The sequence below is a fragment of the Jidongwangia harbinensis genome (genome assembly GCF_020216025.1).
Lineage (GTDB): Bacteria > Actinomycetota > Actinomycetes > Mycobacteriales > Micromonosporaceae > Actinoplanes > Actinoplanes harbinensis.
In genome coordinates, this window is the sequence record NZ_JAIWNC010000004.1 from 343276 (window position 1) to 390134 (window position 46859).

Genomic DNA, 46859 nt, shown 5'->3' on the forward strand with positions numbered 1-46859 from the left:
CCACGCCAACGCCAGCTACCACCTAAGGAATCTGCTGGCCGGAGGCATGATCGTGCCGGCCGGCGAGGAGCGGATCCGGGGCGGCGTGGCCAAGCGCTACCGGTACGACGGCGACCGCGACGAGGCGAACGAACGGGCCCGCGGGCCCCGCCCCGACGAGGAGAACCAGGCAATCTTCCTCGCCGTGGCGGGCGAACTGTCCCGGCGCACCGGCCACGCCCGGTGGAGCCAACCGAAGTCGATGGCGGACGCCGAACTGTGGCTCGACCCGAACGAGTGGCGGGAAATCCGCCACCAGGTGTCCGAGGCGGCCCGGGCGCTGCACCGCGCGGCCCGGCCGCCACGGACCGCGGGCACGATCCGCACCTCCACGACGATCGCGATGTTCGAGATGGAGCCCGAGGCATGATCCGTGAGACGCTCGCGCCCCTGAGACTCGCCGGTTTCCGGATGCTCCTCGCCGGCCGGACCATCAACGCGTTCGGCAACGCGTTCGCACCGCTGGCCCTGGCGTTCGCCGTGCTGGACCTGACCGGGTCGGCCACCGACCTGGGCGTGGTGGTCGGTGCGCGCACCCTGGTGAACGTCGTCTTCCTGCTCTTCGGTGGCGCGCTCGCCGACCGGTTGCCGAAAAACCTGCTGATGGTCGGGTCCGCGCTCGCCGCGGCCGTCACCCAGGGGATCGTGGCCACGCTGGTGCTGACCGACACCGCCACGGTGCCGCTGCTGCTCGGGTTCGGCGCGGTCAACGGGATGGTCAGCGCGCTGTCCATGCCGGCCTCGTCCGCGATCGTCCCGCAACTGGTCCCGGCCGACCTGCGGCAGCAGGCGAACGGGCTCGGCCGGCTGGCGTTCAACGGCGCGGCCATCATCGGCGCGCCGATCGGTGGCGTGGTGGTGGCGTCCGTCGGCCCCGGCTGGGGCATCGTGGTGGACGCCGCGACGTTCCTGCTCGCGGCGCTCTGCTTCGCGCTGGTACGCATCCCGGCGACCACCGCGCCGCCGTCCACGACACCGCCGGCGACCACCGCGCCCCCGCCCACGACACCGCCGGCGGCCACCGAGGCGGACCAGCCGGCGGGCGCGCTGATCGGTGCGGAGCAGACCGCCGGTGAGCCGGTGGCCCCGCCACCTGCCCGGCCCAACATCCTCACCGACCTGCGTACCGGATGGTCGGAATTCATCGCCCGCACCTGGCTCTGGGTCGTGGTGGCCGGCTTCTGTGTGGTCAATGCGGCGCTGAGCGGCGGGTTCATGGTGCTCGGGCCGGTGATCGCGGACCAGACGTTCGGCCGCCAGGCGTGGGGTTTCGTGCTGGCCGCGGAGACCGCCGGCATGATCATCGGCGCGGTCCTGGCGATGCGGGTACGGCTGCGCCGGCTGCTGTTCTTCGGCGTCGTGTGCACCGCGTTCGAGGCGCTCCCGCTGCTCACCCTCGGCGTCTTCCCGCACGTCGGGGTGATGCTCGCGGCGGGTTTCATCGCCGGGCTGGCCATCGAGCAGTTCGGCATCGCCTGGGAGACGACGATGCAGGAGCACGTGCCGGCGGACAAGCTGGCGCGGGTGTACTCGTACGACATGGTGGGCTCGTTCGTCGCCATCCCGGTCGGGCAGACCCTGGCCGGGCCGGTCGCCGAGGCGGTCGGCGTCGAGGCGACCCTGATCGGCGCGGCCGCGCTCATCGTCCTCGCCGTACTCGGCATGCTGACCAGTCGCGACGTCCGTCACCTGCGTCATCGGCTGCCGTCGAAGGACCCGGCGGCCATGGAAGAATTGCCGGCGTGACCGTGCCGAACGTGCTTGCCGCCCGCTATGCCTCCGCCGACCTCGCCGCGCTCTGGTCCCCGGAGGAGAAGATCCGGATGGAGCGGCGGCTCTGGCTCGCCGTGCTGCGCGCGCAGCGCGACCTCGGCGTCGCGGTGCCGGACGGCGTGGTGGAGGCGTACGAAGCGGTCGTCGACCAGGTCGACCTGGCGAGCATCGCGGACCGCGAGCGGGTCACCCGGCACGACGTCAAGGCGCGCATCGAGGAGTTCAGTGCGCTGGCCGGACACGAGCACATCCACAAGGGCATGACCTCCCGCGATCTCACCGAAAATGTCGAGCAGCTGCAGATCCGGGCCTCGCTGGAGCTGATCCGGGACCGGGTGGTGGCCGCTCTGGCCCGGCTCACCGCGCTCGCCGTGGAACATTCCGGACTTGTCATGACCGGTCGCTCGCACAACGTCGCGGCGCAGGCCACCACGCTCGGCAAGCGTTTCGCGTCGGCGGCCGAGGAACTGCTGATCGGGTACGAGCGGCTGGACGACCTGATCGCGCGTTACCCGTTGCGCGGCATCAAGGGCCCGGTCGGCACCGCCGCCGACCAGCTCGACCTGCTCGACGGCTCGGCACCCGCGCTGGCCGAGCTGGAGGCGAAGGTCGCCGCCCACCTCGGGTTCGCCCGGGTGCTCAGCAGCGTCGGCCAGGTGTACCCGCGGTCGCTCGACTTCGACGTGGTCTCCGCGCTGGCCCAGATCGTCGCCGGGCCGTCGTCCCTGGCCACCACGATCCGCTTGATGGTTGGCCAGGAACTGGTCACCGAGGGCTTCAAGCCGGGCCAGGTCGGCTCGTCGGCGATGCCGCACAAGATGAACACCCGCTCGTCGGAACGGGTCAACGGGCTCGCCGTGATCGTCCGGGGCCACCTGTCCATGGTCGGCGAGCTGGCCGGCGACCAGTGGAACGAGGGCGACGTGTCCTGCTCGGTGGTCCGCCGGGTCGCGCTGCCGGACGCGTTCTTCGCCACCGACGGGCTGTTCCAGACGTTCCTCACCGTGCTTGACGAGTTCGGCGCGTACCCGGCGGTCATCGCCCGCGAGCTGGACCGTTTCCTGCCGTTCCTGGCCACCACGAAGATCCTGGTGGCGGCGGTCCGCAAGGGCGTCGGCCGGGAGGTGGCCCACGAGGTGATCAAGGAGCACGCGGTGGCCGTCGCGCTGGCCATGCGGGAGAAGGGCGCGCCCGACAACGATCTCTTCGACCGGCTGGCGGACGACGGCCGGCTGCAGCTGTCCCGGGCCGAGATCGACGCCCTGGTCGCGGACCGGGCGGCGTTCGTGGGTGCGGCCGATGCCCAGGTGCAGGCGGTGGCCGACCGGGTCGGTGCCGTCCTGGCCGCGCACCCCGGGGCGGCGACGTACGCCCCGGCACCGATTCTCTGAGCCGGTGCCGCCGGGGAGCGACGGAGATCGTGCACGTCGCGCCCCGGCGGACCCTGGTCAGACCCCGGAGACCGAGGAGATCCAGGACCGGTTGTAAGCGACGCTGCCGTAGTACTGCGCGCTGGTGCCGTTGGCGGTGGACGCCACGCCCACCTGCGCGCCGTTGTAGACCTGCGGGCCACCCGAGTCGCCGCGCCAGGCGTTGCCGTTGATCCGGGTGCTGCCGATCGCCCGGCCGCCGTACGCATCGCTCTGGTTCGTCGAGGTCACCTGCACCGTGGCGGTCTTCAGCGTGGTCGACGCGCTGCACCCGCTGTAGCAGGTCATGCCCCAGCCGTAGATCGAGTTGGTCGAACCCACCGGCGGGTACGCGCTGGACAGCGGCATGTAGGTGGTGGACACCGAACTGCTCAGCCGCATCAGGGCCAGGTCGTACCGGGTCGAGGTGGAACTCACCGTACGGGTGACCCCGCCGGACGAGCGGTTGACGCTGCCGATCCGCACTGACATGGTGCCGCTGATGCAGTGCCGTGCGGTCAGCACGTAGTTGGCCGAAATGACGGTGCCGGAGCAGGTGAAGCTGCCGTTGCTGAGGACGGCCGCGGCCCACGGAGCCGACGACACGGTGCTGCCGCCGATGATGTTGTCGGGGCCGTCGGGAACGGCGGTGGCCGCTGCGGGGATGGCCACGGCGCCGGTCAGGGCGGCGGCCAGAGAGGCGACGACGATGCGGATGCGCACGCCGGGCTCCTTCCGAGGTCGGTCGACGCTCCGGGCGGCAGGGGGGTACACCATCCGGTTGAGCTGCGTCGAACTTGGTCGGCTGACCGTATGCGCAGGTCGGCAGCGTGCCTACAACTCAATTGACACCTATCACGGTGTGATGGTCACCGACGTTCCTTGAAGTGTTGACGAAAGGCAGGGGTGCGGAGTGTCCGACGTCACCGCCGAATCCGCTGCTCCGAGGTCGTTTCCGTCAGCCTGCCGACACCTGCCGATGGCTCGATCGGGAACCCGACAGGGTAGGCTTCGGCTGCTCGCCCCTTCTAGGGGCACCCAACTGCGCACCTACAGTCAGGAGTGCCCGTGGCTCGCGTCGTCGTCGACGTCATGCTCAAGCCGGAGATCCTCGATCCGCAGGGCCAGGCGGTCGCGAACGCGCTGCCCAGGCTCGGCGTCACCGATATCTCCTCCGTCCGTATCGGTCGCCGTATCGAGATCGAGTTCGCCGGCGAACCGAACCTCGAGACCGCCCGGGAGATCGCCGACAAACTACTCGCCAACCCCGTGATCGAGGACTTCCAGATCCACCTCGACGACACCGTGGCCGAGGGCGTGTGACCATGCGCATCGGTGTGGTGACGTTCCCCGGATCGCTGGACGACGGCGACGCCGCCCGCGCGGCGCGCATCGCCGGCGCGGACGTGGTCCGCCTCTGGCACGGCGACCCCGGCCTGCAGGGCGTCGACGCGGTCGTCCTGCCCGGTGGCTTCTCCTACGGCGATGCGCTGCGGGCCGGCGCGATCGCCCGGTTCGCACCGGTCATGGAGACGGTCGCCGACGCGGCGCGCGGCGGACTCCCGGTGCTCGGGATCTGCAACGGCTTCCAGGTTCTCTGCGAGGCCCACCTGCTGCCCGGCGCGCTCACCCGCAACCAGCACCTGCACTTCCGCAACCGCGACCAGTTCCTGCGCGTCGAGTCGGCCTCGACCGCGTGGACCAACCAGTTCACCGAGGGGCAGGAGATCCTCATCCCGGTGAAGAACGGTGAGGGCTGTTTCGTGGCGGACGAGCGCACGCTCGACCAGCTCGAGGCGGAGGGCCGCGTGGTGGCCCGCTACACCCGGGGCAACCCGAACGGATCGCAGCGCGACATCGCCGCGATCACCAACGAGGCCGGCAACGTCGTCGGCATCATGCCGCACCCGGAACACGCCGTGGAGGCGCTGACCGGGCCGTCGCTGGACGGCCTGGGCTTCTTCACCTCGGTCCTGCGGGCCCTGGCCGGGGCGTCCGCGGGTGGCCAGCTCGCAGGGGGACACCACTGATGACCACGCAGCCCGACACGGCCACCACCGGCGCCACCGCGCCGCGGGCCGTGCCGAACCAGCCGCCGGCCGCGGCCTCGCCGTCCGGCAAGCCGTCCGGCTTCGCCGCCACGGACGTGCTGGTGAACGAGTTCGACGGCGGTCCGGACACCGTGCAGCGGGCGCTCAACACGCCCGGCGAGCTGCAACCGCACACCGAACTCGGGCTCAAGGACGACGAGTACGACCGGATCCGCCAGATCCTCGGGCGCCGGCCCACCGCGTCCGAGCTGGCGATGTATTCGATCATGTGGAGCGAGCACTGCTCGTACAAGTCGAGCAAGGTCCACCTGCGGCAGTTCGGTGAGAAGACGCCGCCGAACACCCGCATGCTGGCCGGCATCGGCGAGAACGCCGGCGTCATCCAGATCTCCGACGAGATCGCGGTGACGTTCAAGGTGGAGTCGCACAACCACCCGAGCTTCGTCGAGCCTTACCAGGGTGCGGCGACCGGCGTCGGCGGCATCGTGCGCGACATCCTCGCCATGGGCGCCCGCCCGGTCGCGGTGATGGACCCGCTGCGGTTCGGCGCGGCCGACCACCCCGACACCGCCCGGGTGCTGCCCGGCGTGGTCGCCGGCATCGGTGGCTACGGCAACTGCCTGGGCCTGCCGAACATCGGCGGCGAGATCGTCTTCGACCCCTGCTACCAGGGCAACCCGTTGGTCAACGCGCTGAGCATCGGTGTGCTGCCGGTGGCCCGCCTGCAGAACAAGGCGGCGGCCGGGGTCGGCAACGTGGTGGTGCTGCTCGGCGCCCGCACCGGCCGGGACGGCATCGGCGGCGTCTCCGTGCTGGCCTCCGCCACGTTCGACGAGGGCGCCGCGGGGCGCCGGCCGTCGGTGCAGGTCGGCGACCCGTTCATGGAGAAGCTGCTCATCGAGAGCTGCCTCGAGCTGTACGACGCCGGCCTGGTGGTCGGCATCCAGGACCTCGGCGGCGCCGGCCTGACCTGTGCCCTCACCGAGACGGCCGCGGCCGCCGGCACCGGCATGCGGGTCTACCTGGAGCGGGTGCCGCTGCGCGAGGCCTCGATGTCGCCCACCGAGATCCTGGCCAGCGAGTCGCAGGAACGCATGCTGCTGATCGTCGCGCCGGAGAAGCTCGACCAGGTGCTGCGCGTCGCCGAGAAGTGGGGCGTGTGGGCCACCGCGATCGGCGAGGTCACGCCGAGCGAGACCGAGGGCCAGCCCGGCCGCCTGGTGATCAGCTGGAACGACCACGTCGTGGTGGACGTGCCGCCCGGCTCGCTGGCCGACGACGGCCCGGTCTACGCCCGCCCGATCCGGGAGCCCGCCGACCTGATCCTGCTGCAGGCCGACCGCGCCGAGACGCTGCCGCGACCGTCCACCCCGGACGAGCTGCGCGCCACCGTGCTGCGGATGGTCGCGTCGCCGAACCTGTGCGACAAGAGCTGGGTCACCGAGCAGTACGACCGGTACGTCCTGGGTAACACCATCCTGGCGCAGCCGGAGGACTCCGGCGTGCTGCGCATCGACGAGCGCACCGGACTCGGCGTCGCCCTGTCGGTGGACGGCAACGGCCGGTACGCCCGCCTCGACCCGTACGAGGGTGCGAAGCTGGCGCTGGCCGAGGCGTACCGGAACGTGGCCGTCACCGGCGCCGAACCGGCCGCGGTCACCGACTGCCTGAACTTCGGTTCGCCGGAGGACCCGGCCGTGATGTGGCAGTTCGCCGAGGCCGTCCGCGGCCTGGCCGACGGCTGCCAGGAACTCGGCATTCCGGTCACCGGCGGCAACGTCAGCTTCTACAACCAGACCGGCGCGGCCGCCATCCACCCGACCCCCGTGGTCGGCGTGCTCGGCATCCTCGACGACGTGGCGCGGCGGGTGCCGATGGGCTTCCCGCCGCCGCCCACCGCCGAAGGCGACCTGCTGTTCCTGCTCGGCGACACCGAGTGCGAGCTGTCCGGTTCCGAGTGGGCCTGGGTCACCCACGGCCACCTCGGCGGCCGACCGCCCAAGGTGGACCTGTCCCACGAGAAGGCACTGGGTGCGCTGCTCGCCCGGGCCGGTCGGGCCGGTCACGTCAGCGCCGCGCACGACCTGTCCGACGGCGGGCTCGCGCAGGCCCTGGTGGAGAGCTGCCTGCGCCGCAACATCGGCGCGCGGATCACGCTGCCCGAGCACGAGGCTCCGTTCGTGTACCTCTTCAGCGAGTCGGCCGGCCGGGTCGTCGCGGTCGTGCCGCGCGGGCACGACAAGGCGTTCGTCGCGCTGGCAGCCGAGCACAACATCAGCTGCACGGCGATCGGGGTAACCGCCGAGGAGCCGGTGCTGGAGGTGGACAACCAGTTCGCCATCCCGCTGGACGAGCTGCGCACGGCGTACACGTCGACGATGCGGGAGCTGTTCGGCGGCCCCGCCGAGCAGGCGACCCCGGCCGTCGCCGGCCCGGCCACCACGGCCGCCGAGGCGGTACGCACCGAGCCGGTGGCGACCGCGGGTTCCGCGTCGGTGACCGGCCTGACCGAGTCGGCGGGCGTCACGCCCCCGGTGGCCGAGGCCGGTACGGCTGCGCCGGTCACCGAGGCCGGTGCGGCAGCGCCGGTATCCCAGGCGGGTGCGGCTGCGCCGGTTACCGGGGCCGGTGCGGTAGCGCCGGTTGCCGAGGCGGATGCGGCTGCGCCGGTCGCCGGGGACGTGCCGGTCACGCCGACCGATGGGCTGCGTGACACCGCGGTCGGCTCGGTCACCGCGACCGATGCGCTCGGTGACGCTGCCGTGCGGTCGGTCACGTTGGAGATCAGCGAGCCGTCGAAGCCCGTCGGCGACGAGGTGGTGGCGGAGGTCGACCCGGAGCCTCGTCCCGGGGTGACCGCGGCGGCCCGTGCCACAGTGCCGGGTGCGTCTGGGCCGGGTGCGTCTGGGCCGGGTGCGTCCGAGCCGGGTGCGTCCGAGCCGGGTGCGTCTGGGCCGGATGCGTCTGGGCCGGCAGCGTCCGCCGCCGGCACGGACGCCGGTGAGACGTCGTCCGCGGACGAGGCGGCGTCGTCCGAGGCGGACCGCCCGGACGCGGCACCGGACAACTTCCCCACCGCCGATCTGCGGTCCATGCGGAAAGCGGAAGACGACAAGGCCTGACCTAGTGTCAGCGCACCATCGCGGCCCGGGCTTCGGCCCGGGCCGCGATGCGTTCGCACTCTCCCGGCGCGACCGCAGCCACCCACTCGAAGATTGTGGACGGTGCGCGGACCGGCTGCCGCAGCGGAGACGGTGAAGGCCGGCTCCCGGAAGGGGAACCGGCCTCGACCGATTGAGCTGTCTGGCGGGCGGGAGACCTAGTCGTCGAGCCAGTCGAGCGACCGCCGCTGACCCGGATGTCCCGGTTCCTGCGGCCGCGGCTGTCCACCGTGGCGTCCGCCGCCCTGCTCGCCGCCGCGGTAGCCGCCCTGTTCGGGGTACCCGCCGCCGTAGCCGCCCGGCTGGGGCGCGCCACCGGGCTGGGCTCCGCCGCCGTAGGTCCCGCCGGCGCCCGGTTCGGGTGCCCGGCCGTATCCTTCCGGCCGGCCGTACGTGGCGCGCGGGTCGTAACCGCCCGGGTCGCCGCCGTAGCCGCCGCCCTCGTAGCCGCCACCGCCACCGGCCGGCGCCGCGGGTGCGCCGTAGGTGCCGCCGGCCGGCGGAGCGGCGTAGCCGTCGTCGGCGTACTGGTCGCCGCCGTAGCCGGCACCGCCACCGTAGGTGCCACCGGCGGCCGGCTCGTCCCACTGGCCGTACGTACCCTGGTCGGCCGGCTGCTGCGGCTCGCCGTACCCGCCGGCCTGGTAGCTCGTGGCACCGGTGGGTTCCGGCCGGCCGCGACCGGCCGGCGGGTACTCCGGCTCGGGCGGGTAGCCGCCGTAGTTCTGGTCCTCCGGGCGGTACATGCCGGTCGGTTCGTCGTAGCGCGGCTGGGCCGCCGCGGCGCCGCCGTACGTGCCGGTGGCCGCGGGTGCGCCGTAGGCCGGCTGTGGCTCCGCGCCGTACCCGTCGTCGTAGTCGGGCGCGCCGTACTGCTGGCCGCCGGCGTATGCACCGTTGGGCGGGGGTGCGCCGTAGTTGCCGGCTTGCGGCGGTGACGCGGGCGCGCCGTACGGGTCGGGGAACTCTTCCTCGGCCGGCACCGGGCGGTGCAGCATGGTCGGTGCGTCCGCCAGCGACGGTCCGACGCCCAGGTCGGCCACCATGGTGGCGTCGTTGGCGCGTCCGCCGACCGGCGCCGCCATCCGGGTCGCGTCGTCGCCGTAGCGGCCCGGCCCGGCGGGCGGCACGCCGAGCGGCTTGTCGCCGCCGTCCGGGTCGTCGCCGTTGTCCTTGCGGCGCATCAGCACCAGCACGATGGCGCCGATGCCGGCCGCGACGAGCAGGCCGCCGAGGATGATGAACAGCATCGAGCCGCCGCCGTCGTCCGCGGAGTTGTTCGACGCCGCGTTCGGGTCGATCGTCGGCGCCTGGGTGGCGTCGTCGGCCGCTTCGTCCTCGTCGTCGAGCGTCTCGGCGCTGGCCTTCGCGCTGGGCGTGGCGGACGCGGACGGCGACGGTGCGTTCTTCGACACCAGGGTCAGCGTGGCGGTGACGGTCTTGCCGGCCGATCCGCGCACGCTCACCGCGGCCGGGTCGTAGCCTTCCTTGGCCGCGCCGACGGAGATGCTGCCGGGGACGATCGGCCGGTTGTCGGACGAGGTGAACTCGTAGCCGCCGTCGCCGTTGCTCGTGGTGTCGTACTGGTTGCCGGCGCTGTCCTTCATGAGCACCTGGGCGTTGGCGACCGCCTTGCCGTCGCCGTCCTTCACCCGGCCGGAGACCTGGCGGACCTGCTTGGGCTTGTCCGGGCCGGCGACCGTGATCTCCTCCGACGCGGTGCCGGTCTCGTTGTTCAGCCGTGCGGTGACCTGCACCCGCACCGTCTTCTCCTCGCCGGCGTCGACATCGCCGGCGGAGAGGTTCGCGGTGAAGCTCCGGCTCTCGCCGGCCGGGATCGTGGTCCGCGGGGAGCAGTCACCGCTGCACGTCATCCCGGTGACATTGACCCGCACCGCTCCCGGGAGGGTGGGGTTGTTGTTGGTGTTCGTGACGGTGTACTTGATCGTGGTGCGCTCGCCTGGTCCGAGGTCGGTCGACGACACACTGTCGATGCTCACCGTGGGTGGCCGGGCATGCGCCGGTGCCGCGGCGACGGCGATCGTGCCGCCCACCAACGCCAGGAACGCACCGGCCTGGACAGCCCGGGCTCGTAGGTGCGTTGTCACGTCCACCGCCTTCCGGTCGCTCGGTCCCCGGCGGCTCACGTTGCCCGGTAGATCCGGTCGACAAATACACCGTCGGCCACTATGCCCTGTCCCGGGTCTCTTGCGCGACCCAGGGCCGCCGGGTTATCTCACAGGATCGGGTCGTATCGTCCCGGCGTGTCCCCTGCGCACAATAAATCCGAGTCTGTGAACCACGCGTTGGACGCGCTGGACCGTGGCGCCGAACCTGACCGTGCGGTGCTCCGCGACGCGGTCCGCGCGCTCCTCGCTGAGCTGGCGCGACGCGCGCCGGGCCGATCGGTGGAGGTACGGATTCCGCCTTTCGGTGCGATTCAGTGTGTCGCCGGTCCCCGGCACACCCGTGGCACACCGCCCAATGTGGTCGAGACCGATCCGATCACCTGGCTGCTCCTCGCCAGCGGACGTCTGAGCTGGGTCGACGCGGTGGCCGGCGGGCGCGTCCGGGCCAGCGGAATTCGCACCGATCTGACCGACCACCTGCCCGTACACCCCGCCGATCCGGGTGAATGACGCCGTGCCGTCCCCGGGTGCCTCGCGTACACTGGTCCGTCGGAGCAGGCCCAGCATGTTCGAGCCGCGTGGTTCGAGCACACCAGCATGAGGGAGCAAGCCAAGTGCCCCGAGGCGACGGCCGTTTGACCGACGATCTCGACCCCCAGGAGCGTGGCCCCCAGGATGCCTGCGGTGTCTTCGGTGTCTGGGCACCGAGGGAAGAAGTTGCCAAACTCACCTACTTCGGGCTTTTTGCTCTCCAGCACCGCGGCCAGGAAGCCGCCGGCATTGCGGTGAGTGACGGCTCCGGCGTGGTGGTGTACAAGGATCTCGGCCTGGTCTCCCAGGTCTTCGACGAGCCGACGCTCGCCAGCCTGCGTGGCCACCTGGCGATCGGGCACACCCGATATTCGACGACCGGCGGCTCCAACTGGGAGAACGCCCAGCCGACCATCCGGGCCACCACGGCCGGCACCACGATCGCGCTGGCGCACAACGGCAACCTGGTGAACACCGCCGAGCTGGCCCGCGAGGTCGCCGAGCGCGGCCTGGAGTCGGACCGCGGCGCCACCTCCGACACCGCCCTGGTCACCACGTTGCTGGCCAGCCGGCCCGACCTGTCGGTCGAGGCCGCGGCGCTGGAGGTGCTGCCCCGGCTGCGCGGCGCGTTCAGCTTCGTGTTCATGGACGAGACCACGCTGTACGCCGCCCGCGACCCGCAGGGCGTCCGTCCGCTGGTCCTCGGCCGGATGGAACGCGGCTGGGTGGTGGCCAGCGAGACCGCGGCGCTGGACATCGTCGGCGCCAGCTTCGTCCGTGAGGTGGAGCCGGGCGAGATGCTCGCGGTCGACGAACACGGGCTCCGTTCCGCCCGGTTCGCCGCGCCGGAACCGAAAGGCTGCCTCTTCGAGTACGTCTACCTTGCCCGTCCGGACACCACGATCGCCGGCCGCAACATGTATGCGGCCCGGGTGGAGATCGGCCGCCGGCTCGCCCAGGAGCACCCGGTCGAGGCGGACCTGACGATTCCGGTACCGGAGTCCGGCACGCCGGCCGCGATCGGGTACGCCGAGGCCTCGGGCATCCCGTACAGCGCCGGCCTGACCAAGAACGCGTACGTCGGGCGTACCTTCATCCAGCCCTCGCAGACGATCCGCCAGCTCGGCATCCGGCTGAAGCTGAACCCGCTGCGCGAGGTGGTACGCGGCAAGCGCCTGGTCGTGGTGGACGACTCGATCGTCCGGGGCAACACGCAGCGTGCCCTGGTCCGGATGCTGCGCGAGGCCGGGGCGCTCGAGGTGCACGTCCGGATCTCCTCGCCGCCGGTGAAGTGGCCGTGTTTCTACGGCATCGACTTCGCCACCCGCGCCGAACTCGTCGCCAACGGCCTGGACATCGACGGCATCCGCCGCTCGATCGGCGCGGACAGCCTCGGCTACGTCTCGCTGGATGGGCTGGTGCAGTCGACCGAGCAGCCGAAGACACGACTCTGCATGGCCTGCTTCGATGGTCAGTACCCGATCGAGCTGCCGGCCGGCAACCTGATCGGCAAGCACGTCCTCGAGGGGGTCGGCAAGCGCGCCACGTTGCCGGACGCGAACGGCCAGGAGGCCGCGGTCGCCGAGTTGGAGACCGAGTACGACGCCCGCGAGTATCCGGACGGCGAGGCACGACCGCTCGTCGGCACCCCGGGCGGCGTGGACGCCCTGCACCACCCGTAAGAGCCGTACCACCTCACCAGCAACACCAGCGCACTAAGGGGAGAACCGTGACGCACGTGTCCGAGCGCAACAGTGCCGGAGCGAACGGGGCCGAGGGCGCCGACCGCCAGCCCTGGACGGCCGCGGCCGGGCGCAGCGGCCGTAAGCGCACGGTCACGTACGCCGACGCGGGTGTCTCCATCCACGCCGGCGAGCGCGCGGTCGAGCTGCTCAAGTCAAAGGTGAAGAAGACGACACGACCCGAGGTGATGGGCGACCTGGGCGGGTTCGCCGGGTTGTTCCGCTTGAACACCGGTAAGTACAAGAGCCCGATCCTGGCGTCCTCGACCGACGGCGTCGGCACCAAACTGGTCATCGCGCAGCAGCTGGACATCCACGACACGATCGGCATCGACCTGGTCGCCATGGTGGTCGACGACCTGGTGGCCTGTGGCGCGGAGCCGCTCTTCCTGCTCGACTACATCGCCTGCGGCGAGGTCGTGCCGGACAAGGTGGCGGAGATCGGCGCCGGCATCGCGGACGGCTGCCGGTACGCCGGCTGTGCGCTGCTCGGCGGCGAGACGGCCGAGCACCCGGGCGTGCTGCGTCCCGACGAGTATGACGTCTCCGCGACCGGCGTCGGCGTGGTGGAGGAGAGCGAGATCCTCGGCCGGGACCGGGTGGAGATCGGCGACGCGGTGATCGCGATGCGCTCGTCGGGCCTGCACTCGAACGGCTACTCCCTGGTCCGGCACGTGCTGCTGGGCGCCGGGCGGATGCGCCTGGACACCGTCGTGGACGACTTCGGCAAGCAGCGGACGCTGGGCGAGGAACTGCTGACGCCGACCAAGATCTACGCGAAGGACTGCCTGGGCCTGATCGAGGAGACCGACGTACGGGCGTTCTCGCACGTCACCGGCGGCGGCATTCCCGGCAACCTGGTCCGCATCCTGCCCGAGCACGTGGACGCGGTGGTGGACCGCTCGACGTGGCGGCCGCAGTCGATCTTCGATCTGATCCAGGCCAAGGGCCGCATCGACGACGTCGAGATGGAGGCCACGTTCAACATGGGCGTGGGCATGTTCGCCATCGTCTCGTCCGACGACGCCGACCGCGCGATGGCCTACCTGACCGGCCGGGGCGTCGAGGCGTGGCAGGTCGGTGAGGTCATCGAGGGCACCGGCCAGGTGCAGATGGTGGGCCAGTACACCCGCGGCTGACATGGATTCTCGAGCGGGGCGGGTGCTGCGCGCCGGTGTGAAATGATCCGCGTATGTCGATGTGTGGCATACGCGGATCTTTGTTCGCGCCCGCGGTTCTCCGCCGCCGGCCGCCTCGGCGTTCCATCGCGGGTGGGGTCACCGTGATCGAGTGGACGGCGGCACCTAGCCTGACCTAAGTCGACGTCGGCGGTGGACGGAGGTGGGCGGATGACGGTACTGCGGCCGGAGGGCGGCGTGTTCACCGGTATGCGCGGCATCTCCCCGGTGCCGACGTACGTGGTCATGCAGCCCACCACTCTCTGCAATCTCGATTGTTCCTACTGTTACCTACCGTTCCGGGCGGCCGATCGCCGGATGCCGGTGGCGGTCGCGGAGGCCGTCGCCGCGTCGGTGCAACCGTGGACGCGGACCGGCCGGTTCTCCGTGGTGTGGCACGGCGGTGAGCCGCTCGCCGCGGGGCGGGACCACCTGGCGGCCCTGATCGCCCCGTTCGGCCCGGACGTGGAGCACCACGTGCAGACCAACGCCACGCTGATCGACGACGCCTGGTGCGAGTTCTTCCGGGCTCACGACGTCCGGGTCAGCGTCAGCGTCGACGGCCCGGCCGCCCGCAACGGCGAGCGGGTGACCCGGGGAAACAGGCCGGCGTACGACCGGATCATGCGCGGTGTGGAGACGCTGCGCCGGCACGACATCGGGTTCTCGGCGCTGTGCGTGGTCGGACGCCCCGAGCCGGGCCTGGCCGCCGAGCTGTACGACTACTTCCTCGACCTGGGCTGCGACGTGCTCGGCATCAACGTCGAGGAACTGGAGGGCGTCAACCTGCGGGACAACCGGCATCCCGCGGAGGCGGTCACCGCGTTCTGGGCCGAGCTGGTGGCGGCCTGGCGGCGTGACCCGCGAATCCACCTGCGGGAGATCGAATGGTCGCTGCGGTACGTTTCCGCGGTGCTGGACGGCACGGCCGACGAGGTGCTGCCGCGCCGGCTCGACCCGATCCCGACGATCGCCCACGACGGTTCCGTGGTGCTGCTCTCCCCGGAACTGGCGGGCTTCTCCGATCCCCGCTACGGCGACTTCACCAGCGGTAACGTGCTGACCACGCCGCTGGGTGAGATTCTGGCCGACGCGCCGGCCACCCCGTGGATCGCCGAGTTTCTCACCGGGGTCGAGGCCTGCCGGTCGCAGTGCCCGTACTTCGGCTTCTGCGGCGGCGCGCACGCCGCGAACCGGTACTTCGAACACGGTCGGTTCGACGCCACCGAGACGGACCACTGTCGCAACAGCAAGATGCGCCTACTGGAGGGAGTGCTGGACCATGCCCGAGATCACGAGCCCACGGCCGTCTGACCGCGTGGAGAACGATCCGGTGTCGGCACGGGTACAGGACACCCGGACCGGCCTGGCCGCGCTTCTCGAGGAAGCGGCGGACGCCCGGCGGCGGCGTGCGGAGAGCACGCCGGATGACGGTGGCTCGGCGGTGTGCGCCTGGAACCACTTTGAAAACATCCCGACGTTCTACAACTGGAACAACCGGCCGCGCTGACGAGCACGGTGGAAGCCCACGCGGGTGATGTCGGCCCGCGTGGGCTTTCTCGTACCGGTGATGACGGGATGCTCCACTGACCGTCACACACGTAAGCACGCGGTACGGCCGCGTGCTTCTGTGCGATTCGGGTCAGTCGTCAGCGCCTCGAAGGCGACCAGCGGTCGTGCTCGTCGTCCGCGCTGTCATCATCGTCGTCGTCAACGAGCTCGTCGTTGTCGTCGTCGAAATGACGGTCGGACTTACCAGCACCCGCCAGTTCGCGCTGCAAGGCGGTGAGGTCGGTGTTCGGGGTCTGGTATTTCAGCTCCCGGGCCACCTTCGTCTGCTTGGCCTTGGCACGGCCGCGCCCCATGGCTCGACCCCCTCGCACAGAATTCGGGGCAGCCCGAAGGCGGGCCCCGATGACGTCAGGCATCTCTCGTGGGTCTTACGGTACATGGACGATGCCGCCTTCGGCACCTCGGGTTGTGTGTGACACGGTCGGGCTTTCGGTCAGGATTTCCGGCCGGCCTCAACCGAGGTAGATGCTGCGCAGACGGCCGACCTCGGCCATGCGCCGTTCGGCCAGCCGGTCGGCGGCCACCGCGGGCGGTACACCCTCGTCGTCGGCGAGGCGCAGGATCTGCCCGGTGGTGTCGAAGATGCGCGTCGCGCGCAGCTTGGCGCGCTCGAAGTTGAATCCCTGGATCTCGTCGGCCACCTGGATCACGCCGCCGGCGTTCACCACGTAGTCGGGTGTGTAGAGGATGCCGCGCTCCTCCAGCATCTTCTCGATGCCCGGGTGCGCGAGCTGGTTGTTGGCGCCGCCGGTGACGATCTTCGCGCGGAGCACCGGGACGGTGTCGTCGTCGAGCGCCCCGCCGAGCGCGCACGGCGCGTACACGTCGATGTCGGACGTGATCAGCGCGTGGGTGTCGGCGACCAGATCGATCTGCGGGTAGGTGGTCCGGGCCCAGTCCAGCGCGGCCGGATTGACGTCGGTGGCGAGCACCGACGCACCGTCATCGATCAGATGCCCGGCCAGGTACTTGCCGACCTTGCCGAGGCCCGCGATGCCGACCCGGCGGCCGGCCAGGGTGGGGCTGCCCCAGGTGTGCTCGGCCGCGGCCCGCATGCCCTGGAAGACGCCCCAGGCGGTCAGGATGGAGGAGTCGCCGGCGCCGCCGTGCTCGACGCTGCGGCCGGTGACGAACGTCGTCTCGCGGGCCACCACGTCCATGTCGGCGACGTAGGTGCCGACGTCGCACGCGGTGTAGTAGCGGCCGTTCAGCGACTGGACGAACCGGCCGTAGGCGCGCAGCAGCGCCTCGCTCTTGAGCTGGGCGGGATCGCCCCAGATGACCGCCTTGCCGCCGCCGAGGTCGAGACCGGCCAGCGCGTTCTTGTAGGCCATCGCCCGGGACAGGTGCAGCGCGTCGGTGACCGCCGCCTCTTCGCTCTCGTACGGGTAGAACCGGGTGCCGCCCAGCGCCGGCCCGAGGGCCGTGGAGTAGATGCCGATGATCGCCTTCAGGCCGGTCTGCCGGTCCTGGCAGAAGACGACCTGCTCGTGACCCGCGGCGTCGCTGCCGCTCGTGTCGAACACGCCCATGGCTGCTGCTCTCCCTGACATGTCGGTGCCCTCGTGGGGCCGCTGGTCCGACGGGGTGTGCCGGATTAGAAGCGAGCCTAGTCGCGGCCGACTGCACCGCAGCGGAGCAAGGGCCGGGAGGCGCGACCGAATCGATCGGTCGCGTATCTGACGGCTCGATTGGCTGAGCGCGGGAAGTCAACGCACCGGCATTTCGTGAAAGGATCGCGCCGTGCCGTCACTGTTCGCGTCGTACCTGCGGGTTTACGAACCACTGACCGCCTTCGACCGGGACCGGCAGGTCTTCTGGCGCCGTTACGCCCGGGAGGGCCGCGCGCTGGGGCCGGTCGAGGGCCCGGTGAAACAGCGCACCGCCGTGCTGGAGGCGCTCGGCGCGGGCTGGACCAGGCTGCCCGATCTGCCCGACGAGGCGTACGTGCTGGAGTGGGGCGACGCCCTGTTGGTCTGCCCCTGGAATCTGCGCCTGCGGGTCGCCGAGGCCGCTCTCAGCGCCCGGGACGGGGTGCCCAGCGTGCTGGCCGACGCGTTCGTGCCGCCGGTGCTGGCCGGACAGGCCAAGGCGGTGGTGGAGGACTGGCGCAGCGGGGCGCGGGTGCTCGAGCGCGGAGTGCCCCGGGTGCACGAGCAGATCGCCACCTGGGGCGTACCCCTGCGGTGGTTCGCGTTCGTCGATCTGGACGAGCGGGAGATCGCGCTGACCGGGGAGCGGCGCACGCTGGTGTACCGCACGGAGATCTCCAAGGCCCGCCGGCGGGCGCACCGCGCGGTGTCGGTGTTGCGGAAGTCGCTGGGCGACGCGCCGATCACCGAGGCGGTCGAGGAGGGGACCCGGTGGCTGGAGGAGTTCCATCCCCGCTCGGTGGTGGAACTGGACTACGGCGGACTGGTGGATCTTCTGCCGGACGAGAATCTGGCACAGGACGATTCGCCGGGACTGGTGGCCGCGGGCTTGACCGCATTGGCGCGCGGCGATGCGGACGCGGCTACCGAGGCGTACGAGAAGCTGGTCGCCCGATGGCGTGCCGTGCAACTTCTGGAACGCTGCAACTAGCTGGGAAAACAGGACGAACGGGCACGGATCGGCGCCCTTGGGAGCGCTCCCGAGGCGAACACTCTTCGTAATCGGCAACGTCCGAAGCGTGATTTTAGGTCCAAACAAGACACTTTCTGGCGTAGAAAACATGCATAAATCGGGCATGCTTCAACCGTCTATCTAGGGACGTTCGGCCGTTCGGCCCATGTCGGACATCGGGGACTAGCCGGACCATGAGAGACGCACCGGCCGGCGGGACCCCGGCCGATGTCTTTAGGTACCTGTGGAGGAGTGACCGATGGCATCGCGTACGCACGATCCTGAGCCGTTACTGACCCCGGCCGAGGTGGCGTCGATGTTCCGTGTCGACCCGAAGACCGTCACCCGGTGGGCGAAGGCGGGCAAGCTCAGCGCAATCAGAACGCTGGGCGGGCACCGCCGCTACCGGGAGTCGGAGGTTCGCGCCCTGCTGCAAGGACAGATTCCCACGCAGCGTCAGGGCGACTAACGGACCCGCAGTCGGCCGAAAGATCGTTGCAAGGGGCGAGCGCTGGGGAAGGCGATCGCCCCTTCTTCGTTTCTTCGACCGTGATGGAGCCACTCATCGGAGACGTCTTCGGCGAGATGATCCGCGACGCGTACGCCGTGCGCACCGGGGTCGGACCGCGTCCGCTCGCGGGCGGCCGGGTACCCCGGCCGGTCATCGAGATCATCGAGCGCGACGACGGCCTGATCAACGGCGCGCCGGCCGATCACTACCTGGATCAGCCGGACGACTGGGCGGCGCACGACCACCGTGCCCTGCGGCTGTGCCGGGGGCGGGTGCTGGACGTCGGCATGGGCGCCGGCCGGATCGCGCTGGAACTGCAGCGCCGCGGCATCGCGGTGACCGGGCTGGACACGTCGCGCGGCGCGATCGAGGTCGCCCGCCACCGGGGCGTCCGGGACACGGTGCTGACCACGGTCGACGAGTACACCCGGGCGGCCGTCCGGTACGACACCTTCCTGCTGCTCGGCAACAACCTGGGCCTGCTGGAGGGCCCCGAGCGGGCGCCGGTGTTCCTGCGCGCCCTCGCGGCGCTGGCCCGGCCGGGTGCCCGGATCGTCGCGCACGGCACCGACCCGTACGGCACCACCGATCCGCTGCAGGTCACCTACCACCGGCGCAACCGGGAGCGGGGCCGCCTCGGCGGGCAACTGCGGCTGCGGCTGCGGTACCGGCAGCTCGCCACCGGCTGGTTCGACTACCTGGTCTGCTCGGCCGGCGAGCTGGAGTCGCTGGTGGCCGGGACCCCGTGGCGCCTGAACTCGATCGACGACGCCGACCGGCCGTACTACCTTGCCGTCATGGAGCTCACCGGATGAGCGCGCTGACCCGCGAGCAGGTGCGGATGAGCCGCCGGATCTCGATGATCCTGCGGCACCGGCCGGAGAGTGCCGGCCTCACGCTCGACCCGCAGGGCTGGGTGCCGGTCGCCGACCTGCTGGCCGTGCTCCGGATCGAGCGCGGTGAGCTGGACGCGATCGTGGCCGGCAACGACAAGTCCCGGTTCGCCGTCGCGGCCGGTCCGGACGGCGTCGACCGGATCCGGGCCAGCCAGGGCCACTCCCGGCGGGTCGACGTCGATCTCGGCCTGCCACCCGCCGAACCGCCCGGGGTGCTGTACCACGGCACGCCGTCCGCGAACCTGCCGTCGATCCTGCGTGACGGGCTGCGGCCGGGTAGCCGCCACCACGTCCACCTCTCGCCGGACGTCGCCACCGCGCTGGTGGTCGGCCGGCGGCGGAGTGCCGACGTGGCCGTTCTCCGGGTCGACTCGGCCGCGATGGCCGCCGCGGGGCACGTCTTCCACCGCAGCGCCAACGGAGTCTGGCTCACGACCGACGTGACTACGGAGTACCTGAGCGTCGATCACCGCTAACTTAGAGGTATGGGGACGGTTACCCGGCGTCAGCTGACGAACGTCCTCGCCGCGCTCTCGATCGTCCTGATCCTGGCCGGCCTGGCGTTCGGGCTGCCCGCCCTGAACCGTGCCCTGCCCGCCGACCGGTCGATCGCCGCGGACCGGCCGTTCCGGATCGGCGCCGGTGTCTCGGTCCGCCCGCCGCCCGGCGCGGTCCTCGACGTCACCGGCACCCGGCCCGGCGCCACCGATGCCACCGCGCTGTTCCGGATCGGGCCGGTGCAGTACGCGATCTCGGTCCGGCCGTACGACGGGACGCTCACCTCGGCCGCCGCCCGGCTGCGCCAGCGGATCACCGACACCTCCGGATACCAGGTCACCGGTGCCCAGCTCGCGGTCGCCACCGCGTCCGGGCTGGCCGGCCTGCAGGGCGGGTACGCCGCACCCGGCCGCGGCGGCCGGTACGCCGTCTTCCTCGCCGAGGGCCGCACCATCGAGGTCACGGTCAGCGGTGCCGACCTGGACCTCGGCAACACCCTCCCGGCGATCGAGGCCAGCACCCGCACGCTGCGCTACGAGCGGGGTCGATGACCGTGCCGCGACTCCGCCGGGCACGCCGCACGCGGCGGACCACCGCGGTACAACCGGCGCCGCGCGGGACCGGTGCGGACCGGATGCTCCGGCAGCCCGCCTTCTGGATCATGATGGCCGTGCTGGTCGCGGGCGCGGCCCGGATGGCGGTCGTGGGCGGCCGGTTCGTCGGCGTCTACCCGTTCGCCACGGCGGTCGCGGTGGCCCTGTTCGCGCTGCTCGCCGTGCCGTTCTGGCTGTTCGTGTCGGAACTCGACTTCCTGGAACGCGAGCCGATCGCGCTGCGGGTGCTGGCGTTCGCGTGGGGCGGCCTGGTCGCCACCTCGGTGTCCCTCGCCGGCAGCGAGGCGCTCGACGACCTGGTCGCCAAGCTGGGTTCGCCGGAACTCGCGGCCGGATGGGGCGCGGCGCTGGCCGGGCCGACGGTCGAGGAGATCGCCAAGACGCTCGGCGTGGTGGCGATCGTGCTGATCGCCCGGAACCAGATCAACAGCGTGCTGGACGGCGTCGTCTACGGGGCCCTGGTCGGGCTCGGCTTCCAGATCGTCGAGGACGTGGTGTTCGCGCTCGGAGCGGTGGCCCTGGCCGGGCGCGGAGACGACGTCCAGCCGGTGGTCGCCACGTTTCTGCTGCGCGGCTTCCTGTCCGGGATGTGGAGTCACACCCTGTTCGGCGCGCTCGCCGGGGCCGGCCTGGGTTACCTCGTGGTGCGCGCCGACCGCCCGCCGGCGAACCGGGTCGGCGTGGCCGTGCTCGCCGTGCTCGGCGCCTGGGCGTCCCACGTGCTGTGGAACTCGCCGCTGCTCGGGGACGGCCTGGGCGGCGGCGCCGCGGCGCTGCTCGCCGTACTCCTGCTCAAGGGCCTGCCGCCGTTGCTGCTGATCCTGCTGCTGGTGCGGTCCGCGCACGACCGGGAGGCGGACTACTACGTCGGCCAGCTCGCCGCGCTGGACGACCCCGAACTGATCACCGAGGGCGAGCTGGCCGTGCTCGGGTCCGGCTCGCGGCGCTCGGCCGCGCGCTGGTACGCCGGGCGTCGCGCCGGCCGCCGGGCCCGGACCGCGGTACGCCGGTTGCAACGCGCCCAGGCGACGCTTGCCGTCGAACTCAGCCGGGACGCCTGCAGCGTCTCGGACGGCTCGGTCGGCCGCTGGAGCGACGTGGTGCGCGAACAGCGCGACGTGCTGCGGTCGCTGGGCCACCCGGACGCGGTGGCCGGTACGCCCTCGTGGCGGCGGACGTTCTCACTGGCCGGCACCACCGCGCTGGCCGTCGCGGTGGTGTGGGTGGCGCTCACCGCGCTCGGCGGCGCCTGACGCTCAGACCTGCGGCGGGATGCCGCCGTCGCCGTCGACCACGGCGTCCGGCGTACCGTCCTGGTCGAGGTCGACCATGGTGATGTCGACCTTGCCGTCGCCGTTGGTGTCGAACTGGAACAGGTCCGCCTTGCCGTCGCCGTCCGTGTCGGCCACCCAGACGTCCGGCTTGCCGTCGCCGGTGGTGTCGGTGGCGATCAGATCGACGCGGTCGTCGCCGCGCGTCTCGACGGTCTCCTGGGGCTCGGTCATGAACTGTCTCCTCGTCACCGGTCGGTTGGGTACAACGTAGGGCCCGGCCACCAACGCCGCGACCCGAGCCGGAGATGCCCAGAAGTAACCCGCGGGTAACATGGCTCGTCGTGGACACAGCAGCGAACCGGGCCATGATCGGGGCCAGTCCGGGTGGCGTACTCGGCGAACGGATGGGCATTCAGGTCACCGAGGCGTCCCCCGAACGGGTGATCGGCACGATGCCGGTGGAGGGAAATACCCAGCCGTACGGGCTGCTGCACGGCGGCGCCTCGTGCGTGCTCGCCGAGACCCTGGGATCGATCGGCGCGACGCTGCACGGGGCGACCGTGGACCGGCCGTTCCCCGTCGGGGTGGACCTGAATGCCACCCACCACAAGGCCGTACGCGGTGGCACGGTCACCGGGGTGGCCACCGCGGTGCATCGAGGGCGGACCATGGCGACGTACGAGATCGTGCTCAGCGACTCGGCCGGTGAGCGGGTCTGTACGGCGCGGCTGACGTGCCTGTTGCGCAGTGCGTGACCGTGCCCTCGCGCAAATCTTGACGGATCCACGTACCTTTTCAGCTGTGACCGACGTACCACAGCACGCGTTCGCCGACGCGGCGCAGGTGTTGCACTGCGCCCTCAGTGGCGACTCCGACGCTGTGGTCGGCATGTTCGACGCCGTGGTGGACCGGTTCGGCGTCGTGGGGGCGTACGACGTGGCCTGGTGCCTGGCCGCCACCATGGTGGGCAAGGACGTGCCGCAGGGCGGTGCGTGGACGCTGGACTTCCCCGGCATCGACGACGCGCGGTACGACAAGCGCTGGGTCGCCCGGTTCGTCAGCGCGTACGTCAACGGCGACATCCCCACCGGCGAGGCGCTGTTCAGTGCCGCGATCGTCGACGGGCAGCTGCCGGACTGCCTGCTCGCGCTGGCCGGCTCCACCGTCGCGACGCTGCGCCACCGCGCGGCCTGAGCCCGGCATGACGGACGCCCTGCTGGCCCGCGTCCGGAAACTCCTGGCCAAGGCGGAGGATCCGGCCTGCACCCCCGCGGAGGCCGAGGCGTTCACCGCCAAGGCCGCCGAGCTGATCGCGAAGTACGGCGTGGACCAGGCGCTGCTCGCCGCCGCCGACCCGGCCGCCGACCCGGTCGGCGACCGGATCGTCACGGTGGAACCGCCGTACGCCCGGGACAAGGCCAGCCTGCTCGCCGTCGTCGGGCTGGCGCTGCGCTGCCGGGTGGTCCACCTGGACCGGCGCGGGCTGGCCCGCACGCATCTGTTCGGTCACGCCGCCGACCTGGAACGCGTCGAGTTGCTGTTCACCTCGCTGCTGGTGCAGGCCGCGCACGGGCTGGCCGCCGCGGTGGTGCCGTGGGGTGAGCACCCGGCCGCGTTCCGCCGCTCCTGGCTGGTGGGTTACACCGAGGCGGTGCGGGCCCGGCTGCACGAGGCCGAGGAGAGCGCCGCGGCCGGTGTGCCCGGCGCCGACCTGGTCCTGGTCGACCGCGCCGAGCAGGTGGAACGGCGGCGCGACGAGGTCTACCCGCGGCTGGCCAAGCTGGGCCCGCGCCGGCTGCGCGGATCCGGGCGGTGGCAGGGGTACGCGGCCGGCCGCACCGCTGACCTGGGCGGCACCGGTCCGGGCCTCACCACCTCGTCCACGCCCTCCGGCTAGTCGTCGCTGTTCTTGAGGTAGAGCGCCTTGGTGTACTGCGCGGCGGCCGCCTCGTTGTACATCGTCGCCTGGGACATGTACCAGGTGTTGTCGGCCAGGGCCTTCTTCGCGGCGGTCATGCCGGACCACCGGATGTCCGCGTCCACTTCGCTCAGACCCCGCGCCTTGAACTGCCGGCGCATCTGCATCTTGCCCTGACGGAACATCTCGGCCGCTTCCTCGGCCTGCTTCATGCAGGCCATGCCCTTCTGGCTGAGCGCCTCCGCCAACGTCCAGGCGGCTTGTTCCGCGGCGTTCTTGAATCTCAGCACGTCGCTCCTCCCACCCTCGGCCGCCCATGATGGTGCCGGATACTGATACGTACGCAACGGGTTTGCCGGACGGCTCGGTGTGCTGGGTGCACGAACGGTCAAACCGCACCGGCGGGTGACATGAATCGGCCCCCGATCGGGCACCACGGTTCGCATGGCCTCCCTGACCGCATCCTCGCCGCCGCCCATGACCGAAATCCACTCATGGGTCCTGGACAGCCCGGGTCAGCTCCGGATCCTGCGCGCGTCCCTGTACGAGGCGCTGATCGGCAAGCCGTTCCCGGCCGAGGCGCAACTCGACGACGTACCGGAGAAGATGGTGCTGGTGGCGACGGAACTGGCCAGCAACGCGCTGCGCCACGGGCTGCCGCCGACCGTGGTCCGGCTCTGCCGGGCCGGTGACGACTTCGTCCTCGACGTCTCCGACCGCGATCCCCGGATCATCCCCGAGTTCGCCGAGGCCCGGCCGCCGGGCGCCGGCGGGATGGGCCTGCAGGTGGCGCGGAAGCTGGCGCTGGACATCGGCTGGTACGTGGCCGACCACACCAAGCACGTCTGGGCGAAGTTCCCGGCCGGGACCTGACCGGCCGGTTCAGCGCGCGGTGTTCTGCCGGACGCAGCGCAGGGACTGTGCCACCCGTGCCCCGCTCGCCGAGCCGATCTGGGGGTACGCGGTGCTCCGGCTCACCCGGCACGGCCAGGTCGGCGTGCTGACCGCCTCGCCGCCGCGCTGCCGCCACCTGCTGCGCCCGCGTTCCACCACGTAGGTGCGGACCGTGCCGTCGGGTTGCGGCTCCGCCACGACCCGCCGCAGCGGCCAGCCGGGGTAGGTGTCGGCGGCCGCGGCCGGGGACGGAGGCGGGAGAGGCGCCGGGGCGGGCGGCGCGGCGTGCACCCACCAGCCGCCGCCGACCGACAGGATCACCACGGCGAGAAACCCGAACACGCTCGTGGGCAGCCGGCGACCGTCAGGCATGCCTCCAGGCTACGACGGCCGCCGGGCGGGTGTCAGGCGAGCCGCCCGCGACTCCAGATAGCGCTGCTCGGGCACGCTGAGCGTCAGCCGGGCCGCGCGGGCGTACTCGTCGCGGGCGGCCGCCCGGTCGCCCGCCATCTCCAGCAGGTGGGCGCGGACGGCCGCCACCCGGTGGTGCCCGGCCAGCGCCGGGTCGAGCGCCGACTCGGCCAGCTCGGCCAGGCCCGCCGCCGGCCCGTCGGCCATGGCCAGCGCGACGATCCGGTTCAGCGTGACCATCGGCCCGGGCGCGAACACCCGCAGCAGGCCGTACAGCTCGAGGATCTGCCGCCAGTCGGTGTCCTCGCCGCGCGCCGCCTCGTCGTGCACCGCCGCGATCGCTGCCTGCAACTGGTAGGGCCCCAGCGGGGCCCGCGCCAGCGCGTCCGAGATCAGCGCGACGCCCTCGGCGATCGCGGCCGCGTCCCACCGGCTGCGGTCCTGTTCGGCCAGCGGCACCAGGCCGCCGTCGGGCCTGGTCCGGGCCGGCCGGCGCGCGTCGGTGAGCAGCATCAACGCCAGCAGTCCGGCCACCTCACCGTCGTCCGGCAGGCGGGCGTGCAACTGCCGGGTGAGCCGGATCGCCTCCGCGGTCAGCTCGACCCGGTGCAGCCGCGGCCCGGCACTCGCGGTGTAGCCCTCATTGAAGATCAGATACAACACCTGGTGTACGGCGGCCAGGCGCTCCGCGCGTTGCGCCGGCGGCGGCAGCCGGAACCGCGCACCGCTGTCCCGGATCCGCTGCTTGGCCCGGCTGATCCGCTGACCCACCGTCTTCTCCGGCACCAGCAGCGCCCGGGCGATCTCCGCGGTGGTCAGGCCGCCGACCGCGCGCAGGGTGAGCGCCACCTGCGAACTCGGGGTCAGCGCCGGATGGCAGCAGAGCAGCAGCAGGGTCAGCGAGTCGTCGACCGAGGTGGCCGGCGGCGGCTCCACCGGAGCGGCGTACGCCACCTCCTCCTCCCGCCGGCGCCGGGCCGCCTCGTTGCGCAACAGCTCGATCCGGCGCCGGGCCGCCACCGTGATCAGCCAGTTCCGCGGCTGCTCCGGTACGCCGGCCACGGGCCACTGCTGCCACGCGGCGAGCAGCGCCTCCTGCACGGCGTCCTCGCACCGGTCGAAGTCGCCGTACCGCCGGACCACCGCGCCCAGCACCTGCGGCGCACAGTCCCGCAGCAGGTCCTCCCACGGCTGGTCGGTCAGAACTCCCACCCGCTCATGTCCAGGATCGGCCGCACCTCGACCTCCCGGTACGCCGCGTCCGGCACCTTGGCGGCCCACTCCACGGCCCGTTCCAGGCTGTCGCAGTCGATCAGGTAGAAGCCGGCCAGGTGTTCCTTGACCTCGGCGAACGGCCCGTCCGAGGCGATCGTCTCGCCGTCACGGACGGAGACCCACCGGGCCAGCGCCGGGTCGGCCAGCCCTTCCGACACGATCAGTTCACCGGACTCGGCCAGTTCCTCGGTCAACCGCATGTGGCCGCGGCCCAGTTCCAGCCGCTGCTCGTCGGTCAGCGTGTCCCACAGCTCCAGCGACTGCTGGTTCGAGTGGATCAGGATGAGGTACTTCATCGTCGCCTCCGGTGGTCGCCGAAAAATTCTTGCACCGGAACGTCGAAGCCGGGGCGATGGTTTCTACATCTCTGGTGAGAGCCGCCCGAACCGGTGGACCCGACCCAGGGAGCAGACATGACATTGGACGAGATCCAGATCCGCCGGCTGGTCGAGGAGAAGGCCGCGGCCCTGCGGGCCCGCGACCCCAAGGCGATGGTGGCCGGGTACGGCCCGGACGCGGTCGTCTTCAACCTGGCACCGCCGCTGCGGCAGCCCGGCGACGCCCGTGACCCGGGACCGATCGAACAGTGGCTGTCGACGTTCGAGGGCCCGATGGACGCCGAGGTCCGCGACCTGACCGTGGCGGTGGCCGGCGACGTCGCGTTCTGCACCAGCCTGAACCGGCTGACCGCCACCCCGCGGGGACGCACCGAGAGCTTCGACCTGTGGCACCGGGTGACGCTCGGCCTGCGCCGCCTCGACGGCCGGTGGCAGATCGTGCACGAGCACGAGTCGGTGCCGTTCGAGATGGACGGCTCGTTCCAGGCGTCGATCAGCCTGGCCCCCTGACCGGAGCGAACCGCCCGCGTATTGCCGCGCTGCGCGCCGGAACTCGACACACGCCCCCTCGCACCGAGTAGGGCGTGTGGCGAGATGGTGCGCTGCGCGCCGGAACTCGACACGCCCTGGCGTCTCGGGCCCGGCGTGTGGAGGTGCGGCGCGCTCCGCACCCGGAAACCACACGCACTGCGCATCGCGCGAACCAAGCGAGCCGGGAGCCGGGCGCAAGGGAGTCGGGGTGGGCGGCAGATTGGCGGCAGATCGTGGATGGTGCAGCGATTCTTGGTGCCGATGGCCCCGCGTTGTGGCGGGAACCGGCCGGTCAGCGGGATCCGCACCGACTCGCCGCCGCGTGCCGACCGTCTCGGTGAAGGCGGACGACTGCCCGCGGGTGATGGACAAGTCAGCCGTGCCCGGTGCGCGGGGCGTACATGATGACGGCGACGCCGAGCAGGCAGATCGCGGCGCCGATCAGGTCCCACCGATCCGGCCGGAACTTGTCGACGAGCACGCCCCAGCCGAGCGAGCCGGCCACGAAGACGCCGCCGTACGCGGCGAGGATGCGGCCGAAGTTCGGGTCGGGCTGGAACGTGGCGACGAAGCCGTACACACCCAGCGCGGCCACGCCGGCGCCGATCCACAGCAGGCCGCGGTGTTCACGTACGCCCTGCCAGACCAGCCAGGCCCCGCCGATCTCGGCGATCGCGGCGGCCACGAACAACAGCAGGGACCGGATGATCGTCATGGGGCCATGGCAACACGCCGGCGGGGTGCGGCGTCGCACCGGGTCCGGATCAGCAGCGGCAAACCCCACTGCCGCAGGCGGTCCGGCGCCGCCGATGCCGCCACCAGACGGCCAGCGCGACGGCGGCCAGCCCGGCGGCAACCGCGAGCAGGGTCTGTTCCAGGACGGCCGCGCCGGCCCCGGTGAGTACGCCGGCGGCGATGAGCAGCGGCACGGCGCAGCAGGCGGCGCAGGCCAGCAGCGCCAGCCCGCCGGTGATCCGGCCGGCCCGGGGCGGGGCGTTGTCGACGGCCGGCCGGCTCATGCACTCTCCTCCTCGGAGGAGGCGATGGTGAGGAACGGGACGGGGCAGTCCGCGCAGGTGCAGTGGGTCAGGCTGTCGCAGCGCGCCTCGACCACCTGGTAGAGCGCGGACCGGATCGCCTCGAGGTCGGCGATCCGGGCCTCGATCTCACTGATCTTGGCGATCGCGCGCTGCCGGAGGTCCGGTGACGGGTGCCGGCGGCGACCGGCGTCGAGCAGGTCGGCCACCTCGTCCAGGGTGAAGCCGAGGCGCTGGGCGGCCTTGATGACGCCCAGCAGGGCCACGGTGTCCGGTGGGTACAACCGGTGGCCGCCGTTCGAGCGGGTCGGTTCGCTGAGCAACCCCCGGCGTTCGTAGTAGCGCAGGGTCTGGATGTTGACCCCGGCCCGTTCCGCCACCTCGCCGGTCCGCAGACCGCCGCCGCCACTCATCGGGCCGCCTCCGGGGAGTTCCGGTCGGGCCGGCCCAGCACGGCCGCCATGGTGTCCGCGGCGCCCTCCGGCATGCGGACCTCCAGGCGCAGGCCGGCGTCGTCGATGACGATCGTGTAGCTGCCGAACGAGCAGCAGCGGTACTCGGCGGCGGCCAGGCGGGCCAGCGTCGCGGCAAGGTCGATCTCCAGCGGGAACCGCAGCGCCAGGCCGGTGTCCGAGTCGTCGAGCCGGTCGCGGCCCTGCACCCGGGCGAGCACCCGCTGCCAGACGTCGATCCGGTCGACCGCTTCCCCGCCGTCGGCGGCCAGGTCGCACGCCGGCGGAGGTGCGCCGGCGACCGGTCCGGCCGGGAACGTGTACACGGCACCGGGCATGGTCTGCGCGGCGGTGCGGTCGCCGGCGTCGTCACCCGGTCCGGCCTGCGGCGTGGCGGTCAGGGCCGCCGCGACGGACTGCAACCGGGCCGCCTCCTCGGTCAGCGGCACGCTGGCCTTTGTCGCCGCGAGCCAGCCCGCTGTGCCGGGACCGTGTTCCGTGGCCAGCCGCAGTTGCTCGTTCAGCCGGTCCTGCACCGTGCTCAGCCGGGCGTGCACCGCGTCGGCAGGAAACCGCATCGCCCCGGTGCGGTCCCCGTCCGACCGGTCGTCCGCCGGCCACGTCCCCGTGGAGAGCGCACCGGCCCGGCCGACGAGGGCATCGAGCACGTCGACGTACCCGGCCGGCACCTCGATGTCGAGGAGCAGCGACTCGCCGTCGTCGGCCGGTCCGGGAGTCACGGTGAAGGTGAAGAAGGAACAGCACTCGGTCTCCCGCGCGGTCAGGTCCCGGACCGTGGCCGCCAACCCGTCGGGGCCGGTCAAGCGCATCCGGGCGTGGGTCGGCGCGACCGTCTCGACGTGGCGGACCGCGGTGGCGAACAGCGCGTCGAACTCGGCGAGCCGCAGCGGTTGGTCCGCGGTCGGCAGCGTGCAGGCATCGGGGACGACGATCGGCATCGTGGGCTCCCTTGTCAGGTGTTCGGCCTCGTCCGCTCGACGGTAAGCCTGTACCTGGGTACCGGATGCAACCCCGCGAGGTATCCGGTATCACGGACGCGGCGGCTCGTCGAGCAGTTCCAGCAGGCCGAGGGCGTGCGCGGTGGCGAGGGCGCCGGCCCGGTTCCGGGCGCTGAGCTTCCGGAAGAGCCGGGCCTGGGTGTTCTCCACCGTCTTCACCGCGATGCCGAGCGACCGCGCGGTCTGCCGCACGGTGTGGCCGTGGGCGATCGAGCGGAGGATGTCGCTCTCCCGGACGGTCAGCTCGGGCAGGCCGTCGGCCTCGCCCCAGCGGACACCGCCGGCCGCCAGCGCGGCGCCGGTGACCGGCTCCAGGGTCAGATGGCCGGCGGCGGCCAAGTAGAGGGCCGGAACCAGGACCGTGCCCACCTGGGCGGCGGCCAGCACGCCGACCACGCCGTGGGCGAGCGCGGCCAGGGTCTCGTCGCGGGACACCGGCGTCGAGCGTACGAGCAGCATCGAGGTGCCGGTCCGGGTCAGCCCCATCCAGTCCGTGGTGGCCGGGTCGACCGCGACCAGGATGACCGGCCCGGGGTGTGCTCGTTCCAGCTCCGCGCGCGGGTTGCCGGGTCCGTCCACGACGAACGGAAGATGCGCGGCGAGCAGGGCCGCCACGACGTCGTGCCGTACCTCGTCGTCCGCGCCGTGCAGCACCACCAGCGGCACGGCGCCGGGCCGGTGGCTGGGCCGGGCCACCGGTGGGTGGCGGCCGATCAGGCCGAGCGTGGCCGCCCGGGCGACCAGGTGGCTCTGACTCGACACGGCGAGCTTCTGGTAGATCCGGCGCTTGTGGTTCTCCACCACCCGGTTCGCCACGCCGAGCAGCTCGGCGATCCGGCCGACCGGATGACCGGCCGCGAGCAGGGTGACCACCTCCTGCTCCCGATCGCTGAGTACGGCCGGCGGGTCCGGCGCCGGGCCGTCCGCCCGGCCGGCCGGGCGGAGCGCCGCGTGGTGCCGGGCGAGCACGATCAGCAGCGCGTCCAGCCCGTGCGACCAGGGGATCAGCGTGTCCACGCCGGCCTCGCGGCTGGCCGCCATGTCGTCCGGGGACAGTTCCTGGTAGATCAGGATCAGGCGGGCGCCGGCGCAGCGCACCCGGACCGCGGCGAGAGCGGACAGGGCCGCGCCCGGTACGTCGTCGGCGCAGCACAGCACCAGTTCCGGCGCCCGCAGCCGGCACAGCGGCAACAGGTCGACCGGATCGGCGACCGCGCCGACGACGGTGAACTCCGGGACCGCCGACAGGGCGGCCGCGAGCGCGTCCCGGAACAACCGGTGGGCGCCGCAGATCGCGACCGGAACGGGCCCCTCGGTCGACGCCTGCACCGCGACCTCCCTGGTCGGCGGTTCCCCCCAGCCGGTGGTCGACCCGGCCACCGGCAGCCCCTGCGTAACACGCGAGAAACATTGATGCCTGTGATTGTGAGCGGTTTCCGGCGGGTTGCACAGGCACCTAGGGGATTTTCGCGCCCGGCTCACTGACCCCGGCTGGCCGGATCCACCCGGGCGAAGCGCAACAGGTCGGTCATGTGGAAACGTCCCGGCGACGCGCTCGGCAGGGTCGGCGTCCATCCCGGCTGCACACTGAGGTACGACCGCGGGTCCAGCTCCAGCAGGCCGGCGAAGACCTCACCGACGATCCGCCCGCCCACCGGACCGAGGTGCAGCCCGGACGCGAGCCGCTCCGCCTCGGCGAGCACGTAGTACCAGAGCGGCGTCTGGTTCTCCAGCGCCACCCCGTACGAGGCCAGCTCCTGCAGGTGCAGCATCTCGACACCCATGGTCTGCGCGATCCGCTGACCGGCCGGCAGCGACCAGGTGACCTGCCGGAGCAGATTCCGCTGGGGCAGCGAGATCGGCGCATCGCCGCTCGGGATCGTGCTCAACGGCAGGCGGAACAGCGGCGTCGAGATCCTGCGGTCGATTCGCTTGTTGGTCCGTACGTTGCCGTCGCCGAAGTCGAAGAACGTCTGCCAGCCGATGAACCGGCGGGGCGCCCGCCGCCCACCCCGCAGGTCGACCGGGTCCGCCTGCCCCTCACCCGCGGGATCGAAGATGAAGCCGAAGAACGGACTCCCGTCCGGATTGCCGGCCAGATTCGCGCGGTACGACGGCCGCACCTGACTGTGCCCGAACCGGTACGCCGCACCTTGGAACTCGACCGGAATGTAGGCCGGTCCCGGGTCCGGCCGGTACCAGCGCCGCCCGTTGCGGAAGATGTCCTGGGTCGCCGCGGTACCGATGATCTGCGGCAGGAACTCGTGCACGATGATCCACTGGTAGTGCCAGGTGACCAGCTGCCGGGCCCGGTCGAACCGTTGCGCCACCGGCACGCCGTCCCCGGCCAGCCGGTCCACCACCCGGTTGTGGAAGAGGATGAACGCGGCGTGCAGGCCGGCGATGATGAGGTTCTCGTCGTTACGCGGGTCGGCGATGATCGCTCGTCCGTCCGTACCCCTGGGCAGGTCCTCGAAAAGCCCGCCCGACTCGATCCGCAGGTGGATCCGGTCGGCCTCGTACAGCGCCGGATGGGTGGCCGGCCCGCCGCCGTAGACGGTGTCGAGATCCAGTGCCGGTGTCCGGGCGTTGGGCGACTGCTCGGGCGCGGTGGGCACGCCCAGCGGCGACACCGGATCGAAGGTCATGTCATGGTCGAGGAACTGGCCCAGGAACGTGACGCCGGCCGTCTGCGTCGGATTGTCCTGGTTGTTCGCGCTCAGTGCGGGGTCGGTGATCAACAGAATCGGGCCCGCCGCGAGGTTGTCCCTGGCGTCCAGCAGGCCGCCGTGCTTGCCGATGTCGGTCAGGGCGGCACGCTCGCGATCGTTCACCGCGGTGAGGAACGCCGGCAGGCCGGTGAAGATCCGCCCGAACCGGTCGGCCCGCGCCGCCGCGGCCGCGTGCGCGGCGCCCGCGGAACCCGCCATCGCACACACCGGGCCGGCGGCGATCGCTCCGGCGGTCCCGGCGCCCACCCGGGCGAGGAACCTGCGGCGGCTGTACGCCCCGCGCGCCGGATCGGCCGCGTACTGTCCGGATGCGTTCTGCGCTGCCATCTTCCACCTCCGTCCCCGCGTGTGGCGTCGCCGATGACGCCCTTGAAACTCCGCGGGCTGTCCGAAGTGTGAGACGGGGACGACGTGGCGGGACAGATCCCAAGGGGTTTCTGCATAGACAAAGCCGAATCAAACGTGGTATACGCCAGCAACGGGCGCCGCCGCCCGGACCGGCCGAGGGGAGCAGCGGACGTGCCGACCGAACCACAGCCAGGCGTCGTACCCGAACATCTGCGGATCCGGTACCACGGTGATCCGGTCCTGCTGACGGTCGACGGGCAGGACTTCCGGGTGCGGGTACGTGCCGGGGAGCCCGGCACGTACGACTTCGACTGGCTCAGCGGACCGCACGAGTACGGCTTCGGACTCTCCGGATCGGACCGCTCCCCGATGAGCGTCGCCGAGATGGAGGGGGCGATCCGCGAGTTCCTCCGGCAGATCGACCCGACGACCGGCTACCTGGCGGACTAGCTTCACAGGTCGTGGCGGCCCGGCCGATCCTCGGTGCGGAGGTGGGTCGTCCGGCGTCGGGACACAAGGACATCGGCGATGAGGATCGGCGCCATCACGGCGAGTCCGATCAGCGCCCCGACCCACCAGCTGACGTCCAGGAAGAACCCCGCCGTGGCGAGCCCGAGAAACGCGACCAGGTACGCCGCGCGTACGCCCCCTGTCATGCCTGTCACCGTAGTGCGCGCCGGGTCGCTGTCGTCACGACCTGTGCATACCCGCATCTGTGATCATGGGGAAACGGCGGGCGCGGCCGTCAGCGTCCACTCCGCGGTCTGCGCGGCGACGCCGGGCTTGCAGCGGCAGCGAGTGGCACCCTCATGCACCCGTCGGAGCTACCGGAGCGTCCGATGGCTGGCGACGGTGAAGTCGGAGCCTTACGAGTACCGAGTGACCAAATGGGTGACGATCGCCTGTGATCGGGGTGCGCGTCCACGGACGCCAGCCACCGGGCGATTCAGGCGAGAATTTGCATGCGCGACCGCAGTGGCTCCGCCTCGGGAGTGGCAGGGCGGCCAGGCTCCATATTGAGCATGGCCTAGTCCCACCAGACGCTTGACGATCCGTCCCAGGACATGCACGACAGCCGGCCTTGATGGCTGGGCCAACCCGGGATGGCTTTGGGGGTGATTCACTCTCGACAGCAAGACGCCCACCGGGGGAATCCCCAGGTGGGCGCTGCTCAAAGCCCGGCGAGAGGCTTGGTGGCCAGGGGCGGGGTCGAACCGCCGACCTTCCGATTTTCAGTCGGACGCTCGTACCAACTGAGCTACCTGGCCGTGATGGCTGTGGCGGTCCTGACGGGACTTGAACCCGCGACCTCCGCCTTGACAGGGCGGCGAGCACTCCAACTGCTCCACAGGACCTTGCTGTACTGCTTGACGATCCGACCTAAGTCGGTTCGTACCCCCAACGGGATTCGAACCCGTGCTACCGCCTTGAAAGGGCGGCGTCCTAGGCCACTAGACGATGAGGGCAACTCCGCCATCATTGCACATCTGGTAACTCTGGCGGTGTGGGCCCCAACCGGCCCCGCTTGAGGCTTGGAAAGCATACGTGATCCCTCGGCCCGCCACCAAACCGGTATCCCCCTTTCTACGGCAGCTCGCTGACCTGGGGTTATTCGGCCGCGGCCGCGGTGATCACGCGGACCGCGTCGGTCAGGCTACCGAGCAGGGGGACCTCGTCCGGGAGTTGCTTGCCGTGCCAGCCGGGGCCGGCGGCCGCCACCAGCATGGGGCGTCGGGGGCCGATCAGCAGGCGGGCCAGCTGCCGCGGGTCACCGGTTTCCGGCAGTTGGCTCCAGAGCACGACCACGGCCGGTCCGGTACGGGCGACCGCCTGCCCCAGCGCGTCCGGTGGCACCCGGGCCCCGAGCAGCCTGGTGGGTACGCCCGCCTCGGCCAGGGCGGCGGCCAGGGCCTCCAGGGGCAGGGTGTGCTGTTCCTCGTCGGCGGCGGTGAGCAGGACCCGGGGGGACGTGCTGGCCGGCTTACGGTCGACCGTGCTGAGCGCCTCGGTCACGCTGCGCGAGATCAGGTGTTCGACCTCGATGAACTTGAGCGACGCCGCGTACCGTTCGCCCACTCCGACCAGGACCGGCATGATCGCCTCGTCCCAGGCGCGGACCACGCCGCGGTCGGCGATGGTGGTGGTGATGATGTCCCGCAGTGCCTGGGCGTCCAGGCGCATCGCGGCGCGGGCCAGACCTCGGGCGGTGGCCCCGGCCCGGCCCACCGGGATGGTGTGGCCGCCGCCGTCCCGGAAGCCTTCGTCGAGCGGCTCGGCGTCCGGCGGGAGCGACTCGGGGCCGGGCGGGGGCTCCGGCGAATCGTCGGAGATCGGCACCCGGCGCGCCCAGGACGCCGCCTCGGCCGGGGTCACGCCCTGGGCGGTCAGCCGCCGCATGACCTGGAGGCGTTCCATGTCCTGGGGGGTGTACCGCCGGTGCTGCCCGGCGACGTGCTGACTGGGCCCCAGGCCGTAGCGCTGGTGCCAGGTGCGCAGCGTGGTGACGGCGACACCGAGCCGGCGCGCGACCGCGCCGGCGGTCAGGGCCTCATCCGCCACCGGAGGACCCCGGCGCCTCGCCCGCGGCGTGCGGGGGATGGGAGGGGGCGACCGAGGCCAGGTGGGTGGTGAGGCGTTCGGTGACGCCGGCGAGCCAGGGTGCGTACGAGCGGGGGTCGGCGGCCAGGCCTTCGCACAGCTCGTCCAGCGGCACCCAGCGCACGCCGGCCACCTCGTCGGGGTCGGGCAGGATGTCGCGGCCGGCCGGAAGGTTGCCGATGAGCACGTGGTCGTACTCGTATTCGACGCGTCCACTGGCCGGGTCCTCGGCGTAGTAGGAGTAGACGCCGACCTCGGTCAGCGCGACGCCGCCGATGCCGATCTCCTCGACCAGCCGGCGGGCCGCGGCCACGGTGACGTCCTCGCCGGGGGTGGGGTGGCCGCAGCAGGTGTTGGCCCAGCGCATCGGGAAGCGGGTCTTCACGGCGGCGCGTTGCTGCAGCAGCACCCGGCCCGCGGGGTCGCGGAGGAACACCGAGAACGCCCGGTGCAGTTGCCCGGGTGCCAGGTGGGCCTCCTCCACCGTGGAGCTGCCGGTGGCCACGCCGTCGGTGTCGACGAGTTCGACCAGATGTCCTTCGCGGGACGCCATCAGCGGGTACCTCCGTTCGGTCCGGTGACCCGGGACGCGGCGAGCTTGCCGGAGATCAGCACCATCGGTACGCCCACTCCGGGTTGTGTGCCGGATCCGGTGAACACCACGTTCTCCAGTGTCGGATGCAGGTTGCCGGGGCGGAACGGCCCGGTCTGCAGGAAGGTGTGGGACGACGCGAACGGCGTGCCGGCGGCCATGCCCTGCGCGGCCCAGTCGGCGGGGGTGATGATCCGCTCCACCTCGACGCCGGCGCCGAAGCCGACGTAGCCGCGCTGCTCCAGCACCTCGACCAGTTCGTCCGCGTAGCGTCGGGCCAGGCCGCCGGTCCAGTCCAGCGCCGCGGCGTCCAGGTTCGGGGTGGGTGCCAGCACGTAGTACGTGTGCCGGCCGTCCGGTGCCACCGCCGGGTCCGTGCGGCTGGGGTTGGTCACCAGCAGCGACGGGTCGCTCATCAGCCGGCCCTGGCGGATCACCTGGTCGAACGTGCTCTTCCAGGCGGCTCCGAAGTGGATGTTGTGGTGCGCGATCTTTCCGTACCCCTGCCGGGAACCGATGTGCAGCACCACGCACGACGGTGAGTACCGCAACCGGCGTGGGCGCCGGGAGGCGGGCAGCAGGTCGCGGTAGGCGACCGGCAGGTCCGGGTTGAGCACCACGACGTCGGCCGGGATGTGCTGTCCGGTACTGGTGATCACCCCGGTGGCCCGGCCGTTCGCGGTGGTCACCTTCTCCACCGTGGTGTCGTAGCGGAACTGCACCCCGTGCTTCTCCGCGGCGCCCGCCATGGCCCGGGGCACCGCGTGCATGCCGCCCTTCGGAAAGAACACCCCGGCCACCGAGTCGAGGTACGCGATCACCGCGTAGATGGCGAGCGCGTCGTGCGGCGCGAGGCCGGCGTACATCGCCTGGAAGGAGAAGATCCGCTGGGTACGGGGGTCGCGGAAGAACTGGTTGATCTTCGGTTGCAGCCGCCGGAATCCGCCCATCCCGAGCAGCTTGAGCAGGTTCAGGTTGAGCAGGTCGATCGGGGTGTCCAGGTTGCGGTCGATGAAGTGGTCGCGTTCCAGCCGCCACAGGTCCCGGGCGAAGTCGACGAACCGCAGGTACCCGTCGGCCTCGCGGGGCCCGCAGACGCGGGATATCTCGGCCGCCATCCGGACCGTGTCGGTACGTACGTCCAGCGTGGACCCGTCCGGGTAGTACGCCCGGTAGGCCGGGTCCAGCGGGGTGAGTTCCAGCCAGTCCGCCAGGTCCTCGCCGACGGCGGCGAGTGGCTCGGCGATGAGTTCCGGCATGGTCAGCACGGTGGGTCCGGTGTCGAAGGTGTACCCGTCGACGGCGAGGCGCCCGGCCCGCCCGCCGGGCACCGATTCCCGTTCCACCACGGTGACCTGGCGCCCGGCCCCGGCCAGGTGCAGGGCGCAGGCGAGCCCGCCCAGGCCGGCGCCCACCACGACGACGTGTTCGGTCGGTCCGGTCACTTTTCGCACGGCTGCTCCAGGGGTTCGGTTGGTGCCATCATGCCGGGCGGTGGGTCGCCGTCACGGCGAGTTCGGTGAGGGCCGTGCGGGCGTCCTCGGCGATCGGCGCGCGGTCCAGGGCGGCGATGCCCTCCGCGACGCGGTCGCTGATCAGGGCTTCCACCCGGGCCGGCGCGCCGGTGTCGGAGATGATCCGGGCGAGGCGGGCCACGTCGATGTCCGGGCCGGGGAGGAGGGGGCCGCCGGAGCCGTCGGCGGGGATGACGGCTCCGGCGGGGCCGGTGTCCAGCTCGGCGCGTTGCGCGCGGGTGGCGAGCTGGCGGGCGAGCATGAGCAGGGCGGTGGGTTTGCCGGTACGCAGGTCGTCGCCGGCCGGCTTGCCGGTGACCGCGGGGTCGCCGTACACGCCGAGGATGTCGTCGCGTAGCTGGAACGCCTCGCCGACCGCGACGCCGTAGGTGTTGTAGGCCTCGTCCACCTCGTCGCGGTCGCTGGGGCCGGCCAGGGTCAGGCCGAACTGCATCGGGCGCTGCACCGTGTAGCTGGCCGTCTTGTGCCGGGCGACCAGCAGCGCCCGCTCGACCGACCAGGCGTCCGGCCGGCTCTCGCCGAGGACGTCCAGATACTGCCCGGCGACCGCTTCGACGCGCATCCGGTCGTAGCAGCCGCGCACCGCGAACAGGGTGGCGGTGGACAACGGCGTGCGGGCCAGCAGCTGATCCGCCCAGATCAGGCACAGGTCGCCGACCAGGATGGCCGAGGTCGATCCGAAGTGGTCGGGGTCGCCGCGGCGCTGGTCCGCTCGGTGCTGGGCGGCGAAGACCCGGTGCGCGGTCGGCGCGCCGCGGCGGGTGTCGGAGCGGTCCATCACGTCGTCGTGCACCAGCGCGAACGTGTGCATCATCTCGAGCGCGGCGAGCGCCGGCAGGATCGGTTCGACCGGCTGGTCCGGGCCGGCCACCCCGCGCCAGCCCCAGTACGCGAACGTCGGCCGGAGCCGTTTGCCCCCGCGCAGCACCAGGTCACGGGTGGTGCGGGCGAAGTGGCCGAGTGCCGGGTCGACGGGGTCGAGTGAGACGACCTGAGCGGTCAGGAAGTCGGCCAGGGTGCCCTCGACGGCGTCGACCAGACCGCCGGAGGGGACGGACTGGCGGGGTACCGCGCGGAGCGGCGGATTTCCCTCGAGGATGTCGTTGGCCACGTTGGCGAGAGTACCGTAGCCTGCGGGTTGCGTCGATTGCTGAGTCGATTTTCTCTGGAGGTTACGTGGAAGCGGATCTGGCGGCGGCCTACGAAAGGTGTCGTGAGCTGCATAGACGCCACGGCCGCACGTATTACCTCGCGACCCGGCTGCTCCCCGGGTGGAAACGACGCCACGTTCACGCTCTGTATGGGTTCACCCGCTATGCGGACGAGATCGTCGACCGCACCGAGGACCTGCCGCCGGCCGAGCGCGCCGCCCGCCTCACCGAGTGGTCCGAGCAGTTCCTGGCCGGTCTGCGCGGCGAACCGACCGACGATCCGCTGCTGCCGGCCGTGCTGCACACCATCGCGGTCTTCGACCTCGATCTCGACGACTTCGCGTCGTTCCTGCGCAGCATGGCGATGGACCTCACGGTCACCTCGTACGCCACCTACGACGACCTGCTCGACTACATGGAGGGCTCGGCCGCGGTCATCGGCACCATGATGTTGCCGATCCTCGGCTCCCGGGATCCGGCCGCCGCCCGCGAACCGGCCCGCCAACTCGGCCTGGCGTTCCAGCTCACCAACTTCATCCGGGACGTGGAGGAGGACCTGGAACGCGGGCGCACCTACCTGCCCGACGAGCACCTGGCCCGGTTCGAGGTGACCCGGGCCGACCTCGAGCAGGCGCGCGCCGAACACCGGTCCAGCCCGAAGATCAAGGCCCTCATCCGGTACGAATGCGCGCAGGCGCAGGTCCACTATCGACAGGCCGCGCCGGGCATCCCGTTGCTGAATCCGGCCTCGCAGGCGTGCATGCGCACCGCGTACCGGCTCTACGGCGGCATCCTCGACGAGGTCGCCGCGGCCGACTACGACGTGTTCGTCCGCCGCGCCACCGTGCCCAACCGGCGGCGCGCGTCGGTCGCCCTGACCAGCGTGCTGACCCCGGCCGGCACGCCGATGCGGGCCGGCGCCTGATGCGTACCGCCGTGGTGCTGTTCACCCGCGACCTGCGGGTCCGGGACAACCCGGCGCTGGCCGCGGCCTGCGCGCACGCGGAGCGCGTGGTCCCGCTGTTCGTGCTCGACCCGGCGCTGCAGTCCGGCTCGGCGAACCGGGTCCGGTTCCTGCACCAGGCCCTCGCCGACCTCCGCGAATCGCTCCGCGGCAAGCACGGCGACCTGGTGGTGCGCACCGGCGACCCGGTCGCCGAGACGGTCGAGGTGGCCCGCGCGGCCGGCGCCGAGGGGGTGGCGATGGCGGCCGACGTGAGCCGGTACGCCCGCCGCCGCGAACGCGACCTGGCCGCCGAGTGCGAACGGCACCGCCTGTCGCTGCGCCTGTTCCCGGGCGTCACCGTGGTGAACCCCGGCGACGTGCGACCCGGCGGGGGCGGCGACCACTACCGGGTCTTCTCCCCGTACCACCGCGCCTGGGAGGCGGCGAAGTGGCGCGACGAGGCGGCCGAGCCGCGCACCGTCCCGCTGCCCGACGGGCTCGACGCCGGCGTGCTGCCGGACCCGCCCGCCGGGGACTCACCCGGTGCGGTCGACGGCGGGGAGACCGAGGGGCGGCGGCGACTGGCGGCCTGGCTGCGCCGGATCGACTCCTACGTCGAGGTGCACGACGACCTGGCCGCCGACGACACGTCGCGGCTCAGTCCGTACCTCCGCTTCGGTTGTGTCTCGCCGCTCGCGGTGGCGAACGCGGTGCGGGGGCGGACCGGCCCGGGCCCGGAAGCGTTCCTCCGCCAGCTCTGCTGGCGCGACTTCTACTACCAGGTCACGAACGGCTTCCCGGAGATCTCCACCCGGGCCTACCGGCGCAGCGGCGACCCCGACTGGCGCGCCGACCCGGACGCGCTGCGGCACTGGCAGGACGGCCGCACCGGAGTGCCCATCGTGGACGCCGGCATGCGCCAGATGCGGGCCGAGGGCTGGATGCACAACCGGGCCCGGCTGATCACCGCGGCGTTCCTGACCAAGCACCTCGGCCTGGACTGGCGGCCCGGCGTGGCCTGGTTCTACCGGTGGCTGCTGGACGGTGACGTGCCGAACAATTCGGGCAACTGGCAGTGGGTCGCGGGCACCGGGAACGACACCCGGCCGTACCGTCGGTTCAACCCGATCCGCCAGGCCGAGCGCTTCGACCCCGACGGCGTGTACGTTCGTCGCTACGTACCCGAACTGGTTTCGGTTCCCGGCAAGGCCGTGCACCAGCCGTGGCGGTTGCCCGCCGCGGTCCGCCGCGGTCTGGACTACCCGGGTCCGCTGGAGTCGCACCGCGACGAGGCGGTTTGGTTACGACCGTGAGGTTCCCGTCCGGTTCGCCGGACGGGTGTGAGAAGCGGGCCCTGCCGACTTGTTGCGTTCGTCCGTTCGGCCGGCAGGGCCCGCGATCACTTTCCCGTCGTGGCGTGCAGGAAACCCTCAGGCAGGCAGGTTTCGCCAGGTGACATAGCGGTGCACGGCGATACCGGCGAACGCCGGCGAGTTCCGGGTGGCGGCGTCCACTTCGGCCATCGCCGCCCCGAGCCGGGTCGCGCCCTCCTCGGCGAACGTGCAGTACGAGCAGTCCGCCAGCGGTCCGGTCTCGACGCCCAGCCGGACCCGCTTGCCCACGGCCGCACCGCGGCGCAGCCAGTCCGCGCTCACCGTCATGATCGAGTTCGGTCCGGTCACGGTGTCCCGGTAGCTCATCACGGTGATCGCCTTCACCCGGCGCAGCACCTCGTCCGCCAGGTTCTTGCCGCCGACGGTGTACTGGCCGTACCAGAACGGCACGTCCGCCTCCAGCGGCAGCGTGCTCGCCGCGCGCATCTTGTCCAGCAGAGCCAGGTACGCCTTCAGCGTGGCCGAGAGGTTGCTGTTCCAGCCGTTGGTCAGGTACGGCTCGACGTCGAGGTGGATGCCGGCGAACAGGCCGGTCGACACCACGGCCCGTTGCCAGGCGAGCGCGGCGGCATGCCCGGTGGTCCAGGCCGGGTCGCCACTCAGCGCGGTGAGCCGGATCCGGTTCTGGTCGGCCCGCTGCTTCATCTCCCGTAACCGGGGCAGGCTGCCGTCGGTGAGTACGGTCGGCGTGACGTACACGAAGATCTCGGACACGTTCCGCTCGGCCGCCCAGGACACCACCTCGTCGGCGGGCGGGTCGTCCCACAGCCACATGGCGCGCGTGTTCGGTGCCACCGGGGTGAGGCCGGCGCCGCCCGCGGACGAAGCCGCGGGCAGCGCCAGGGCGGTGGCGGCCAGCACGACGACGGACACCAGCCCGGCCCGTAGTCGTGCCTTCATGAACCGTCTCCTCGCCTCTATCTCACTTCCGCGAGGATCCAGAATCGGCGGCGGCCGGTGGGCCTTTAGGAATCGGCCAGCGCGGATTCGATCCGCTCCACCGCGGCGAAATCGCCCAGCCGCCGGGTCACGTACCCGATCGCCTGCCCGCGGACCGGATCCGCCCAGGCCGCGTTGCCGCCCAGCCCGCCCATGCCCCAGGAGGAATCCGGTTCCAGCTGAACCCCGAGCCCCCACACGACGTCCTGGTCGAGGAACCGGTCCACGCCGGCGAACTGGGGACTCGCCATCGACGCCCCGATCGGCGCGTCCATCAGGCCGGCGTAGAACCGGGCCAGCGACATCGCGGTGGCGTGCAGGTTCACCGCCGGCACCGACGCGGAGCGCCACCCGGAGCCGTTGACGACCGCCAGATCGCGGGCACCGGCCGGATTCGACACCGCCCGGGCATGCAGCGACCCCGGTGCGCCGAGCATCCGCTGCGGCCAGTCCGGTGTCTCGTACTCCAGCTCGGCGCAGCGGGCGACGTCCGCCGGGCCCAGGCCGAAACCGAAGTCCAGCCCGCCCGGCGCCGCGATCTCCTCGGCCACGAACCGGGCCGGCGGGCGCCCGTCCACCCGGCGCACCAGCTCACCGAGCAGATGCCCGTAGGTGAGGGCGTGCTCCGCGGCCACCGTGCCGGGCGGCCACTCCGGCTCGGCCCGCGCCAGGTCGGCACAGAGCAGGTCCCAGTCGATCCAGGCCCCGGCATCCCGGGGCACCGGAAAGGCCGGCAGGCCGGACGTGTGGGCGAGCACCTGGCGTACCGACGCCCCGGCCCGGAACTCCGGCCAGTACCGGGCCACTGGCTCGTCCAGCCCGAGAGCCCCGCGCTCGGCGAGCAGCAGCACCGCGTACGCGATCACCGGCTTGCCCGCCGAATAGACGTTGACCAGCGTGTCCTCGCCCCACGGCACGGTCCGGCCGGCGTCCGCGAAGCCCTCCCGGAGATTCACCACCACCTCGCCGTGCGCGATCACGGCCAGCGCCGAACCGCCACGCGGATCGGCGGTGAACGCCTCCCGGACCGCCTCGAAACCGGGCGCCACCCGGCCCGTCGTGCACAGCTCGTCAGACACCAGCGCACCATAGCCGCCGGGAGTGGGAAGCTGTCTGACATGGGCGAAGCGGAGCAAGCAGACGTGATCGTGGTCGGCCTCGGGGTCGGCGGCGAACAGGTGGCCGGCGAGTTGGCCGCGGCGGGCCTTCGGGTGGTCGGCATCGAACACACCCTGGTCGGAGGCGAGTGCCCCTACTGGGGCTGCATCCCGACGAAGATGATGATCCGCGCCGGTAACGCGCTGGCCGAGGCCCGGCGCATCCCCGGCCTGGCCGGCGCGGCCACGGTGCAGGCCGACTGGGCGCCGGTGGCCCGGCGGATCCGCGCCGAAGCCACCGACACCTGGGACGACAAGGTCGCGGTCGAGCGGTTCACCGGCAAGGGCGGCCGGTTCGTCCGCGGCCGCGCGACCATCCTCGGCCCCGGCCGGGTCCGGGTCGACGATCAGCACTACACGGCCGAGCGTGGGCTGGTCATCGCCACCGGCACCACCGCGGTCATCCCGCCCGTCGACGGCCTCGCCGGCACGCCCTACTGGACCAACCGCGACGCGGTCGAGGCGGAGGAGCTGCCCGAGTCGCTGATCGTGCTCGGCGGGGGCGCCATCGGCCTGGAACTCGGTCAGGTGATCGCCCGCTTCGGCACCCGGGTCACCGTCATCGAGGGCGGTGACCGGATCCTCGCCATGGAGGAACCGGAGTCCTCCGCCCTCGCCGCCGAGGCCCTCACCCGCGACGGCGTCACCATCCGCACCGGTGTCCGCGCCCAGCAGGTCGCCCACTCCGCCGACGGCTTCACGCTCACGCTGTCCGACGGCAGCACCGTCCACGGCGACCGCCTGCTGGTCGCCACCGGCCGCGCCGCCCGCCTCGACGGCCTCGGCCTGGACACGCTGGGACTCGACCCCACCATGCGGTTCCTCACCACCGACGACCGGATGCGTGCCGCCGACCGGGTGTGGGCGGTCGGCGACGTCACCGGCAACGGCAACTTCACCCACATGGCGGTCTACGAGGCGGACATCGCGATCAACGACATCCTGGGCCGCAGCGGGCCCCGCGCGGACTACCGGGCCCGCCCGCGGGTGACGTTCACCGACCCCGAGATCGGCGCGGTCGGCGTGACCGAGAAGCAGGCCCGCGACGCGGGCGTCGACATCCAGGTGGGGTACGCGAAACTGCCGTCGACCTCGCGCGGCTTCATCCACGGGCCGGGCAACGACGGCTTCATCAAGGTGATCGCCGACTCTGCCCGCGGCGTCCTGATCGGCGCGACCACGGCCGGCCCGGCCGGCGGGGAGATGATCGGCGCGCTCTCGGTGGCCGTGCACGCCGAGGTCCCGGTGGCCACGCTGGCCACCACGATCTGGGCGTACCCGACGTTCCACCGCGGCATCGGGGACGCGGTCCGGGCGCTGAGCTGATCAGGCTTCCGCGCTCGCCCTTCTGCGCTCGCCGCCGGTCAGCGTTCCGCGTGCCGCACCAGCAACCGCAGTTGCGACACGTCGTCCGCGCCGGCCGCGCGGAGTGTCCGCTCGACCGCGTCGGCGCAGACCACCACCATGCGCCGGGTGCCCGGCAGCCCGGCCGCCGTCCGCAGGATCACCGCCGCCGCCCCGGCATCCAGATGCCGCAGGTGGTTGAGATTCAGATGGATGTCCGGGTCCAGCCGGACCGCCTCGGCGAGCGCGTGCTCCAGCGCGGCGGCCCGGCGCCGGTCCAGGTCGCCGGCGGCACGGATGCCCGGCGGCACGTGCTGACGGCAGATCCGCAGCACCGCGTCCTCGTGGTAGACGGTGGCGGCGACCGTGCGGGTGTGCACCCGCGCCGCGTACCCGAGGGTGACCGGGTCGAAGCTGTCCCGGTCGTACTCGCAGATCGCGGTCAGCCGGCCCGCCCCGAAGAGCCTGCCGACCTCGGACTCGAACGCCAGCAGCTGCTCGGCGTTGGCCTGCGGGCGCGCCGCCCAGCACATGTCCGCGGTGAAGCGGAGCCCGGTGTGGTTCTGCCGTTCGGCCTCGTCCAGCGCGGCCCGCAGGCGTTTCACCATCACCGCCGCGTCCGGTCCGGCGCCGTCGCCCCACAACCGCTCGCTGGGCTCCACACTCAGCCGGTGCCCGGTCCCGGCCAGCCCGCGTTCCACCAGCTCGCCGCGCAGGTCGTCGACCGCGTCGGTGTAGCAGATCACCCGCTCGCCACGGTCCAGGCCGGTGGCCACGAACCCGGCCAGGATGTCCAGTCGCTCCTCCGGGTCGGAGTACGTCAGACATGCGTGGTCGCCCGGTCGGAGCCGGTCCACCGGCGTGGTGCTCTGCATGCCCGGTGGATACCCGGTGCCACGTACCTCATGCCCCGGGGTTTAGCCGGCACCCGGCGGGGAATCGCCCGAAGATGTTGCGGAAGATGCTCACCCGTCTGGAACAGGCGCACTCGCTCGACGCCGTCGGCGACACCCTGCAGAAGGCGGTGATGGGCGCGATCCGTCCCAGCGCGGTGCGCGACTTCCTGCACGGCACCTGGCTCGGGCACCCGCTGCACCCGGTGTTGGTGCAGATGCCGGTCGGGGCGTTCCTGTCCGCGGCCGTGCTGGACCTGATGCCCGGTGAGCGGAAGGCGGCCACCACGCTGATCGCCGTGGGTACGGCCGGCGCGGCACCGGCGATGGCGGCCGGGCTCACCGACTGGTCCGAGATGACCAAGGACCGCCGCCGGGTCGGACTGGTCCACGCCGCCGGGAACACGGTGGCGCTGGGCCTCTACATCGGTTCGCTGGCCGCCCGGTTGTCCGGACGCACGGCACGCGGCAAGGCGCTGGCGTTCGCGGGACTGTCGATCGCCGGTGCCAGCGCCTACCTGGGCGGGCACCTGTCGTACTCCCAGGGCGGCGGCATGAACCATGCCGCCCCGGACGTCGCCCGGCTGCCCGAGGACTGGACCGCGGTGGGCGAGCTGGCCGCGCTACCGGACGGCAAACCGGCGGTACGCCGCCTCGACGACGTGCCGATCCTGCTCTACCGACAGGGCGACCGGGTGACCGCGATGATCGAGCGCTGCTCGCACGAGACCGGTCCGCTGGGCGAGGGCGACGTGGTCGGCTCGGGTGCGGACGCCTGCGTGGTGTGCCCGTGGCACGGCAGCACGTTCCGCCTCACCGACGGTGCCGTGGTGCACGGCCCGGCCGCGAACGACCAGCCGATCCTGCGCTGCCGGGTGGTCGCCGGCGTGGTCGAAGTGGCCCAACCTTAGGAAAACGCTGCGCTGACCTGGCGTTATGCGGAACACTGGGGGCCGATTTGGAGGCTCGGGGAGACACCGGGTAGTGTTCTTTCTCGGCAGGGAAACGGGCGAGCTCGCGGGATTCACCGCAGCGGCCGTCCTGCCAAGTCCTCCGACACTGAGTTCGTAGCGGTGCTGCGCTCGTAGCGAAGCTGCGTTCGTGTTCTTGCTGCGCGCTCATGGCGAGGGACGTACTGGGTCAGACAGGCACCAACCGGGAGATACCGGTTGACACGGCCAGGAAGACACAGTAAAGTTGAACGAGTGCCCCGGGCGCGGGCTGCAGGGTTCTGCGGTTGGTGTCGGGTGTGTGGTTGTTCTTTGAGAACTCAACAGGGTGCTTGATAAGCCAGTGCCAATTGGTATGGCTCGTGCCTTTTTTGGTGCGGGTTGTCTTTGGCAACAGATTGTTTGTTGCTGGGATGATTTTCT

General features: G+C 72.0%; 50 protein-coding genes, 3 tRNA genes and 1 pseudogene (1 of these 54 running past the window's edge). 27 read left to right on the top strand and 27 right to left on the bottom strand.

What is annotated here, in order from left to right; translation table 11 throughout:
• The 3 genes in view from LDL48_RS08325 to purB are tightly spaced (each overlapping or abutting the next) and all read left to right on the top strand, a layout consistent with a single transcriptional unit that may run on beyond the window.
• Window positions 1-409: the 3' portion of an ArsR/SmtB family transcription factor gene (locus LDL48_RS08325; protein WP_225254434.1), read on the top strand. 128 nt of this gene lie to the left of the window's left edge; only the last 409 of its 537 coding nucleotides appear in the window; its start codon lies off the left edge, out of view; its stop codon occupies window positions 407-409.
• Window positions 406-1785 (top strand): MFS transporter, encoded by a 1380-nt coding sequence (locus LDL48_RS08330; protein WP_225254435.1) that lies wholly within the window; start codon window positions 406-408, stop codon window positions 1783-1785. The genes LDL48_RS08325 and LDL48_RS08330 overlap by 4 nt, the downstream gene beginning before the upstream one ends.
• A complete protein-coding gene (purB, locus tag LDL48_RS08335; RefSeq protein ID WP_225254436.1) occupies window positions 1782-3203 on the top strand; it encodes an adenylosuccinate lyase in 1422 nt (473 codons plus the stop codon). The genes LDL48_RS08330 and purB overlap by 4 nt, the downstream gene beginning before the upstream one ends.
• A gap of 57 nt (window positions 3204-3260) precedes the next feature.
• Here purB and LDL48_RS08340 read toward each other — a convergent pair whose 3' ends face one another.
• Window positions 3261-3944 carry a S1 family peptidase gene (locus LDL48_RS08340; protein ID WP_225254437.1) on the bottom strand — a complete coding sequence of 228 codons (684 nt, stop codon included), beginning with the start codon at window positions 3942-3944 and terminating at the stop codon, window positions 3261-3263.
• Between the two features lie 345 nt (window positions 3945-4289).
• On the opposite strand from LDL48_RS08340, the gene purS reads away from it, so the two are divergent.
• From purS to purL, 3 genes and pseudogenes are all read left to right on the top strand, one after another.
• Entirely contained in the window at window positions 4290-4544 is a 255-nt protein-coding gene (gene purS, locus LDL48_RS08345; RefSeq protein ID WP_225254438.1) for a phosphoribosylformylglycinamidine synthase subunit PurS, read from the top strand.
• Window positions 4541-5251 carry a phosphoribosylformylglycinamidine synthase subunit PurQ gene (purQ, locus tag LDL48_RS08350; protein WP_225254439.1) on the top strand — a complete coding sequence of 237 codons (711 nt, stop codon included), beginning with the start codon at window positions 4541-4543 and terminating at the stop codon, window positions 5249-5251. Before purS ends, purQ begins: the two co-directional genes overlap by 4 nt.
• Window positions 5251-7776: pseudogene (gene purL / locus LDL48_RS08355) on the top strand (phosphoribosylformylglycinamidine synthase subunit PurL); the annotation flags it as partial. The gene purQ and the pseudogene purL, both read left to right, overlap by 1 nt.
• 815 nt (window positions 7777-8591) lie before the next feature.
• On the opposite strand, the gene LDL48_RS08360 reads toward purL, so the two are convergent.
• Window positions 8592-10541 (bottom strand): carboxypeptidase regulatory-like domain-containing protein, encoded by a 1950-nt coding sequence (locus LDL48_RS08360; protein ID WP_225254440.1) that lies wholly within the window; start codon window positions 10539-10541, stop codon window positions 8592-8594.
• A gap of 156 nt (window positions 10542-10697) precedes the next feature.
• On the opposite strand from LDL48_RS08360, the gene LDL48_RS08365 reads away from it, so the two are divergent.
• The 5 genes from LDL48_RS08365 to amcA all read left to right on the top strand — a co-directional run bounded on the left by LDL48_RS08365 (window position 10698) and on the right by amcA (window position 15523).
• Entirely contained in the window at window positions 10698-11072 is a 375-nt protein-coding gene (locus LDL48_RS08365; RefSeq protein WP_372472068.1) for a sterol carrier family protein, read from the top strand.
• A gap of 104 nt (window positions 11073-11176) precedes the next feature.
• On the top strand, window positions 11177-12775 hold the full coding sequence (gene purF, locus LDL48_RS08370; protein ID WP_225254442.1) for an amidophosphoribosyltransferase: 1599 nt from the start codon (window positions 11177-11179) through the stop codon (window positions 12773-12775).
• Between the two features lie 47 nt (window positions 12776-12822).
• The gene (gene purM / locus LDL48_RS08375) at window positions 12823-13974 is read left to right on the top strand and encodes a phosphoribosylformylglycinamidine cyclo-ligase (RefSeq protein ID WP_225254443.1); all 1152 of its coding nucleotides are present in this window, start codon (window positions 12823-12825) and stop codon (window positions 13972-13974) included.
• Between the two features lie 249 nt (window positions 13975-14223).
• Window positions 14224-15327: a cyclophane-forming radical SAM peptide maturase AmcB gene (amcB, locus tag LDL48_RS08380; protein ID WP_225254497.1), complete on the top strand. Its 1104-nt coding sequence runs from the start codon at window positions 14224-14226 to the stop codon at window positions 15325-15327.
• A complete protein-coding gene (gene amcA, locus LDL48_RS08385) occupies window positions 15296-15523 on the top strand; it encodes a multiple cyclophane-containing RiPP AmcA (RefSeq protein ID WP_225254444.1) in 228 nt (75 codons plus the stop codon). The genes amcB and amcA overlap by 32 nt, the downstream gene beginning before the upstream one ends.
• Window positions 15524-15662: 139 nt before the next feature.
• Here the strand turns inward: amcA and LDL48_RS08390 are convergent, their stop codons facing one another.
• The gene (locus LDL48_RS08390) at window positions 15663-15878 is read right to left on the bottom strand and encodes a DUF3073 domain-containing protein (RefSeq protein ID WP_225254445.1); all 216 of its coding nucleotides are present in this window, start codon (window positions 15876-15878) and stop codon (window positions 15663-15665) included.
• A gap of 159 nt (window positions 15879-16037) precedes the next feature.
• Window positions 16038-17117: a Glu/Leu/Phe/Val family dehydrogenase gene (locus LDL48_RS08395; protein WP_225254446.1), complete on the bottom strand. Its 1080-nt coding sequence runs from the start codon at window positions 17115-17117 to the stop codon at window positions 16038-16040.
• A gap of 211 nt (window positions 17118-17328) precedes the next feature.
• Between LDL48_RS08395 and LDL48_RS08400 the strand changes: the two genes are divergently transcribed.
• From LDL48_RS08400 to LDL48_RS08425, 6 genes are all read left to right on the top strand, one after another.
• Entirely contained in the window at window positions 17329-18168 is an 840-nt protein-coding gene (locus LDL48_RS08400; RefSeq protein ID WP_225254447.1) for a DUF8083 family protein, read from the top strand.
• A 280-nt stretch (window positions 18169-18448) separates the two neighbouring features.
• A complete protein-coding gene (locus LDL48_RS08405) occupies window positions 18449-18658 on the top strand; it encodes a BldC family transcriptional regulator (protein ID WP_014687221.1) in 210 nt (69 codons plus the stop codon).
• A gap of 83 nt (window positions 18659-18741) precedes the next feature.
• The gene (locus LDL48_RS08410) at window positions 18742-19515 is read left to right on the top strand and encodes a class I SAM-dependent methyltransferase (protein WP_225254448.1); all 774 of its coding nucleotides are present in this window, start codon (window positions 18742-18744) and stop codon (window positions 19513-19515) included.
• Complete coding sequence (locus LDL48_RS08415; protein ID WP_225254449.1) at window positions 19512-20072, top strand: RNA 2'-phosphotransferase; 561 nt, start codon at window positions 19512-19514, stop codon at window positions 20070-20072. The genes LDL48_RS08410 and LDL48_RS08415 overlap by 4 nt, the downstream gene beginning before the upstream one ends.
• A 9-nt stretch (window positions 20073-20081) precedes the next feature.
• The gene (locus LDL48_RS08420) at window positions 20082-20645 is read left to right on the top strand and encodes a hypothetical protein (RefSeq protein ID WP_225254450.1); all 564 of its coding nucleotides are present in this window, start codon (window positions 20082-20084) and stop codon (window positions 20643-20645) included.
• Between the two features lie 83 nt (window positions 20646-20728).
• On the top strand, window positions 20729-21961 hold the full coding sequence (locus tag LDL48_RS08425) for a PrsW family intramembrane metalloprotease (RefSeq protein WP_225254451.1): 1233 nt from the start codon (window positions 20729-20731) through the stop codon (window positions 21959-21961).
• A gap of 3 nt (window positions 21962-21964) precedes the next feature.
• Here the strand turns inward: LDL48_RS08425 and LDL48_RS08430 are convergent, their stop codons facing one another.
• On the bottom strand, window positions 21965-22213 hold the full coding sequence (locus LDL48_RS08430; RefSeq protein ID WP_225254452.1) for a hypothetical protein: 249 nt from the start codon (window positions 22211-22213) through the stop codon (window positions 21965-21967).
• Between the two features lie 110 nt (window positions 22214-22323).
• On the opposite strand from LDL48_RS08430, the gene LDL48_RS08435 reads away from it, so the two are divergent.
• Genes LDL48_RS08435 through LDL48_RS08445 form a run of 3 tightly spaced genes read left to right on the top strand, consistent with a single transcriptional unit; the run spans window position 22324 to window position 23879 of the window.
• A complete protein-coding gene (locus tag LDL48_RS08435) occupies window positions 22324-22737 on the top strand; it encodes a PaaI family thioesterase (protein ID WP_225254453.1) in 414 nt (137 codons plus the stop codon).
• A gap of 46 nt (window positions 22738-22783) precedes the next feature.
• On the top strand, window positions 22784-23176 hold the full coding sequence (locus tag LDL48_RS08440) for a hypothetical protein (protein WP_225254454.1): 393 nt from the start codon (window positions 22784-22786) through the stop codon (window positions 23174-23176).
• 7 nt (window positions 23177-23183) lie between these two features.
• Window positions 23184-23879 carry a DUF2786 domain-containing protein gene (locus LDL48_RS08445; protein ID WP_225254455.1) on the top strand — a complete coding sequence of 232 codons (696 nt, stop codon included), beginning with the start codon at window positions 23184-23186 and terminating at the stop codon, window positions 23877-23879.
• Here LDL48_RS08445 and LDL48_RS08450 read toward each other — a convergent pair.
• Window positions 23876-24190, bottom strand: coding sequence for a hypothetical protein (locus LDL48_RS08450; RefSeq protein ID WP_225254456.1), 315 nt, complete (start codon window positions 24188-24190; stop codon window positions 23876-23878). The two genes, LDL48_RS08445 and LDL48_RS08450, sit on opposite strands and share 4 nt — an antisense overlap.
• 187 nt (window positions 24191-24377) lie before the next feature.
• Between LDL48_RS08450 and LDL48_RS08455 the strand changes: the two genes are divergently transcribed.
• Window positions 24378-24773 (top strand): ATP-binding protein, encoded by a 396-nt coding sequence (locus tag LDL48_RS08455; protein ID WP_225254457.1) that lies wholly within the window; start codon window positions 24378-24380, stop codon window positions 24771-24773.
• A 9-nt stretch (window positions 24774-24782) separates the two neighbouring features.
• Here the strand turns inward: LDL48_RS08455 and LDL48_RS08460 are convergent, their stop codons facing one another.
• From LDL48_RS08460 to LDL48_RS08470, 3 genes are read right to left on the bottom strand one after another with little or no spacing between them, the layout of a single operon-like run.
• Window positions 24783-25166: a hypothetical protein gene (locus LDL48_RS08460; RefSeq protein ID WP_225254458.1), complete on the bottom strand. Its 384-nt coding sequence runs from the start codon at window positions 25164-25166 to the stop codon at window positions 24783-24785.
• Between the two features lie 9 nt (window positions 25167-25175).
• Window positions 25176-26417, bottom strand: coding sequence for an RNA polymerase sigma factor (locus LDL48_RS08465; protein WP_225254459.1), 1242 nt, complete (start codon window positions 26415-26417; stop codon window positions 25176-25178).
• Window positions 26405-26776 carry a YciI family protein gene (locus LDL48_RS08470; RefSeq protein ID WP_225254460.1) on the bottom strand — a complete coding sequence of 124 codons (372 nt, stop codon included), beginning with the start codon at window positions 26774-26776 and terminating at the stop codon, window positions 26405-26407. Before LDL48_RS08470 ends, LDL48_RS08465 begins: the two co-directional genes overlap by 13 nt.
• A gap of 117 nt (window positions 26777-26893) precedes the next feature.
• Here LDL48_RS08470 and LDL48_RS08475 point away from each other — a divergent pair, with 117 nt between their 5' ends.
• Window positions 26894-27328 (top strand): YybH family protein, encoded by a 435-nt coding sequence (locus LDL48_RS08475; RefSeq protein ID WP_225254461.1) that lies wholly within the window; start codon window positions 26894-26896, stop codon window positions 27326-27328.
• 394 nt (window positions 27329-27722) lie between these two features.
• Here the strand turns inward: LDL48_RS08475 and LDL48_RS08480 are convergent, their stop codons facing one another.
• From LDL48_RS08480 to LDL48_RS08505, 6 genes are all read right to left on the bottom strand, one after another.
• Entirely contained in the window at window positions 27723-28064 is a 342-nt protein-coding gene (locus tag LDL48_RS08480) for a YnfA family protein (protein ID WP_225254462.1), read from the bottom strand.
• A 49-nt stretch (window positions 28065-28113) separates the two neighbouring features.
• Window positions 28114-28368 (bottom strand): mercuric ion transporter MerT, encoded by a 255-nt coding sequence (merT, locus tag LDL48_RS08485; RefSeq protein ID WP_225254463.1) that lies wholly within the window; start codon window positions 28366-28368, stop codon window positions 28114-28116.
• Window positions 28365-28799, bottom strand: coding sequence for a MerR family transcriptional regulator (locus LDL48_RS08490; protein WP_225254464.1), 435 nt, complete (start codon window positions 28797-28799; stop codon window positions 28365-28367). Before LDL48_RS08490 ends, merT begins: the two co-directional genes overlap by 4 nt.
• Window positions 28796-29797, bottom strand: a complete 1002-nt coding sequence (locus LDL48_RS08495; protein WP_225254465.1) for a hypothetical protein — start codon at window positions 29795-29797, stop codon at window positions 28796-28798. The genes LDL48_RS08490 and LDL48_RS08495 overlap by 4 nt, the downstream gene beginning before the upstream one ends.
• A gap of 90 nt (window positions 29798-29887) precedes the next feature.
• A complete protein-coding gene (locus tag LDL48_RS08500; RefSeq protein WP_225254466.1) occupies window positions 29888-31186 on the bottom strand; it encodes a LuxR C-terminal-related transcriptional regulator in 1299 nt (432 codons plus the stop codon).
• Window positions 31187-31335: 149 nt separating this feature from the next.
• A complete protein-coding gene (locus LDL48_RS08505; RefSeq protein WP_225254467.1) occupies window positions 31336-32916 on the bottom strand; it encodes a peroxidase family protein in 1581 nt (526 codons plus the stop codon).
• 192 nt (window positions 32917-33108) lie between these two features.
• Here LDL48_RS08505 and LDL48_RS08510 point away from each other — a divergent pair, with 192 nt between their 5' ends.
• Window positions 33109-33387 (top strand): hypothetical protein, encoded by a 279-nt coding sequence (locus LDL48_RS08510; protein ID WP_225254468.1) that lies wholly within the window; start codon window positions 33109-33111, stop codon window positions 33385-33387.
• 2 nt (window positions 33388-33389) lie between these two features.
• On the opposite strand, the gene LDL48_RS08515 is transcribed toward LDL48_RS08510, so the two are convergent.
• The 8 genes from LDL48_RS08515 to LDL48_RS08550 all read right to left on the bottom strand — a co-directional run bounded on the left by LDL48_RS08515 (window position 33390) and on the right by LDL48_RS08550 (window position 38773).
• A complete protein-coding gene (locus tag LDL48_RS08515) occupies window positions 33390-33593 on the bottom strand; it encodes a hypothetical protein (protein WP_225254469.1) in 204 nt (67 codons plus the stop codon).
• Window positions 33594-34128: 535 nt separating this feature from the next.
• Window positions 34129-34205, bottom strand: a tRNA-Phe gene (locus tag LDL48_RS08520).
• 10 nt (window positions 34206-34215) lie between these two features.
• Window positions 34216-34292: transfer RNA gene (locus tag LDL48_RS08525), tRNA-Asp, on the bottom strand.
• Window positions 34293-34330: 38 nt separating this feature from the next.
• Window positions 34331-34403: transfer RNA gene (locus tag LDL48_RS08530), tRNA-Glu, on the bottom strand.
• A gap of 142 nt (window positions 34404-34545) precedes the next feature.
• Window positions 34546-35496: a MerR family transcriptional regulator gene (locus tag LDL48_RS08535; protein ID WP_225254470.1), complete on the bottom strand. Its 951-nt coding sequence runs from the start codon at window positions 35494-35496 to the stop codon at window positions 34546-34548.
• The gene (gene idi / locus LDL48_RS08540; RefSeq protein ID WP_225254471.1) at window positions 35486-36088 is read right to left on the bottom strand and encodes an isopentenyl-diphosphate Delta-isomerase; all 603 of its coding nucleotides are present in this window, start codon (window positions 36086-36088) and stop codon (window positions 35486-35488) included. Before idi ends, LDL48_RS08535 begins: the two co-directional genes overlap by 11 nt.
• Complete coding sequence (gene crtI / locus LDL48_RS08545; protein ID WP_225254472.1) at window positions 36088-37581, bottom strand: phytoene desaturase family protein; 1494 nt, start codon at window positions 37579-37581, stop codon at window positions 36088-36090. The genes idi and crtI overlap by 1 nt, the downstream gene beginning before the upstream one ends.
• Window positions 37582-37609: 28 nt before the next feature.
• Complete coding sequence (locus LDL48_RS08550; RefSeq protein WP_225254473.1) at window positions 37610-38773, bottom strand: polyprenyl synthetase family protein; 1164 nt, start codon at window positions 38771-38773, stop codon at window positions 37610-37612.
• 65 nt (window positions 38774-38838) lie between these two features.
• Here LDL48_RS08550 and LDL48_RS08555 point away from each other — a divergent pair, with 65 nt between their 5' ends.
• Both LDL48_RS08555 and LDL48_RS08560 read left to right on the top strand, forming a co-directional pair.
• A complete protein-coding gene (locus tag LDL48_RS08555) occupies window positions 38839-39738 on the top strand; it encodes a phytoene/squalene synthase family protein (protein ID WP_225254474.1) in 900 nt (299 codons plus the stop codon).
• Complete coding sequence (locus tag LDL48_RS08560) at window positions 39738-41072, top strand: cryptochrome/photolyase family protein (protein WP_225254475.1); 1335 nt, start codon at window positions 39738-39740, stop codon at window positions 41070-41072. The genes LDL48_RS08555 and LDL48_RS08560 overlap by 1 nt, the downstream gene beginning before the upstream one ends.
• A gap of 117 nt (window positions 41073-41189) precedes the next feature.
• Here the strand turns inward: LDL48_RS08560 and LDL48_RS08565 are convergent, their stop codons facing one another.
• Window positions 41190-42053 (bottom strand): hypothetical protein, encoded by an 864-nt coding sequence (locus LDL48_RS08565; RefSeq protein WP_225254476.1) that lies wholly within the window; start codon window positions 42051-42053, stop codon window positions 41190-41192.
• Window positions 42054-42118: 65 nt separating this feature from the next.
• Window positions 42119-43171: a serine hydrolase domain-containing protein gene (locus LDL48_RS08570; protein WP_225254477.1), complete on the bottom strand. Its 1053-nt coding sequence runs from the start codon at window positions 43169-43171 to the stop codon at window positions 42119-42121.
• A gap of 39 nt (window positions 43172-43210) precedes the next feature.
• Between LDL48_RS08570 and LDL48_RS08575 the strand changes: the two genes are divergently transcribed.
• Window positions 43211-44575: a dihydrolipoyl dehydrogenase family protein gene (locus LDL48_RS08575; protein ID WP_225254478.1), complete on the top strand. Its 1365-nt coding sequence runs from the start codon at window positions 43211-43213 to the stop codon at window positions 44573-44575.
• 38 nt (window positions 44576-44613) lie between these two features.
• On the opposite strand, the gene LDL48_RS08580 is transcribed toward LDL48_RS08575, so the two are convergent.
• Window positions 44614-45468: an MEDS domain-containing protein gene (locus LDL48_RS08580; RefSeq protein ID WP_225254479.1), complete on the bottom strand. Its 855-nt coding sequence runs from the start codon at window positions 45466-45468 to the stop codon at window positions 44614-44616.
• A gap of 86 nt (window positions 45469-45554) precedes the next feature.
• Here LDL48_RS08580 and LDL48_RS08585 point away from each other — a divergent pair, with 86 nt between their 5' ends.
• Window positions 45555-46397, top strand: coding sequence for a Rieske (2Fe-2S) protein (locus LDL48_RS08585; protein WP_225254480.1), 843 nt, complete (start codon window positions 45555-45557; stop codon window positions 46395-46397).
• Between the two features lie 229 nt (window positions 46398-46626).
• Here the strand turns inward: LDL48_RS08585 and LDL48_RS08590 are convergent.
• Window positions 46627-46859 (bottom strand): hypothetical protein (locus LDL48_RS08590; RefSeq protein WP_225254481.1); only part of this gene is annotated, 233 nt, incomplete at its 5' end.

Coding starts and splice junctions, on each gene's coding strand:
- LDL48_RS08330 (WP_225254435.1), top strand. CDS start 406: ATGATCCGTGAGACGCTCGCGCCCCTGAGACTCGCCGGTTTCCGGATG.
- amcB (WP_225254497.1), top strand. CDS start 14,224: ATGCGCGGCATCTCCCCGGTGCCGACGTACGTGGTCATGCAGCCCACC.
- amcA (WP_225254444.1), top strand. CDS start 15,296: ATGCCCGAGATCACGAGCCCACGGCCGTCTGACCGCGTGGAGAACGAT.
- LDL48_RS08390 (WP_225254445.1), bottom strand. CDS start 15,878: ATGGGGCGCGGCCGTGCCAAGGCCAAGCAGACGAAGGTGGCCCGGGAG.
- LDL48_RS08395 (WP_225254446.1), bottom strand. CDS start 17,117: ATGGGCGTGTTCGACACGAGCGGCAGCGACGCCGCGGGTCACGAGCAG.
- LDL48_RS08405 (WP_014687221.1), top strand. CDS start 18,449: ATGGCATCGCGTACGCACGATCCTGAGCCGTTACTGACCCCGGCCGAG.
- LDL48_RS08410 (WP_225254448.1), top strand. CDS start 18,742: ATGGAGCCACTCATCGGAGACGTCTTCGGCGAGATGATCCGCGACGCG.
- LDL48_RS08415 (WP_225254449.1), top strand. CDS start 19,512: ATGAGCGCGCTGACCCGCGAGCAGGTGCGGATGAGCCGCCGGATCTCG.
- LDL48_RS08420 (WP_225254450.1), top strand. CDS start 20,082: ATGGGGACGGTTACCCGGCGTCAGCTGACGAACGTCCTCGCCGCGCTC.
- LDL48_RS08425 (WP_225254451.1), top strand. CDS start 20,729: ATGCTCCGGCAGCCCGCCTTCTGGATCATGATGGCCGTGCTGGTCGCG.
- LDL48_RS08430 (WP_225254452.1), bottom strand. CDS start 22,213: ATGACCGAGCCCCAGGAGACCGTCGAGACGCGCGGCGACGACCGCGTC.
- LDL48_RS08445 (WP_225254455.1), top strand. CDS start 23,184: ATGACGGACGCCCTGCTGGCCCGCGTCCGGAAACTCCTGGCCAAGGCG.
- LDL48_RS08455 (WP_225254457.1), top strand. CDS start 24,378: ATGACCGAAATCCACTCATGGGTCCTGGACAGCCCGGGTCAGCTCCGG.
- LDL48_RS08460 (WP_225254458.1), bottom strand. CDS start 25,166: ATGCCTGACGGTCGCCGGCTGCCCACGAGCGTGTTCGGGTTTCTCGCC.
- LDL48_RS08470 (WP_225254460.1), bottom strand. CDS start 26,776: ATGAAGTACCTCATCCTGATCCACTCGAACCAGCAGTCGCTGGAGCTG.
- LDL48_RS08475 (WP_225254461.1), top strand. CDS start 26,894: ATGACATTGGACGAGATCCAGATCCGCCGGCTGGTCGAGGAGAAGGCC.
- LDL48_RS08480 (WP_225254462.1), bottom strand. CDS start 28,064: ATGACGATCATCCGGTCCCTGCTGTTGTTCGTGGCCGCCGCGATCGCC.
- merT (WP_225254463.1), bottom strand. CDS start 28,368: ATGAGCCGGCCGGCCGTCGACAACGCCCCGCCCCGGGCCGGCCGGATC.
- LDL48_RS08490 (WP_225254464.1), bottom strand. CDS start 28,799: ATGAGTGGCGGCGGCGGTCTGCGGACCGGCGAGGTGGCGGAACGGGCC.
- LDL48_RS08495 (WP_225254465.1), bottom strand. CDS start 29,797: ATGCCGATCGTCGTCCCCGATGCCTGCACGCTGCCGACCGCGGACCAA.
- LDL48_RS08505 (WP_225254467.1), bottom strand. CDS start 32,916: ATGGCAGCGCAGAACGCATCCGGACAGTACGCGGCCGATCCGGCGCGC.
- LDL48_RS08515 (WP_225254469.1), bottom strand. CDS start 33,593: ATGACAGGGGGCGTACGCGCGGCGTACCTGGTCGCGTTTCTCGGGCTC.
- idi (WP_225254471.1), bottom strand. CDS start 36,088: ATGGCGTCCCGCGAAGGACATCTGGTCGAACTCGTCGACACCGACGGC.
- LDL48_RS08560 (WP_225254475.1), top strand. CDS start 39,738: ATGCGTACCGCCGTGGTGCTGTTCACCCGCGACCTGCGGGTCCGGGAC.
- LDL48_RS08565 (WP_225254476.1), bottom strand. CDS start 42,053: ATGAAGGCACGACTACGGGCCGGGCTGGTGTCCGTCGTCGTGCTGGCC.
- LDL48_RS08575 (WP_225254478.1), top strand. CDS start 43,211: ATGGGCGAAGCGGAGCAAGCAGACGTGATCGTGGTCGGCCTCGGGGTC.
- LDL48_RS08580 (WP_225254479.1), bottom strand. CDS start 45,468: ATGCAGAGCACCACGCCGGTGGACCGGCTCCGACCGGGCGACCACGCA.
- LDL48_RS08585 (WP_225254480.1), top strand. CDS start 45,555: ATGCTCACCCGTCTGGAACAGGCGCACTCGCTCGACGCCGTCGGCGAC.